Annotated in this window: 44 protein-coding genes, 4 tRNA genes and 2 pseudogenes (2 of these 50 cut by a window edge); 25 read left to right on the top strand and 25 right to left on the bottom strand. The window is 44.3% G+C overall.

Annotated elements, in window-relative coordinates; translation table 11 throughout:
• Window positions 1–183 carry the final stretch of an ABC transporter permease gene (locus IX91_RS06255; protein ID WP_004743404.1) on the top strand. 852 nt of this gene lie to the left of the window's left edge, so the window shows 183 of its 1,035 coding nt (coding positions 853–1,035); the start codon falls outside the window, past its left edge; its stop codon occupies window positions 181–183.
• Window positions 184–260: 77 nt separating this feature from the next.
• Here IX91_RS06255 and IX91_RS25755 read toward each other — a convergent pair.
• Window positions 261–395 (bottom strand): annotated as a pseudogene (locus tag IX91_RS25755) (phenylalanine--tRNA ligase subunit beta-related protein); the annotation flags it as partial.
• A gap of 379 nt (window positions 396–774) precedes the next feature.
• On the opposite strand from IX91_RS25755, the gene IX91_RS06250 reads away from it, so the two are divergent.
• Window positions 775–2,283 carry a DUF3360 domain-containing protein gene (locus IX91_RS06250; protein WP_004743403.1) on the top strand — a complete coding sequence of 503 codons (1,509 nt, stop codon included), beginning with the start codon at window positions 775–777 and terminating at the stop codon, window positions 2,281–2,283.
• Window positions 2,284–2,384: 101 nt separating this feature from the next.
• Here IX91_RS06250 and IX91_RS27020 read toward each other — a convergent pair.
• Window positions 2,385–2,495, bottom strand: a pseudogene (locus IX91_RS27020) (alpha/beta fold hydrolase); the annotation flags it as partial.
• Between the two features lie 449 nt (window positions 2,496–2,944).
• On the opposite strand from IX91_RS27020, the gene IX91_RS06245 reads away from it, so the two are divergent.
• Window positions 2,945–5,068, top strand: a complete 2,124-nt coding sequence (locus IX91_RS06245) for an ATP-dependent nuclease (RefSeq protein ID WP_004749166.1) — start codon at window positions 2,945–2,947, stop codon at window positions 5,066–5,068.
• Entirely contained in the window at window positions 5,061–7,280 is a 2,220-nt protein-coding gene (locus IX91_RS06240) for a UvrD-helicase domain-containing protein (protein ID WP_004743401.1), read from the top strand. The genes IX91_RS06245 and IX91_RS06240 overlap by 8 nt, the downstream gene beginning before the upstream one ends.
• Window positions 7,281–7,409: 129 nt before the next feature.
• Here IX91_RS06240 and pheT read toward each other — a convergent pair whose 3' ends face one another.
• Window positions 7,410–9,815, bottom strand: a complete 2,406-nt coding sequence (gene pheT / locus IX91_RS06235) for a phenylalanine--tRNA ligase subunit beta (protein WP_004743400.1) — start codon at window positions 9,813–9,815, stop codon at window positions 7,410–7,412.
• Window positions 9,816–9,833: 18 nt separating this feature from the next.
• Window positions 9,834–10,817: a phenylalanine--tRNA ligase subunit alpha gene (gene pheS / locus IX91_RS06230; RefSeq protein WP_004413586.1), complete on the bottom strand. Its 984-nt coding sequence runs from the start codon at window positions 10,815–10,817 to the stop codon at window positions 9,834–9,836.
• A 290-nt stretch (window positions 10,818–11,107) separates the two neighbouring features.
• Here pheS and IX91_RS06225 point away from each other — a divergent pair, with 290 nt between their 5' ends.
• Both IX91_RS06225 and IX91_RS06220 read left to right on the top strand, forming a co-directional pair.
• Window positions 11,108–11,590, top strand: coding sequence for a GNAT family N-acetyltransferase (locus IX91_RS06225; RefSeq protein WP_004743399.1), 483 nt, complete (start codon window positions 11,108–11,110; stop codon window positions 11,588–11,590).
• Window positions 11,591–11,593: 3 nt separating this feature from the next.
• Window positions 11,594–12,490, top strand: a complete 897-nt coding sequence (locus IX91_RS06220) for a LysR family transcriptional regulator (protein WP_004743398.1) — start codon at window positions 11,594–11,596, stop codon at window positions 12,488–12,490.
• Here the strand turns inward: IX91_RS06220 and IX91_RS06215 are convergent.
• From IX91_RS06215 to IX91_RS06190, 6 genes are all read right to left on the bottom strand, one after another.
• The gene (locus IX91_RS06215; RefSeq protein ID WP_004749165.1) at window positions 12,468–13,610 is read right to left on the bottom strand and encodes a GGDEF domain-containing protein; all 1,143 of its coding nucleotides are present in this window, start codon (window positions 13,608–13,610) and stop codon (window positions 12,468–12,470) included. The genes IX91_RS06220 and IX91_RS06215 overlap by 23 nt on opposite strands.
• A gap of 152 nt (window positions 13,611–13,762) precedes the next feature.
• On the bottom strand, window positions 13,763–21,118 hold the full coding sequence (locus IX91_RS25750) for a VCBS domain-containing protein (RefSeq protein WP_038550378.1): 7,356 nt from the start codon (window positions 21,116–21,118) through the stop codon (window positions 13,763–13,765).
• A 309-nt stretch (window positions 21,119–21,427) separates the two neighbouring features.
• Window positions 21,428–22,609, bottom strand: coding sequence for a hypothetical protein (locus IX91_RS06205; protein ID WP_004743077.1), 1,182 nt, complete (start codon window positions 22,607–22,609; stop codon window positions 21,428–21,430).
• 8 nt (window positions 22,610–22,617) lie between these two features.
• On the bottom strand, window positions 22,618–23,412 hold the full coding sequence (locus IX91_RS06200) for an outer membrane lipoprotein-sorting protein (protein ID WP_004743076.1): 795 nt from the start codon (window positions 23,410–23,412) through the stop codon (window positions 22,618–22,620).
• 12 nt (window positions 23,413–23,424) lie between these two features.
• Window positions 23,425–25,806 carry an efflux RND transporter permease subunit gene (locus IX91_RS06195; RefSeq protein WP_004743075.1) on the bottom strand — a complete coding sequence of 794 codons (2,382 nt, stop codon included), beginning with the start codon at window positions 25,804–25,806 and terminating at the stop codon, window positions 23,425–23,427.
• 183 nt (window positions 25,807–25,989) lie between these two features.
• Window positions 25,990–26,778, bottom strand: a complete 789-nt coding sequence (locus IX91_RS06190; RefSeq protein WP_004743074.1) for a TetR/AcrR family transcriptional regulator — start codon at window positions 26,776–26,778, stop codon at window positions 25,990–25,992.
• 227 nt (window positions 26,779–27,005) lie between these two features.
• On the opposite strand from IX91_RS06190, the gene IX91_RS06185 reads away from it, so the two are divergent.
• Entirely contained in the window at window positions 27,006–28,085 is a 1,080-nt protein-coding gene (locus IX91_RS06185; protein ID WP_004743073.1) for a PQQ-dependent sugar dehydrogenase, read from the top strand.
• Between the two features lie 28 nt (window positions 28,086–28,113).
• On the opposite strand, the gene IX91_RS06180 is transcribed toward IX91_RS06185, so the two are convergent.
• The 8 genes from IX91_RS06180 to uvrY form a co-directional block, all read right to left on the bottom strand.
• Window positions 28,114–29,586, bottom strand: coding sequence for a diguanylate cyclase domain-containing protein (locus tag IX91_RS06180; protein ID WP_004743072.1), 1,473 nt, complete (start codon window positions 29,584–29,586; stop codon window positions 28,114–28,116).
• A 348-nt stretch (window positions 29,587–29,934) separates the two neighbouring features.
• Window positions 29,935–30,010: transfer RNA gene (locus IX91_RS06175), tRNA-Gly, on the bottom strand.
• Window positions 30,011–30,028: 18 nt separating this feature from the next.
• Window positions 30,029–30,115: transfer RNA gene (locus tag IX91_RS06170), tRNA-Leu, on the bottom strand.
• A 74-nt stretch (window positions 30,116–30,189) separates the two neighbouring features.
• A tRNA-Gly gene (locus IX91_RS06165) sits at window positions 30,190–30,265 on the bottom strand.
• A 3-nt stretch (window positions 30,266–30,268) separates the two neighbouring features.
• Window positions 30,269–30,342: transfer RNA gene (locus IX91_RS06160), tRNA-Cys, on the bottom strand.
• A 238-nt stretch (window positions 30,343–30,580) separates the two neighbouring features.
• Window positions 30,581–31,138, bottom strand: coding sequence for a CDP-diacylglycerol--glycerol-3-phosphate 3-phosphatidyltransferase (pgsA, locus tag IX91_RS06155; protein WP_004746679.1), 558 nt, complete (start codon window positions 31,136–31,138; stop codon window positions 30,581–30,583).
• Between the two features lie 77 nt (window positions 31,139–31,215).
• A complete protein-coding gene (gene uvrC / locus IX91_RS06150; protein WP_038197226.1) occupies window positions 31,216–33,045 on the bottom strand; it encodes an excinuclease ABC subunit UvrC in 1,830 nt (609 codons plus the stop codon).
• A gap of 47 nt (window positions 33,046–33,092) precedes the next feature.
• A complete protein-coding gene (gene uvrY / locus IX91_RS06145; protein ID WP_004746682.1) occupies window positions 33,093–33,737 on the bottom strand; it encodes a UvrY/SirA/GacA family response regulator transcription factor in 645 nt (214 codons plus the stop codon).
• Window positions 33,738–34,062: 325 nt separating this feature from the next.
• On the opposite strand from uvrY, the gene IX91_RS06140 reads away from it, so the two are divergent.
• Window positions 34,063–36,420: a DNA polymerase II gene (locus tag IX91_RS06140; RefSeq protein WP_004746684.1), complete on the top strand. Its 2,358-nt coding sequence runs from the start codon at window positions 34,063–34,065 to the stop codon at window positions 36,418–36,420.
• On the opposite strand, the gene IX91_RS06135 is transcribed toward IX91_RS06140, so the two are convergent.
• Window positions 36,417–37,184, bottom strand: coding sequence for a nucleotidyltransferase domain-containing protein (locus IX91_RS06135; RefSeq protein ID WP_004746685.1), 768 nt, complete (start codon window positions 37,182–37,184; stop codon window positions 36,417–36,419). The genes IX91_RS06140 and IX91_RS06135 overlap by 4 nt on opposite strands.
• A gap of 134 nt (window positions 37,185–37,318) precedes the next feature.
• Here IX91_RS06135 and yeiP point away from each other — a divergent pair, with 134 nt between their 5' ends.
• On the top strand, window positions 37,319–37,885 hold the full coding sequence (yeiP, locus tag IX91_RS06130; protein ID WP_004746686.1) for an elongation factor P-like protein YeiP: 567 nt from the start codon (window positions 37,319–37,321) through the stop codon (window positions 37,883–37,885).
• 2 nt (window positions 37,886–37,887) lie between these two features.
• Complete coding sequence (locus IX91_RS06125; RefSeq protein ID WP_004746687.1) at window positions 37,888–38,208, top strand: HI1450 family dsDNA-mimic protein; 321 nt, start codon at window positions 37,888–37,890, stop codon at window positions 38,206–38,208.
• A gap of 119 nt (window positions 38,209–38,327) precedes the next feature.
• Here IX91_RS06125 and ihfA read toward each other — a convergent pair whose 3' ends face one another.
• Window positions 38,328–38,621: an integration host factor subunit alpha gene (gene ihfA / locus IX91_RS06120; protein ID WP_004746689.1), complete on the bottom strand. Its 294-nt coding sequence runs from the start codon at window positions 38,619–38,621 to the stop codon at window positions 38,328–38,330.
• Window positions 38,622–39,171: 550 nt separating this feature from the next.
• Here ihfA and IX91_RS06115 point away from each other — a divergent pair.
• The 8 genes from IX91_RS06115 to IX91_RS06080 all read left to right on the top strand — a co-directional run bounded on the left by IX91_RS06115 (window position 39,172) and on the right by IX91_RS06080 (window position 47,789).
• Window positions 39,172–40,374, top strand: a complete 1,203-nt coding sequence (locus IX91_RS06115; protein ID WP_004746690.1) for an acyl-homoserine-lactone synthase — start codon at window positions 39,172–39,174, stop codon at window positions 40,372–40,374.
• Entirely contained in the window at window positions 40,367–42,874 is a 2,508-nt protein-coding gene (locus IX91_RS06110; protein ID WP_038550369.1) for a hybrid sensor histidine kinase/response regulator, read from the top strand. The genes IX91_RS06115 and IX91_RS06110 overlap by 8 nt, the downstream gene beginning before the upstream one ends.
• Window positions 42,875–43,253: 379 nt before the next feature.
• Entirely contained in the window at window positions 43,254–45,371 is a 2,118-nt protein-coding gene (locus IX91_RS06105; protein WP_004746694.1) for a sensor histidine kinase, read from the top strand.
• Between the two features lie 256 nt (window positions 45,372–45,627).
• Window positions 45,628–45,855, top strand: coding sequence for a hypothetical protein (locus IX91_RS06100; protein WP_004746695.1), 228 nt, complete (start codon window positions 45,628–45,630; stop codon window positions 45,853–45,855).
• Window positions 45,856–45,960: 105 nt separating this feature from the next.
• Window positions 45,961–46,512 (top strand): septation protein A, encoded by a 552-nt coding sequence (locus IX91_RS06095; RefSeq protein ID WP_004746698.1) that lies wholly within the window; start codon window positions 45,961–45,963, stop codon window positions 46,510–46,512.
• Window positions 46,513–46,586: 74 nt separating this feature from the next.
• A complete protein-coding gene (yciA, locus tag IX91_RS06090; protein WP_004746700.1) occupies window positions 46,587–46,985 on the top strand; it encodes an acyl-CoA thioester hydrolase YciA in 399 nt (132 codons plus the stop codon).
• A gap of 97 nt (window positions 46,986–47,082) precedes the next feature.
• Window positions 47,083–47,379, top strand: coding sequence for a YciI family protein (locus IX91_RS06085; RefSeq protein WP_004746701.1), 297 nt, complete (start codon window positions 47,083–47,085; stop codon window positions 47,377–47,379).
• A gap of 2 nt (window positions 47,380–47,381) precedes the next feature.
• Window positions 47,382–47,789, top strand: a complete 408-nt coding sequence (locus tag IX91_RS06080; RefSeq protein WP_004746704.1) for a GspS/AspS pilotin family protein — start codon at window positions 47,382–47,384, stop codon at window positions 47,787–47,789.
• A gap of 28 nt (window positions 47,790–47,817) precedes the next feature.
• On the opposite strand, the gene IX91_RS06075 is transcribed toward IX91_RS06080, so the two are convergent.
• On the bottom strand, window positions 47,818–49,011 hold the full coding sequence (locus tag IX91_RS06075) for an EAL domain-containing response regulator (RefSeq protein ID WP_004746707.1): 1,194 nt from the start codon (window positions 49,009–49,011) through the stop codon (window positions 47,818–47,820).
• Between the two features lie 238 nt (window positions 49,012–49,249).
• Here IX91_RS06075 and IX91_RS06070 point away from each other — a divergent pair, with 238 nt between their 5' ends.
• Together IX91_RS06070 and IX91_RS06065 are read left to right on the top strand one after the other, a co-directional pair.
• The gene (locus IX91_RS06070; protein WP_004746708.1) at window positions 49,250–49,810 is read left to right on the top strand and encodes a VC2662 family protein; all 561 of its coding nucleotides are present in this window, start codon (window positions 49,250–49,252) and stop codon (window positions 49,808–49,810) included.
• Window positions 49,811–50,079: 269 nt separating this feature from the next.
• Complete coding sequence (locus IX91_RS06065) at window positions 50,080–50,301, top strand: hypothetical protein (RefSeq protein ID WP_004746711.1); 222 nt, start codon at window positions 50,080–50,082, stop codon at window positions 50,299–50,301.
• 1 nt (window position 50,302) lies between these two features.
• Here IX91_RS06065 and IX91_RS27015 read toward each other — a convergent pair whose 3' ends face one another.
• Both IX91_RS27015 and IX91_RS06060 read right to left on the bottom strand, forming a co-directional pair.
• Window positions 50,303–50,494, bottom strand: a complete 192-nt coding sequence (locus tag IX91_RS27015; RefSeq protein WP_071881258.1) for a DUF1289 domain-containing protein — start codon at window positions 50,492–50,494, stop codon at window positions 50,303–50,305.
• 71 nt (window positions 50,495–50,565) lie between these two features.
• Window positions 50,566–50,814 carry a DUF1289 domain-containing protein gene (locus IX91_RS06060; protein ID WP_004746712.1) on the bottom strand — a complete coding sequence of 83 codons (249 nt, stop codon included), beginning with the start codon at window positions 50,812–50,814 and terminating at the stop codon, window positions 50,566–50,568.
• A gap of 197 nt (window positions 50,815–51,011) precedes the next feature.
• Between IX91_RS06060 and IX91_RS06055 the strand changes: the two genes are divergently transcribed.
• The 5 genes from IX91_RS06055 to IX91_RS06035 all read left to right on the top strand — a co-directional run bounded on the left by IX91_RS06055 (window position 51,012) and on the right by IX91_RS06035 (window position 55,756).
• Window positions 51,012–51,458 (top strand): META domain-containing protein, encoded by a 447-nt coding sequence (locus IX91_RS06055; protein ID WP_004746713.1) that lies wholly within the window; start codon window positions 51,012–51,014, stop codon window positions 51,456–51,458.
• Window positions 51,459–51,659: 201 nt separating this feature from the next.
• Window positions 51,660–52,802 carry an ABC transporter substrate-binding protein gene (locus IX91_RS06050; protein WP_004746715.1) on the top strand — a complete coding sequence of 381 codons (1,143 nt, stop codon included), beginning with the start codon at window positions 51,660–51,662 and terminating at the stop codon, window positions 52,800–52,802.
• Between the two features lie 24 nt (window positions 52,803–52,826).
• The gene (locus IX91_RS06045; RefSeq protein WP_004746717.1) at window positions 52,827–54,536 is read left to right on the top strand and encodes an ABC transporter permease; all 1,710 of its coding nucleotides are present in this window, start codon (window positions 52,827–52,829) and stop codon (window positions 54,534–54,536) included.
• Entirely contained in the window at window positions 54,502–55,149 is a 648-nt protein-coding gene (locus IX91_RS06040) for an ATP-binding cassette domain-containing protein (RefSeq protein WP_004746719.1), read from the top strand. The genes IX91_RS06045 and IX91_RS06040 overlap by 35 nt, the downstream gene beginning before the upstream one ends.
• A complete protein-coding gene (locus IX91_RS06035) occupies window positions 55,142–55,756 on the top strand; it encodes a CDP-alcohol phosphatidyltransferase family protein (RefSeq protein ID WP_004746721.1) in 615 nt (204 codons plus the stop codon). Before IX91_RS06040 ends, IX91_RS06035 begins: the two co-directional genes overlap by 8 nt.
• 15 nt (window positions 55,757–55,771) lie before the next feature.
• Here the strand turns inward: IX91_RS06035 and IX91_RS06030 are convergent, their stop codons facing one another.
• Window positions 55,772–56,404: an OmpA family protein gene (locus tag IX91_RS06030; protein WP_004746723.1), complete on the bottom strand. Its 633-nt coding sequence runs from the start codon at window positions 56,402–56,404 to the stop codon at window positions 55,772–55,774.
• Window positions 56,401–57,671 carry the 3' portion of a pilus assembly protein TadG-related protein gene (locus tag IX91_RS06025; protein ID WP_004746725.1) on the bottom strand. 13 nt of this gene lie beyond the right edge of the window, so 1,271 of the gene's 1,284 nt are visible here — the last part of the coding sequence; its start codon lies beyond the right edge, outside the window; the stop codon is at window positions 56,401–56,403. Before IX91_RS06025 ends, IX91_RS06030 begins: the two co-directional genes overlap by 4 nt.

Below are 57,671 nucleotides of genomic sequence, written 5' to 3'. Positions count from 1 at the left end.
GCATTTAGCGGTGGTGAAGGCAAAGTGCTACGTTCGTTTATTGGCGCGCTGATCATCATGACTTTGACCGTCGGTATGCTCACGCTCGTTCCGGCTTACTATCAAACTTTAGTAATAGGTGGCGCACTACTCGCAGCCGCAGCCTCTAACCATTTGGTTAGCCGCAAGCAACATCAGAGTTAACCTCTGTTTTCAACCCATAAAAAACCTGCCAATTTCGTGTAGAAAGAGGCAGGTTTTTACTATCTAGTCAGTGGTAATTAATCGCGTAGCGATGCACCAAACTTCTCAGATACGTCAGCAAGGATAGCGTCAACCGCGCCAGCGATGTCTGCATCTTCAAGCGTATGCTCATCTGACCGTGTTGTCAGCGTACTCGCTAAGCTCTTCTTACCTTATTATCTAACCTCTTTATACTTGCAGGCTAACTCTACGACTAATGTCTAAGCCACTGAGACTATTTGTTTTTTTCAGTTTGGTTTAAGGTACTAACAACTTCAACGATTCGATTTTGCAAGGTGATTTGTTCTTTATTGCTAACTGTGAACCTCAGGCTTTTACAACAGTACCAATGATATTCAAGCTTGTTTTCGACCCTATTCTCAGTCAGTTATCTTCACTTTTAAATAATAACTCAAGTTACCCCCAATAGAGATTTATCGAATTCTTTGTAGAGAAACGAATATCACTCACTACTCCGCTACCTCTTAATACCGGGAGTAGATTACGTTTGTTGGAACAACACACCTCAGAGTGTGAACGAAAGGAATCAAAATGAGCAGTACTTTAGAGTCCGCACATATAAGAACAGATAAGCCTCAAGCCAATGAGGATGAACTCAGTTATGAACAACAACACAAACCAAGCTCTGAATTTGAGTCCCGAGAGCAGTATCTAGAGCACGAATTGCAAATCATGTCGCCTAAACGCTGGCGTCCAAACTTGCCGTTTAAAGATTATCGATTTGAGATTGAAGACACCATCCCAGCAATGGCGGCGACCATTGGTAAAGTGGTAATGGTGGGCGCTATTGCAGCAACCTTTGCCGTAGCTCTAGGGCTAAACGAAGGGTTTATTCTAGAAAATGTTCGTTATGAATTACTTATCGCTTCAGTTTTCATTATTCTTTTCTCTGGCTTTCTATTGCCGACCGCTAACCTTGCAGGTACACACGGCCCACTCATCCCTTTAATTCCTATTGTTGTTGCCGCTGGCGGGCACCCGATGGCCTTTGGCTTGCTGATTGGCGCGTTTGGCTTATTGCTGGCCATCAGTAAAGGTGGCAGCATGTTGGCAAATCTCACCAGTAAAGGTGTGTGTGGCGGCTTATTACTCTACCTAGGCTTTGTAGGGACCGTTTCTCAAGTCAAAAAGCTATTCGCTTGGGCTGAAGGAATTGGTATGAGTCACATTGCTTTCGTCGTGATCTTTTGTACCATTATTTTGTACGCACTATTGGAACATTTCCGTAAGCGTTGGCTAGCTGTACCTCTTAGTTGCTTGCTGGGTGGCACGTTAGCTTTTGCGATGGGCGCACCGTTTTCTTTCCAAACCGAGCCTGGTTTGCCTCATATTAACCCTATGTATTGGTGGGGAGAAAATACCGGTTGGATGTTAGGCCTACCGACAATTGAACATTTCATGGTGGTATTGCCGTTTGCTATTTTAGCTGTGGCTATGTGGTCGCCAGATTTCTTAGGCCATCAAGTGTTCCAAAAAATCAGCTACCCAGAACGCACGGAAAAAGTGCACATGAACATTGACGATACCATGACCACGGCTTCTATTCGTCAGACGTTTGGTTCTTTGCTTGGTGGTACTAACTTTACCTCTTCATGGGGTACTTACATCGTGCCAGCCGCAATTGCTAAACGCCCTATTCCTGCTGGCGCTTTGCTAACGGCTCTGTTTTGCATCATCGCCGCAATTTGGGGCTACCCGATGGATTTAGCTATCTGGCAACCTGTACTTTGTGTTGCGCTAATCGTTGGTGTATTCGTCCCATTGCTAGAAGCTGGCATGGAAATGACGCGCGAAGGAAAAACCACTCAATCTGCCGCGATCGTCGTATTTTCATCAGCGCTAGTAAACCCTGCATTTGGTTGGTCTCTAACCATGCTGTTAGACAACTTAGGTTTAGTCGGTTGTAAAGAACGTAGCGGTGAACTGAGTAAAATGAGCCGTTGGGTGTTGCCTAGCATTATGTTTGTGGTGCTAACCAGCGTGATGGCGTTAGTTGGGCTTCTACCAGGGCTACCAGCGGTTATCCCTAGCTTTCGCTAACCGTTAGACGCGAGTTGAAGCCAATGGGTATTTAACTTCTCGGTTATATCTGCAATAACTAAGGCCTCGCAATTGCGAGGCCTTTGGTTTCTATCAGACGGTTAGAACTGGTGTGGTTGCTCAAGCATTGGGAAGTGGCCTAAGTTTCCAATGTAGTAAATGCTGTAGTCCTTAATGTGTTTCTTGTTCGCTTCTGAATCGGTAGACCATAGGGAGTGCCGTCCCACTAAGTTGGTCGATATTCTCTAAAAATGTCGGCAATAACTTAGTTACTATATGTGTCTGTGGGGGGAATTTCAGAACGTATGTAACTAGTGATAAACGACATGAATCGGCTTATTAATCTCAAAAGTAAAAGTACAAGGTGCTGGGTTTATGACATTTATCCAGATGCCTCTTTTTGACCGAGAAATTTGACAGCCCCGATTGGTGGCAAAGATATTAATATTCCTTTAGCAAAGAGCTATTCCATTGATTGGATCAAGAGTGGCGAACATTGTTTTTTTGAAATTCAGGGAAAGCGTGTGACTGAAGCTTCGTGAGTGTACTCTTTAAGCAACAAAAGGCTTATTTTAGACGTCAATCCAAAATGTGATTAAGTGCAATGCTTACTAATGCATATATGGTAACATCCATTCATTTTTTAGTATGAGTAGTTGTTATGTTTATAAGTGAGCTTTGTATAGAAAACTTTAGATGTTTCGGGTCAGGGCAAGATAAATTGGTCATGCCATTACAGCTAGGGCTTAATACTCTAGTCGGCGAGAATGATGCGGGAAAAACAGCTATCATCGATGCTATTCGCATGCTTTTAGGTACTAGAGATCAGGAGAGTATCAGACCTAGTATTGATGATTTCCATTACTCTGACTCAAAAGACCAATCTAAAAGTCTTTCTATTGCGGTTACTTTCTTAGGTTTAACACTTCCAGAGCGGGTGAGTTTTGCTGAATATCTCACTTATCAGCCTGAGAATACGGAGAATCCTGTGATCTTGAAGGTCACTTTACGAGCAGTGCTACAGAACGATAAAGTTCGCACGACTATATTTTCTGGTAATCCGACAGGTTCCCATGGTCTTAGAGAAATTGATATTGAAACAAGGGACAAACTGCGTTCAACCTACCTTCGTCCGTTGAGAGATGCTGAAAAAGAAATGGACGCGGGAAGGAGCTCTAGAATTTCCAAGATCTTAAAAAGGCAATCAGCGATTGATGAAGGAGAATCGATACTAGATATTTCTGCCGTGTCAGAAGATAAATTTGGCGAAGTAGTAGAGAAGTTAGGAGTCGTTGGTATTGCTCGACTAGTTAACCAATTATTAGAAGGTCATCCTGCTGTAAATTCAACCACGAATGAACTAAATGTTAACTTTCTAAAACCCCTACAAATGTTGGGTGATAACCTTCAAGCAAATTTGGGGATTGGTCCAAACGCCGATGATGAAATGTTAAAGAGGCAGATGCTTGAGAAAATAGGCATAGCTTTAGATAACGTTGGCGGTAAGCGTGGGCTTGGCTCGAATAATTTATTATATATAGCATGTGAAATGCTATTACTGTCTGAGTCTAAAGATGAACTTGCATTATTGATAATCGAAGAGCCTGAGGCGCATTTACACCCTCAAAGACAATTGAAGTTAATTCAATATCTACAAGATAAAGTGAACAAGCATAAGCAAGATCACGAGATTCATCTACAGGTTTTATTGTCAACTCACAGTCCCACTCTAGCGTCTAAATTACCGATAAAGTGTATGGTAATGGTACATAAAGGTAAGGTGTTACCTCTTAGCATGGCAGGTAGTACAGACGGTGACTATACATTTCTTGAACGTTTTATAGATGCGACAAAGTCGAATTTATTTTTCTGCAGGGGTCTGATGATTGTAGAGGGGGATGCAGAAAACCTCTTATTACCATCGGTTGCGAAAATACTAGGTCTCGATTTTACAGAAAACGGTGTATCAATAGTGAACGTAGGTCACACTGGCCTTAGTCGCTATGCTAATGTTTTTTCGGGCACAAGCGAGTATCCAAACCCTGGAATTAAAGTGGCGTGTTTACACGATTTAGATTTAATTCCTTATCAAGCAGCACGGGAACTTAATCTGGAGTCGGTGAAAGACAAAACTGAACTATCTGACTTGTGGGATAGCTTTAACACATCCTTAAAAGCAGGTGAACAGGTTGACTTTGAACTTCTTAACTCGCAATTGCCCCAAAATGTTATTTCTGGCTTTGAGCTCAACTCCTTCGACCAATCTAAGGTGACCAGTGCCAATAGGGAGTATAAAGGGGACTTTGTTAATGGTTTTTACTCTAGTCCTTGGACATTAGAGTACTCGCTTGCATTTCATGGTTTAGCGAAAGAAGTTACCATCGCTGCTTGCCTTGCCAAGGCCGAACCATCCAAGCGCTACGATCAATCTAATCATGAAAAAATAGTTTCAGTTGCCGAAGATTATTATGAGTACTTGAATGGGACGTACAGTGAAAGTGAAGTCTTGGCAGGTAAGGTTTATGAACTATTTCTATCATCTGTTAACGTTTCAACTCATATTGAAAACGAACATGCTGGTTTAGTTCTTAGCGGTAAAGCATCTAAAGCCGCGGCTGGGCAACACCTTGGTCGGTTGCTCGAAATGATGGACCAAAAGTTAGAAAGTGATGGATACACACAAAGGGATCGAATCGAACATTGGAAGGATTTACTTCCAATTGCAGTGGTAGAAGCAGTTGAGCATGTAATCCCATCAATGCTTTTGGAGACCGAAAGTGACTAATATTCGAGAGCTTTTAAGCTGCAATCAAGACTTAGACGCTAATCCATTTACGGATGATGATATCCAGTGGGTTGAAGGTATTCTCGGGCTGAACAATGGATTTGACGAGCATCAGTTGCTTGTTCTGCAAAGGCTTGATGATTTAGATGTAGAGGCATGCCCTGGGAGCGGGAAAACTACAGTATTAGTCGCAAAGTTAGCTTTATTAGCTAGGTACTGGAACTCAAAAACACATGGCATTTGTGTGTTATCTATGACTAATGCCGCTAGAGAGGAGATTCAGGAGAGACTTGGGGAAACTGAAGAGGGCCAAAAGTTACTAAGTGGCCCCCATTTTATTGGGACGATCCACAGTTTTTTCAGTGAGTTCTTAGCGAAGCCGTATTTGAACTCCAAGGGGATTGCGATTGTTAATATTGACGATGATTTTTGTCGCTCTCAGCGACTTAGAACACTTCAGAAGGATAATTATAGTGAGGTGGCAGACTATCTAGTAGCTAAGCAGGTTGAGAAGAAGACTAACATAGTCACAACTAAAGGAGAGCATACTCCGGATCATCAAAAAGCTGCTGCATGGCTAGCGGAGTACGAAGCAAAATCTTTGGAAGAACGGAGGTATGGAATTCCTTCAAGTTGGAAAATTACCGATGAGTCGTACAACTTGATTCGAGTTAACTTCGGAAAAGAATATTCTCTTGATCTACCAGAGCCAATGGAGAGCTTGCTGAAAGAGTGTATTAAGGAAGTAGCTCATAAAGGGATATTTTGCTTCAGTGATTTATTTGTGTATGCAAAAGCACTTATGAAGTCTTCGAGTGATGTATTCCAAATTCTTAGGAAACGATTTCCATTGCTGTTTATCGATGAAGCCCAAGATACATCTAGCTCACAAGCTCTTATTTTATACGAGTTATTCATGTCCTACATTGATGATCTCGAACCGGTTACAAGACAACGATTTGGTGATGCAAATCAAACAATTTATACATTTGAACCACCAATGGCTGCGGATGGAATAGATCCATACCCATCATCTGATATTGAAAGGCTCTCACTTCCAGTGAGTCATCGATTTGATATGAGTGTGTCTGATATAGCATGTAAGTTCGAAACTCACCCTCTTAGCCCTATGATGCAAGGAGTAAGACAGGATGATAAGGGGGGAAGAGGGCATTGTATCTTGGTATTCAATGAGGACTCAAGAATGGCTGTGATTCCGGCATTCGCAGAACTTGTTGCTAAGGAGATGGAAGAGCTTGACCTTGACCTAGCAAAATTCAGAATTTGTTCTCATATACAGAAAGAAAAAGATACAGAAGTTTCTGAAGGTAACTACGCTAGAACGATTAGAGATTACTTTACCCCTTATATAGCGGACAAGATGACGAAAGATTATCAGCAACATAAAGCTCTGATTAGTTACTTCCGTCATGCCCGATATTTGGTTAGAGAGACTAAATGCTTAAGTTCTGGTCTCGAAAAAGTATCGGAAGGTATCTTAAAAGGGTGCTATTTGGTAAGTGTTGATAGTGAACAGACCAAAGGGACTCGTTACGCAAAGATTAAATCAGCTCCTAACAAGTACAGAGCGATCGTTAGAGAGATCAATGACAAGTGTGCAAAAGATTTTTCGAATAAAGTTGTTGACACACTTACAAATAATGCGGGTATAACTGAAACGGAATGGCCTGCCATTATCTCAATTGCGACTGATGTTATTCAATCGCTATTAGGGATAGAAGAAGTTGACTCTTCTTTCGAGTTCCTAACATGGAAAGGTGAAGATGTCCCCCCTCAGAGCAGTGATACTGGAGACGTTGATAGAACCAACATCTATAGACATGAGCTTCTGCCATCAAGGAAAAAGTTAGATTTTAAATTAGGTACTATCCACTCTGTTAAAGGACAAACCCATACGGCCACATTATTGTTAGATTGTACAAATAGAGGACCTATTTTAGGCCAGCTCAAACCATTCTTTCTTGGTTCAAAACTCACATCAGAAGCAACCACTCAGCAAAAAAGTTGGTTAAACACTCTATACGTAGGCTTAACTCGCCCTACGCATTTGATTTGTGTCGCGATTCCTGAGTCCCATAATGGCTTTAGAGGAAGTACCCTTTCTTGGACAGAAGATGACTTTCAGGAACTAAAAGCTAAGGGCTGGAAAGTAGCTAGAGTGAAAGAGTGTTCGTCTTTGGAATATCTATAAACTGTAGTGGATGAGTGATATTGGCCATCTAATTTGTCCAATAATGAGTTATCACCCTACTCCTTATTTGCCCCAAACAAAAAGGCCTCGCAATGCGAGGCCTTTGGTTTTCTATCTAATCAGAAATGATTAATCACGTAGCGACGCACCGAACTTCTCAGATACGTGAGCAACGATAGCGTCAACCGCGCCAGCGATGTCTGCATCTTCAAGCGTACGCTCAACTGACTGTAGTGTTAGCGCGATAGCTAGGCTCTTCTTACCTTCTTCAACGCCTTTACCAACGTAAACGTCGAATAGTTTCGCGTCTTTCAGGAACTCACCACCTTGCTCTAGACATGCTGCAACGATGTCGCCAGAAGCAACTGCTTCATCAACAACGACCGCGATGTCACGACGGTTTGATGGGAACTTAGAAAGCTGTACTGCTTCAGGGATCACTTTAGTGCTGATTGCAGACCACTCAACTTCGAATACGATAGTACGGCCGTTTAGACCAAACTTACGCTCAAGTTCTGGGTGAACTGTACCAATCACACCTACCTGCTTGCCATCAACGACGATAGCTGCAGATTGACCTGGGTGAAGCGCTGGATTCGCTGCTTTATCTTCAGCAGAAAGCGCTGCGAAAGAGTAAGCTACTTCGTTAGCTGTTAGCTCAAGAACCGCTTCTAGATCGCCTTTCAGGTCAAAGAAATCAACCGTGTTGGTTTCGATGTCCCAGTGCTCTTCGCTGCGAGTACCTGCGATAACACCTGCAAGCATAGGCTCTTGGCGCATACCGTTTTCAGCAGACTCACATGGGATGAAACGTAGGCCGTATTCGAATAGACGAACACGTGGCTGTTGACGTTTCTGGTTGTGAACAACAGTGTTTAGTAGACCTTGGATTAGGCCTAGGCGCATTGCTGACATATCCGCAGAGATTGGGAATGGCAGGATTAGCGGCTCAACACCTGGAACAACAAGTTTTTGCTGCTCTGGCTCAACGAAGCTGTAAGTGATCGCTTCTTGGTAACCACGGTCAACAAGTAGGTTACGAACGCGTTTTAGCGGAATGTTCGCTTCAACGTGGTCGTGCATCTTAAGTGCTGCCGCTGGGTTTTGGTTAGGAATGTTATCGTAACCGTAGATACGACCTACTTCTTCAATTAGGTCTTGCTCGATTGCGATATCAAAACGCCATGTCGGTGCTGTTGCTGTCCAACCTGCGTCTGTAGTCTCTACAGTTAGGCCAAGACGCTCTAGGATCTCAACAACATCGCTGTCTGCAATGTGGTGACCTAGTAGGCTATCTAGCTTAGTGCGACGTAGTGATACTGTGTTTGCTTTTGGTAGGTCAGCTTCTGACTCTACTGCAACAACAGGCGCTACTTCACCGCCACAGATCTCAACAAGAAGTTCTGTTGCACGCTCCATTGCGCTTGTTTGTAGTGCGAAATCGACACCACGCTCAAAACGCATTGAAGAATCTGTATGTAGACCGTAGCTACGTGCGCGACCACGGATGTGGTCTGGTGCGAAGAACGCACACTCAAGTAGTACGTCTTTAGTTTCAGTCGTTACACCAGACTCTTCACCACCAAAGATACCTGCGATAGCAAGTGCTTTGTTGTGGTCTGCTACTACTAGAGTATCAGCATTTAGCTCAGCTTCGTTGCCGTCTAGAAGAGTTAGCTTCTCGCCCTGCTCTGCCATACGAACCACGATACCACCTTCAATCTTAGCAAGATCGAATGCGTGCATTGGCTGGCCTTGCTCTAAAAGAACAAAGTTAGTGATATCAACTACTGGGTCGATAGAGCGAATACCACAGCGGCGCAGTTTCTCTTGCATCCAAAGTGGTGTTTCAGCTTGAACGTTTACGTTCTTAACCACACGGCCAAGGTAACGTGGACATGCTGCAGTCGCTTTCACTTCGATAGAAACTGTGTCGTCGATAGCTGGTGCTACTGGGTTAACCGCAGGCTCAGTTACGTCAGCACGGTTTAGAACGCCAACTTCACGCGCCATACCACGGATGCTGAAACAGTCCGCGCGGTTAGCCGTTAGGTCTACGTCTACTGTTACGTCGTCAAGACCTAGGAATTCGCGGAAATCAGTACCGATAACTGCGTCTTCTGCTAGCTCCATGATGCCATCAGATTCAACGTCGATACCTAGTTCAGAGAATGAACACAGCATGCCGTGTGATGGTTGACCACGTAGTTTTGCTTTTTTGATTTTGAAATCGCCTGGTAGAGCAGCACCAACAGTCGCAACCGCAACTTTGATACCTAGGCGACAGTTAGATGCGCCACAAACGATGTCTAGAAGTTCTTCAGCGCCAACATCTACTTTAGTTACACGTAGTTTGTCAGCGTCTGGGTGTTGACCACACTCAACCACTTTACCTACTTTAACGCCAGTGAAAGAACCAGCAACAGGTAGTACATCGTCTACTTCTAGACCCGCCATTGTGATTTGGTGTGTAAGTTCGTCAGTCGATACCGCAGGGTTTACCCACTCACGAAGCCAAGATTCGCTAAATTTCATAGTGATGTATCCCCTGGATTACTTGAACTGTTTTAGGAAACGAAGGTCGTTCTCGAAGAACGCACGAAGATCGTTTACGCCGTAACGAAGCATAGTCAGACGCTCAACGCCCATACCAAATGCGAAGCCAGAGTATTTCTCAGGATCGATGCCAACGCTGCGAAGTACGTTAGGGTGAACCATGCCACAACCTAGAACTTCAAGCCATTTACCGTTCTTACCTTTCACATCTACTTCTGCTGAAGGCTCAGTGAATGGGAAGTAAGAAGGACGGAAACGCACTTCCACTTCTTCTTCAAAGAAGTTGCATAGGAAGTCGTGCAGAATGCCTTTAAGCTGTGCGAAGTTTACGTTCTCGTCTACTAGCATGCCTTCCACTTGGTGGAACATTGGCGTGTGCGTTTGGTCGTAGTCGTTACGGTAAACACGGCCCGGTGCGATGAAGCGGAATGGTGGTTTACCATTTTCCATAGTACGGATCTGAACGCCAGACGTGTGAGTACGTAGCATTAGATCTGGGTTAAAGAAGAACGTGTCGTGGTCAGTACGCGCTGGGTGATCTTCTGCGATGTTTAGTGCATCAAAGTTATGGAATGCATCTTCAATCTCAGGACCAGACTCAGTGTTAAAGCCTAGCTCACCAAAGAACTGTTCAATACGCTCAACAGTACGAGTCACAGGGTGTAGACCACCGTTCTCGATACGACGACCCGGTAGAGTCACGTCGATTGTTTCTGCTGCAAGCTTCGCTTCAAGCTCTGCACGTTGTAGTGCGTCTTTACGAGCTGCGATCGCTTGTTGAACAACGCCTTTCGCTTTGTTGATCTCTTGACCAGCTTCACGGCGCTCTTCTGGTGGTAGTTTACCTAGGCTTTGAAGTTGAGCTGTTAGCTCACCTTTTTTGCCTAGATACTGAACACGCACTTCATCAAGTGCGACTAACGAATCTGCAGCTTCAATTGCTGCATTCGCGTTAGCAATGATCTCTTCTAGATGTTGCATCGTTTCCTCATCTACCTTTTGGTAGTTTCCATAAGGTTTCCCGGAAGGGAATTTCGGTATTTTCAAGTAGCTGTACATAGTAACGAAAGCAACGTTCAAAGCCAAACTGAAATATCCTTAGAATCGCCTGTTGGACACTTATCAAGCATCTAAATTGGCTAACCACTTTGATACTTGCCGCAAAGACATCACTTTTTGTTATTATTAACATAATCTAAAATAATTTTTATTCATTCATCAATAGCGATAAATTGGCTTTCAACAGAGTTAAGAAAGCAATTGAGGTAAACATGAATCTAACAATCACTCCTATTCTTCCTGAGCACAACCAAGCAATATGCGAAATTATTCAGAAGGTTGGCGCAGAATTTGGCGCTGTTGGTGAGGGTTATGGTCCTTCAGATGCAGAAGTGAGCAACATGAGCCAGCACTATACCCTTGAGAATAAGTCACTCTATCTTGTCGCTAAACTAGACGGAAAAATAGTCGGCGGATGCGGGCTCGCCCCATTTTCAAGTAGTGACAAAGTCTGCGAGCTAAAGAAGCTGTTCCTTCTGCCGGATAGCAGAGGGCTCGGTTTGGGTAGAAAGCTCGTGTCTGCTTGTCTCGATTTTGCTCGTGAACAAGGGTTCGAATCTTGCTATCTCGACACCTTATCCAATATGAATGCTGCGGTGCGAATGTATGAAACGTTTGGGTTTGAGCACTTATCCCAGCCACTGGAAGGCACTGAGCACAACAGTTGCGATGTCTGGATGCTAAAAGAGCTGTAATTGATGAATAACTACAAACTCCTGCCCGCTTTAAATGCTCTGCTTCAAACACAGAGCCTTACTGAAGCGGCTAAAAAGCTGAATGTAACTCAACCGGCAATGAGTCGAACACTCGGTCAAATACGAGATGCTTTTGGCGATCCCATTTTAGTTCGAGACGGAAAGGAGTTTGTGCTAACCAATAGAGCGCAAGAGTTAAAACAGACCTTGCCTAACCTACTGAAACAGATGGATGCGCTTTATCAACATTCAGATTTTAAGCTCGAAGACATTGAACGGCGCTTTCACATTGGGTTTGACTCGTTTGTCTCAGGCGCATCACTCCCTGAGATCGCGAAGCTTGTCGCTACAGACTGTCCGAACTCTTCTATTCTAGGTTCGATAATCGACAACGGACAGCTAGAGGCGCTTGCCACTAGCTCTTTTGATGTCGTTGCCACAATGGCGGTTGATGTACCCAATCATATTCATGGCAAACGTATCGCCAGTGACCATTATGTTGTAATCGGGTCAAAGCAGAGCTTAGGACAAAGTAAAATGCTGTCTTTACACGAGTATTTTGCAGCGAAACATATTCAGGTGAGTGGATTAGGTGACAAGACCCGCGAGGTAGATGGCGTGTTTAAGAAACGCGAACATCAAAGAGTCATCTCTGCGGTAATGCCTGATTTGCAGAGTGCTGCTCAGCTATTGGAAGTTAGTAGCAATATTATGACTGTCCCGAGCCATATTGCAGCAGCGTTGTGCCAACAGTATGGGTTGCAAACAGTAGCGCTGCCTTTTCAACTTCCAGAGCATCATTATTATTTGTTGTGGCACGAGAAACATCATAATGATCCCGCGCACAGGTGGTTTCGACAACAGTGCTTTCGCTTAATTAAAGTGCACTTTGATAGTTAGGCCGTAAAAGCTCTGAATGGGCGGCGTTAACTTTATTCCGACCTTCAGACTTAGATTGGTATACCGCTTCGTCTGCTGCTTTGATCAAATCGTTGTAGTCCGTCATGGCTTCTGTGCGCTGGGCTACCCCAACACTAATACTGCCTCGCCATACGCTCTCTCCCACTGGGACAAGCATTTGATTGACCTTATGACGAGTCAGCTCTGCAATATGAACGCCGCCTTGTGTGTCGGTGTTCGGGCAAATGACAAAAAACTCATCGCCCCCTAGTCGGCAAACTAGGTCGTCACTTCTGAACGAGTCTGCAAGCGTCTGAGAAAGCTCTGTTAAGAGCCTGTCTCCCGCATCATGGCCGGCACTGTCGTTAACTTGCTTAAAGTAATCGACATCAATCATAATACAAACGAGCGGTTCGTTGTTATGGGTCGACTCTTGCCAATACGCTTTAAGTTTGCGGATTGCACAGCGTCTGTTGGGTAGTTTTGTCAATGAATCGGTTAGAGATAGCTCTTCTAGTTGTTTATTCGCTTTAGAGAGCTGCTTGGTTCTTTCCTCAACTTTGTCTTCAAGATGTTGGTTAAGCTCTAAAAGCTCTTTATTCCTTTCAGACACCTGTTCAAATAAGCCATTGAGCGCTTTAAGTAAGGGTTCAGTAGAGCTGTCTTGTTGCTTCTCTTCGTTTTCCCACGCGACTTTAGGGTCAATACCGGACTCAATTTGTTTGACTTGACGCGACATATTCTGGTCTATACCCAAAATATGGTAGGCCAGCCAGTGGATAAGAAAGTTGAGCAGATGTTCCGACGTTTTCTTATTGTCTTCACTAATAAAGGATTGCATGCTGATGATGTCAGCCATAAAGGCTCGATGCACTTTAATGTGCTCTTCGATGTGTTTATCGAAAACACCAACGCTTCGCATCAGGTTTTCTTCTTCCTTGAAATGAAACTCAGCGTATCGAGAAAGCTCAAACAGAGCCATTCTAATATCTTGAAGAGAAATACTGTTTTGCGCGATTAAATCTCCGTAGCGATTAATCACCTCAACGAGGTATTGATGCTGCTCATCGACTTCATCAAGACCTGTTTCGTAGCATTTATCCCACTCGAATGACTTCATTTGCCTCTTTCCTTAGCCCAATACACTGCTCTATCACAATGAGAGAAACATTTATAATATCCATATTAATAATGAGTCTACACGGATTTATTTGCACGATAAGGAGAAAAAACGCAAAAAGGGAGCTAGATCAGCCCCCTTATTCTTTAGTGTTAGTCTACTTTGAAAGCTTGATGCTGGAACAATTGCTCTACAATCTCATGAGAGCTCGCCGACACTGATAAATCGAGGCCTGACATATCGAACTGTTCTAAAGCGATAGATACTGATTTCCCATCATCTGCCGTGAGGTCAATATTTAATGTCTCTTTGTCTGCATCGAAGCTAGCCGTTAGATGATTTAGCAGATTTTCCATATCCTTATCTTCATCACCTAATGGTGCCAAAACATCGGTAAAATCAAGCTTATCTTCGTTCAAATGGAAGTCTTTAATAATATCTTGGTCGGCTGTCATATTTAGTGATTCTGAAGAAAAAGCAAACACATCATTTCCTGCCCCACCCGTTAAGATATCACTTCCTAAACCGCCGAGAAGTACATCGTTATCTAGACCACCGATAAGGATATCATCGCCTGCACCACCATTTAATGTGTCAGCTCCATCATACCCGACTAGCGCGTCGTTACCATCCGTACCATTCAAGGTATTCGCTTGGCTATCACCTTGGACTATGTTGCGCGACGAATCCGGCTGTGACGTATCTTGAACATCGATAGTAATTTGGCTCTCAGCGACATCACCGTCTGCATCTACGACTCTAGCGATAAACTTATCTTGTTGATGACCATCTACATTATTCGCTTTGTAGTCATAACGTCCATTTTCAAAGTTAACTGTAAGATGACCATGACTCGTGTCAATTTTCACTAAAGGACTCTCGGATACTGTTTCTATGTGGCCCGCTACACTCTTGGTCACTTCTCCGGTTAGCTTATCGAAATGGTAGGTATCTCCTTCGACGACTATCGTGTCGACCCACTGCTCCTCGCCCCCATGATGAGTAATCAAGTCACTCTGTAGTTGGCCAGATACTGTTTTGATCAGTAGTTCTTCTATCTGCGCGTCATCGACCACTACTATCGCTGAGCCCTTGTCTGTCGCTATCGGCTCCAAATACTTCAAATCAGCCCCAGCACCGATCCCTACAGACCAAATATTGTCAATTGTCTGCCCACTCGTCTCGATGCTCTTCTCCATGGCATTTTCGAGGATCATTTTTTCTTCAGCAGTTGTTGGTTTTACTAAACCATCTCGAACTTGCTGGTATCGCTCTGGGCTGGAGAAATCATCTTCGCTACTCCATTTCATTAGACTTTCACGAGCCTTGGTTTCGTATCCCCCCGACTGATTTGTCCAACCGCCGAAATCTGTCGTGACACCATCAGAAATAAAGTAAAGCTGTGTGTTGGTGCTGTTTAGCAATGACTGACTCGTTGGGTCTGTAAGTACTTCATGCACTTGATCAATCGCTTGACTATAAGGTGTCCAAGCTGATGGCTGAACATCAAAGAAGAACTGACGAATGTCTCCTACTGAGCTTAGCCAACCAGAAATCTGCCCATCAGGAAGACCACTGTGAGCCGCAATTTTGAACTGTACATCGCCGACATCCTGGTACTTTTCAAACATTGCAGTGATGGAGTCTCTTGCCAGTTCCCAGCGTGTTACCCAGTGTCCGTCAGCATCCAATACCTGATTACTCATCGACTGTGAAGCATCAAGCGCTATTACTACGGTGTTGCTTTGCAGCGCGACATCATTGATTACGTGGTGGGCAGAATTTGAGCTAGGCACCGAGTCGGTAACATCTAGGTGCAAAATGGCACTCTCAGATTGACCACCTGCGTTCACCTCTACTTTTGCAGAAATATCGATTTTATCTGCGCCTTGTTCAGCATGATCTAGAGCAGAATGCTGAACAACAGAATAGTGGCCCGTGTTAACGTCGATGGTTGCTTCTAGCACTTTAACGCGATCTGAGCCAGCACCTGTATATCCGGTTAGGGTAGTTTGGTCTGCGCTCACCTCAAACGACACTGGTTTACCGCCACTAGTGAAGCCACTCAAATGCTGATCTACTTCAAAGTGATATTCGGCATCAGTCGCGGATCCAAGGTCTGCTACCAAATCTCCTTCTGCATGAGCTCCCGTCTCTAAACCTAATTCAGATTCATTTAACTCAGCGTGAGCGTCATTTAAGGACATTGGCTCACCCATAACGCTGACAGTAACCTCAGCGGTATCTTTTAAACCGTCTTCATCTTCGATGGTGTACTTAAAGGTGTATTCCTTCACTTCACCAGTTTTGATGATACGTTCGTTTGCCGGTAAAGATTCAAGATATTTCGCAGCGTCAAACACCAACTTCCCGTCTTTAAGAGTTAAGAAGTCTTCTTTTGGATAATCGACAATCGTCAAATCATCACCATCAGGATCATGATCATTTGCCAAAACATCTAGCTCTAACGTACCTGAGCCACTGGTTTGGTAACTATCGTCAAAAGTAGTCAGGTCTGCGCTAACTTGAGTAACGAAATACTCAGACCCTTTTGGATCAACAACACCGTCTTTGTAGCTGATCGTCGACATCTCAATACTGTCAAAATAGCGACCATCTGCGTCAATGCTAACGACTTGACTGCCTCCGCGAGTACCTTCAAAGACACCAGTCGCGACTAGTTCACCTTTGTAGTATGCCTTCCAGACTCCACGTTCAATACCAGGCTCCCAACTACCATTTTTGGTGTCAGTCCAAAGGTTCTTCACCTCAACTTCGGCGTGATTAGACACTTGTCCATTGGCAAATGAAAAACGCATTGCTTCGCTTTGGCCAGTGACATCATCGTAACCTATCTGTCCATCTTGGACTCGGTCTGAACCTTTATCGAGTGAAGAACTCACACCGTACTTATGATCGCCATCACCGGTATAATCAGATTTAGACGCATCAGCGACTTTATTTCCTGTAGTAGTATCAATCACATAGTAATCAACACTAATGTCTGCACTGTCATCCCAATTGTTCTGATCCAGTGTCTTGGTCGTCGTTTCGATGCCCTTATCATCTTCAGCGATTGGCGCTTCGTTAAGATCGTTGATAAGCACTTTAACTTGAGCTGTATCTTTTCCATTGAATTGGTCGCGGGCTTCTACCACAAGTTGGTAACTGTCGATTGTTTCATGATCGAACGTAACACCATTCTTAACACTGATTTCACCAGTAGCCGTATTTATTTCAAACAGGTCTGTGTGATTCGTTAGGTGATAGGTCACCTGACTGTTTTGGTCGATATCGAACGCTTCAACCTTGCCAATGACACCTGTAGGGGTGTTTTCATCAACACTAAACTGATAGCTATCTGCGTCGATATTACCTTGCGAGTCACGTCCATGACTGTCGTTGCTACCACTGATGAACTCTGGCGCATCATTGGTGCCCGTGATGGTGATTTCAACTTGGTGTGGTGTGCCGTCTTGCGAGTACACAGTGAAGGTTTCAACGCGAGTCTGACCTTCACCTAAGTATTCCACTTTGCTGTTGTCGACGTTGTACGTCCACTCACCGCCTTCAGTGATGGTCAGGCTGCCCAGTGGCGCCCCTTCACTTGGGTGGTTGTTGGGCGTTACCTCAGTTTTAAAGGTGTCGTTGGCGTTGTTGCCGTCCACATCGACAGACGTCAGTGTGCCCTTATCTTCAAGGATCACATTGCCATCGCCTTCCGTCACTGCGCCTTTATCATCGCCGCTGATTTGCGCGGCGTCATTGGTGCCTGTGATGGTGATTTCAACTTGGTGTGGTGTGCCGTCTTGCGAGTACACAGTGAAGGTTTCAACGCGTGTCTGACCCTCACCTAAGTATTCCACTTTGCTGTTGTCAACGTTGTACGTCCACTCACCGCCTTCAGTGATGGTCAGGCTGCCGAGTGGTGCCCCTTCACTTGGGTGGGTGGTTGGCGTCACGTCGGTTTTAAAGGTGTCGTTCGCGTTGTTGCCGTCCACATCGACAGACGTCAGTGTGCCCTTATCTTCAAGGATCACATTGCCATCACCTTCCGTCACTGCGCCTTTATCATCACCGCTGATTTGCGCGGCGTCATTGGTGCCCGAGATGGTGATTTCAACTTGATGTGGTGTGCCATCTTGCGAGTACACAGTGAAGGTTTCAATGCGAGTCTGACCTTCACCTAGGTATTCCACTTTACTGTTGTCGACGTTATACGTCCACTCACCGCCTTCAGTGATGGTCAGGCTGCCGAGTGGTGCCCCTTCACTTGGGTGGGTGGTTGGCGTCACGTCGGTTTTAAAGGTGTCGTTGGCGTTGTTGCCGTCCACATCGACAGACGTCAGTGTGCCTTTATCTTCAAGGACCACATTGCCATCGCCTTCCGTCACTGCACCTTTATCATCGCCGCTGATTTGCGCGGCGTCATTGGTGCCTGTGATGGTGATTTCAACTTGATGCGGTGTGCCGTCTTGCGAGTACACGGTAAAGGTTTCAATGCGAGTCTGACCTTCACCTAGGTATTCCACTTTGCTGTTGTCGACGTTGTACGTCCACTCACCGCCGTCAGTGATGGTCAGGCTGCCCAGTGGCGCCCCTTCACTTGGGTGGTTAACGGCAGTCACGTCAGTTTTAAAGGTGTCGTTGGCGTTGTTGCCGTCCACATCGACAGACGTCAGTGTGCCCTTATCTTCAAGGACCACATTGCCATCGCCTTCCGTCACTGCGCCTTTATCATCGCCGCTGATTTGCGCGGCGTCATTGGTGCCTGTAATGGTGATTTCAACTTGATGCGGTGTGCCGTCTTGCGAGTACACAGTAAAGGTTTCTACGCGAGTCTGACCTTCCCCTAGGTATTCCACTTTGCTGTTGTCAACGTTGTACGTCCACTCTCCGCCTTCAGTGATGGTCAGGCCGCCCAGTGGCGCCCCTTCACTTGGGTGGTTGTTAGGTGTCACCTCAGTTTTAAAGGTGTCGTTGGCGTTGTTGCCGTCCACATCAACAGACGTCAGTGTGCCTTTATCTTCAAGGATCACATTGCCGTCACCTTCCGTTACTGCGCCTTTATCATCGCCGCTGATTTGCGCGGCGTCATTAGTGCCTGTAATGGTGATTTCAACTTGGTGTGGTGTGCCGTCTTGCGAGTACACGGTAAAGGTTTCAACGCGAGTCTGACCCTCACCTAAGTATTCCACTTTGCTGTTGTCGACGTTGTACGTCCACTCACCGCCTTCAGTGATGGTCAGGCTGCCCAGTGGCGCCCCTTCACTTGGGTGGGTGGTTGGCGTCACCTCAGTTTTAAAGGTGTCGTTGGCGTTGTTGCCATCCACATCGACAGACGTCAGTGTGCCTTTATCTTCAAGGATCACATTGCCGCCACCTTCCGTCACTGCGCCTTTATCATCGCCGCTGATTTGCGCCGCATCATTAGTGCCCGTGATGGTGATTTCAACTTGATGCGGTGTGCCGTCTTGCGAGTACACAGTGAAGGTTTCAACGCGTGTCTGACCCTCACCTAAGTATTCCACTTTGCTGTTGTCAACGTTGTACGTCCACTCACCGCCTTCAGTGATGGTCAGGCCGCCCAGTGGCGCCCCTTCACTTGGGTGGTTGTTGGGTGTCACCTCAGTTTTAAAGGTGTCGTTGGCGTTGTTGCCGTCTACATCGACAGACGTCAGTGTGCCTTTATCTTCGAGGATCACATTACCGTCACCTTCCGTCACTGCGCCTTTATCATCACCGCTGATTTGCGCAGCGTCATTGGTGCCTGTGATGGTGATTTCAACTTGGTGTGGTGTGCCGTCTTGCGAGTACACAGTGAAGGTTTCAATGCGAGTCTGACCTTCACCTAGGTATTCCACTTTGCTGTTGTCGACGTTATACGTCCACTCACCGCCTTGAGTGATGGTCAGGCTGCCCAGTGGTACCCCTTCACTTGGGTGGGTGGTTGGCGTCACGTCGGTTTTAAAGGTGTCGTTGGCGTTGTTGCCGTCCACATCGACAGACGTCAGTGTGCCCTTATCTTCAAGGTTCACATTGCCATCGCCTTCCGTCACTGCACCTTTATCATCGCCGCTGATTTGCGCGGCGTCATTGGTGCCCGTAATGGTGATTTCAACTTGGTGTGGTGTGCCGTCTTGCGAGTACACGGTAAAGGTTTCAATGCGAGTCTGACCTTCACCTAAGTATTCCACTTTGCTGTTGTCGACGTTGTACGTCCACTCACCACCTTCAGTGATGGTCAGGTTGCCCAGTGGTGCCCCTTCACTTGGGTGGTTGTTTGGCGTTACCTCAGTTTTAAAGGTGTCGTTGGCGTTGTTGCCGTCCACATCGACGGACGTCAGTGTGCCCTTATCTTCAAGGATCACATTGCCATCGCCTTCCGTGACTGCGCCTTTATCATCGCCGCTGATTTGCGCGGCGTCATTGGTGCCTGTGATGGTGATTTCAACTTGGTGTGGTGTGCCGTCTTGCGAGTATACGGTAAAGGTTTCAATGCGAGTCTGACCCTCACCTAAGTATTCCACTTTGCTGTTGTCGACGTTGTACGTCCACTCACCGCCTTCAGTGATGGTCAGGCTGCCCAGTGGCGCCCCTTCACTTGAGTGGTTGTTTGGCGTTACTTCAGTTTTAAAGGTGTCGTTCGCGTTGTTGCCATCCACATCGACAGACGTCAGTGTGCCTTTATCTTCAAGGATCACATTGCCGTCACCTTCCGTGACTGCGCCTTTATTATCGCCGCTGATTTGCGCGGCGTCATTGGTGCCTGTGATGGTGATTTCGACTTGGTGAGTTGTTCCATCAACTGATGTGACGGTTAAAATACGGGTAACTGGCTCGCTGTCTGTATTTAAGGCCTGAACATCTGGATGATCATTGTTGAGTTGATAACTCCAATTGCCATTCACATCAACCGAAAAGCTGCCCCAATTGCCATCTTGTACATTTGTCTGTGGCTGAAAAAAAGCTTCACCTGTGTTGGAATCACTGATGGACAACTGGCCACTAGTTTCAAGAACAGTATCCTCTTGGACTGACCCAGAGTCATCCCCAGCAATTATCGCTCGAATCTGCGCAATATCGGTTTGCGAATTGCGGAAAAGATTGAACAACGTGGTACTTTGCTCTGAACTAAAGCCAGCTGTTTCAAAGTAAGTGCTAGCAAGAACTTCAGCCCCTATTCTTTCAATAGTTCCTGACTCAGTGAGGCTTGAACCACCTGCGCCACCAGCAGCCGTTGCAAACTCATCTCCCAACTCGCTAGGATCCACACCATTCTCAAGTGCTTCGAGCAATTGAGCAACTTGCTTTGCTGCATCCGGTTCAGGCTGAGGATGCCCAAGTTCATTTAAAACATAGATTTGTTCTGGTTGGATTTCATTTTCCAGAGTGTCAATAATCACTTCACCCGACAGTATTTCATCCATCGAATCTACAATTTTGATACGACCATCTAAGCCAATAACGACATAGGTTTCTGTGATTAATTTAAATTGTCCAACCAAGAGCGATACCTCATTCAGCAACTACCAGAATTTCGAAAAATGTGACCCATCACTCGATAATGAGATTTATTTCCAAAATTCAATACATTCAGGTAACAAATGTATCATTAATAACCACCATTAAAACATGCAGACTTACGCCTCCAAAACTGCATGTTTTATTTTATTTCTTGGTTATCAAAGACTTATACCAAGTCAGAATAAGCCACTAACGGTATGTCGGTTTTATGAACAATGAGTATCGCTAAAAAGGGAGCATATTTGCTCCCTAGTTTAAATTATCCAAAAACATCTTTGATTACATTCATGTCAGAAATAATATTCTAAAGACATCTGGATAAAGTCATCTTTACGCGCAAAATAGAGCAAGTCGCTTGGCGTTTCGTTTTCAAACAGCCAAGCATCAACAGTCCAAGATAAGTGATTGGTAAGTCGACTTGAAGCTTCCAACTTCGCGCTGTAGACATCACTGTTATCGAGATCCTGGGTGACGCCCAAAAGAATCTCAGTGCTGTCTTCGTCATTGAGTGCCAAACGCGTTCCTGCAAAGATGTCGTTTTGTCCGATGGTTTGAGCATTATTGCCGCGGCTATCGTAAAGATACTCGGCAATCAAACCAAGATCCCAAACCGTATCAAACACGCCAACAATCGTGTATTCAAAGCCAGACACGAGCCCGGTATGGTGATCGAAGCTGTCTCGGTAGATAGTTTCAAGTTTCCACAGCCAATCGCCCACAATGCCTTGTACATCGAGACCAAGCTGTTTCGCCTGCGCATAGTATGGCTTCACTTCACCACCAGCCAAACGAAAATAGGGATCACGATTAGTACCTTGGAAATAGCTCAATCCGACATCCCAATCACCGTACATCTGCGAATATCTCAGCGCAAAATCGACATGCTTTTCTTCCCGTGAGGATTCATAGGTGGCGGCTTTAGATACCGGCATCGTAGGACGTAATCGACCATCCTTGCCCGAAAAAGTGCGCTCTCTAAAGTAAGGTAACACCATGGCGTCTATGGTTCCCCACTCTTTGATCGAGGTAAAATGAATCATAGGTTGGCCGAGCTTATCTTCGCCATCAACCGCTTCAATAGCGTCAGTTTGATTAACAACATCGACCAAATGGGCAGATTCAGTCACTCCCCAAAATACCTTGCCAATACCTACCCTAATTTCATAGTCATCCCAATAGTTTAGATAGAGAGCTTCACGGATATCGCCATGGGTTCTTTCATCATCTAAACTGTCAAAACGGTAAAAAGGCGTAAAGGTAAAATCGGCGCTCTCTCCCAACTGCCAGTAAAACTCAGGCTGTAGAACCAGAGAACTCTGACCTTTTCCCTGCCCCTGCTCACCGTCTGAGAAAAACTGCCTATGCTCTACATTAGCTTGTCCTGCGAACTCAAAAGCGTGACAATGTAACGCAAATAAGGTCAATATGGCGCTGGCAGAAAGTCTGCCAGCTGTACTTAATAGATCCTTCATATCGCCTCTTACTTCACACGCTTAAGAACATTCTTTTCAAAATCCTTTTCTCTCAATCCAGTTTGGAAATCGAGATCGCTCGTGGTCAGCGTGGTGCTTTTGCCTGTTTGGTGATTCACCATTGCCATAGAATGTGCGCGCCAGTACTGACTGAGGTACTGTTTGTATTCATCAAACTGCAGTGTTTTTAGCAGCGCGCCTTTGCGATCATAGAACTCAACCTTCAGCGGGCGATAATGCTCCTTATCTAGCCAGACAAGTTGCTTGGTATAACCAGAGTTCTTATCTGTTGGGATCTGCTCTAGCAGATAAGTTGGTGTGCCATTAACCTCTTTATCGCCTAAATAGTTGAAGGTGTACTTCTCCAGTTCAAAAGAGCTTAAATCCTCATAGGCGAATTCGCTGCCCATAAAAGGCCCGGACTTATTGCGTGAAGAGATACGTTTAACACGCTTCAACGCAGGTAAATACAGCCATTGATCATCGGCCTCAATACTATGTGAATGGTTAAGAAACGCAGTCCCCTTCACATCTCGTGGCTGATCGAAGATGGTAAGACCTTTATCACCATCACCGTCAATTTCGAAAGACTTTAAGCGCATTTCACGAGTACTGCTTTCACCCTGAGCGTTCTTTAGAATCATCTTCATTGTGGCAACCGAATCACCCCAACCTTCATCGCGTGCTTTACGCTCAGTCGCTATTTCCAATCCTCGCTCTGGTGAAGCCACGACTTGGCTAGAAAACACAACCATGGCTGAAAGGGCAGCTGCCTTGAACATTGATTTTGTTTGAGTATTCATAATGAAATCCTTTTAGCTTTGGGTTTGGGTGATTGGGGTGGAACGAGTTTGTTCTGGCTTATTTTCTGTTTCTTCAACGTAGCTAGCGGTATCAAAACGCATCAGCAACGCCGGTAAGAAAACAAAGTCGACCACAAGGGCAATAAAGATCACCATGGCGCTGAGCTGACCCATGTCGGCGTTAAGTCTAAAACTCGACATAGCCAAAACTGAGAAACCAGCGACTAACACAACAGTGGTGATCCATAATGCGCGACCGACAGTGTGGAAGGCATATCGCACCGCTTGTTCGGCAGATTGACCTTGTTTGCGTGCACGTTGATATTTCGATAGGAAGTGAACCGAATCATCGACAACGATTCCTAGGGTCAAGGTCACTACAACCGATAATCCTAGGTTAATTTCACCTGATATAAGCGCCCATAACCCAAAACCAATGATGGCTGGCGCCATGTTAGGCACAATACTGATCAGACCCAAACGGGTGGAACGTAGAGCAAATACCATAAGCGCGGAGATCAAGATCAAAGTAATGGGTAGTGTCGACAGCATGCTAGCCATATTCGTTTCACCGATATGGGCGAACATAAGCGACGGGCTAGACGCAACAACCTGGTACTGAGGAGCATATGTAGCAAACCAGTTGTAGATGCGTTCTTCCAACTCCACAAGCTCTACACTGCCTAAGTTGTCTACGGTCACAACCAACTTGATAGACGACTTGTCGACATTAATCTGGTTGTTGAGGTCTAAACCGTAGGGTAATGACATCTCATAAAGCAGCAGGTACTGAGCGGCCAACTCTCTATCCAGTGGCAACTTATAGTAGCTGTCGTCATCGGCATGCATGTTCTTATTAAGGCGCTTATAAACGTCTGACAAGGTAGCGACATGGTCAGTCTCTGGTTGCAAGCGCAGCCAATTGGTGAAGTCTCCCATTGTTTTTAGGAATGTAGGATCGGCAATACCTTGTGATTCACCGGTTTTGACCGCAATACTGATGTTTGTCATTCCACTGATGCGCTGTTCCATAAAGTCAGCCGCTTGGCGGAAGTCACTGCGTGAATCGAAGTATTTAACAGACTCATCATTCACTTTATTCAGCGGTAGTAAACTTGCAGAAACAGCAATCACTAACGCTGAAATCGGCAATAGCGCCTTACGATATCGAACAACCTTGTCACCTAGCATGTCCATGAAGTCTTGCGATACTGCTGTTTTCTCATCGACAGCTTTGACTTTAATAGGCAGCAGTTTCAGCATAGCTGGCAGCATAGATAACGATAAGAAGCAGGCAATCATCACCCCAAGCGCGGCCAAGTTGCCGAAATCTCGCAATACTGGTGAGTCAGACATGTTCATCATCAAGAAACCAATAGCCGTCGTGACAGAGGTAATCACGATTGGCATAAAGTTGATGGCAACGCTTTGGTCTATCGCGTAAGACTTGCTGTAACCTTTCTTAAGGTTTTGCCTCATGGTCGCTATAACATGCACGCAGTCAGCAACTGCAAGCGTCATCACTAAGGTGGGTATGTTCACGGTTGCGGTACTTAAGAACATTCCGGCCCAGCCAGAGAGCCCCATAGTCGCAGCGACAGAGCCTATGATGATGACTAGTGTCGCCACCACACTTAAGAACGAGCGTAGCATCAAGGTTAGAAATACAAGAATGACCAGTAGCATAGTAGGCACTAGCGTTGAACTGTCTTCTTGGGCAGAGGTCATAAAGGCGTGGTTCATAGCAATGATACCGGCTTTATGAAATTCTACTTGCGGATATTGAGATTGATATTTGGCTAGCATCTGATCGATGTGAGTCACGATTTCAATCACTTCCGCCGTTTCGTCAATTTCAGGCATTTGGACAGTGACGTTAACCACTGTTACATCGCCTTTTTGCGAAATCAGAGAGTCTTTGATCACCGGCTCTGACAGTGCAATACGTTTAACCTTTTCGATCCGCTCTGGCGTTAAAGGGTAATCTTCAAGTAGCAGATCTTCGACGATCAGATCATCTTCATATGCTTCGGTGTGTTGATAGTTTGCGATAGAATCGACTCGGCTTGAGTACGGGACTTGCCATGCATCTTGAGTAAGTTGTTGAACTAAAGTTAATGTCTCTGGTTCAAACACATTACCACTCGCAGGTGCAATTACGATGGCAAGATTGTCTGACTTTGCAAATGTCGTTTGAATCTCATCAAACGCCCTTAATTGAGCATTTTGCCCATCGAAAAAGATATTATAATCACCTCTAAAATAGAGATTTTTTCCTCCAATTGTTGAAACAGTGACTATAGCCAGCGTTATAAGTAACACCCACCAGCTAAAGCGAGTCGGCATGGTCAGCCAAGTAGAAGGCTGTTTTGAATTATTTAGTTGAGCAGTCATCACACTCTCCATTTGTGACGCTTCGTCAAAAGCGGTTAATTAAAAACCAGCAAATGCTGGTACTTAAGTAACAACCCCTGAACCTGTTAATTAGATTCTGAGTATTAGTGCTTTATGTGACGATTCGTCAAAAATGGTGATTTTAAAAGCCCTTACGGGCTTTTATGATGAAATACTTTTAGCCTATCGACCTACAGACTCTAAATAATCTATCTCTTGGGCGAACAACTCTTGCTCTACTCTGCGCCAAGTTTTTCGATAATCCCACTCTGTCGATAAAGGCTTCCAAGCCAAGCCATCCAATAACATGTTGGCGTTATTGAGTACGGTATAGGGGTCTTGCAAACGATTGATACAATGGCTATTTGAAGCATTCTGTGTCAATGCGTTTGAACCAAAAGCAATTGACCAGTTGGCAAATACGATAGCATCAGAACCAATACCAGGAGAGAACTTCAAGTCTCCCTGCTCTACTCCATTAAGTACAAGTTGATCAGCATGTTCAATCACTTGTTCTTCGAGAGTATTTAGCTCTTTTACCCTTTCTGGGGAGGCTTTCTCAAGTACCCAAGGGCTCTTTGCCATAATCGCACACGTTGACAATACTGGCTCCATACGAGCGTAAATACGATAACCAACGTGGAGCGCAATCACCTTTTCACGGGTGTTGCCTTCAAATTCACCAGCACGCGCAAACAAAACAGCCTCACTTTTCAGTGAATGTATGCACAGCGCCATAATCACATCTTCTTTACTGCAAAAATGATTGTAAATCGTGCCTTTAGAATACGCACTCGCTGAAGTTAACTTGTCCATCGTCAAGTTACTCCACCCTTGCTCTTGGACAAGCGACTTCGCTAATAGAGTGAGTTCTACTTCTCTATCTGCAATCGCCTGCTGCTTTTTGGTCAAACCAAACGAACAGCTAGAGCCTTCTTTTTTGTCATTTTTACTACAGCCAAAACCAAACATGATTATCTAATCCGTCTCAGTCGTTTACTCCCTAACCTTACTATTGTAACACGAATACCACATACGTTATAAACACCATTAATGACGATTCGTCATTTTTGACACGTCGTCATAATAGCGCATTTATTGATCATATCAAGCAGTTATTTGATAAAACATTTATGACAGTAATGTATGGATTCAAATGCTACTATTGCTTGGTAAGCTAATTTCAAAATGGATTTTGTATGAAAAAGCCCCTTACTTGTCTCGCTATCGGTTTACTCTCTATCTCAAGCGCAGTTGCCAATACTTGGTATGCAGAACCTCTGGTGGTAGGCCTTAATGTGCCTTGGGGAATCAGCTATTTAGGCGACAACAAAGTTATTGTCAGTGAAAAAAATGGAACGATTGGTGTGCTAGATCTGACAAACAATCACTACCAAGACATTGGTAAAGTACCGGACGTACGAGTTTCTGGTCAGGGAGGACTTCTCGACGTAGCCGTATCCCCTAAAGACTCAACACAAATCTATGTCACCTATTCAAAATCTATTGGTAAAGCGATAGAAACCACACTAGCCAAAGCCGTTTACCAAAACGGTCAGCTTTCAACGTGGCAAGAGATGCTAGTGACACGATCCGGCTCTGATGGAGGACGGCATTTTGGCAGCCGAATCGCTTTTGATGCTGACCACTTATACATGAGTGTCGGAGACCGAGGAGAGAGAGACAATGGTCAAGATTTGACGACACACGCGGGAAGTATTCTCAAGTTGCAACTTAACGGCGACGCCGCTCAAGATAATCCTTTTATCGCTGAAGAAGGCAAGCTTGATGAGATTTGGAGCTATGGGCATAGAAACCCGCAAGGTCTGTTTTTTGATAGTAAGCAGAAAAGTCTATGGTCTATAGAACATGGCCCACGGGGTGGTGACGAAGTGAACTTAATAGAGAAAGGGGCAAACTATGGTTGGCCTGTGACATCGCACGGTAAAGAATATTGGGGGCCAATCGCGGTCGGAGAATCAACTGAAAAAGAAGGGATCAGCTCTCCAAAGAAAGTATACATTCCCTCTATTGCCCCTAGCTCGCTGATTCTTTACCGAGGTGACAAGTACCCAGAGTTATCAGGAAAGCTTTTAGCCGGCGCACTTAAGCTAACGCATATTAACATCTTGACTGTCAAAGATGGCGAAATCATTGGTGAAACAAGAATTTTAGAAGAACTTGGAGAGCGAATTAGAGACATTGAAGCGCTTCCCAATGGTGAACTTATTTTCAGTACCGATAGCGGTAAAATTTACCGTTTGGTCAAAGAGAGTTAACCAAAATGAGCACGATATCGTGCTCATTTTATTTGTCGAGCTTACTCGACCAAATCACTTTGTTGCGACCACTCTGTTTACACTCATACAAGGCTTTGTCTGCGACGTTAAACATCGCTTCTTGCAACTCTTGATGGGTGTTGAAACCTTCATACAGATTCTGCCTTTCGGCTATCGCTCCCCCGACGGAGATGGTGACAATAGCATAAGGTTGGTTTCCTTTATGGGTGATGGCCATGCCTTCAATCTCGCGCCTTAAACGTTCAGTAAAGTTGGCAAGTTGCTCCGCTTCTGGCCTAGCACAGAAAATAACAAATTCTTCTCCACCATAACGAAAAGCTAAATCTGAGTCTCGCGCCAGCTGTTTGATCTTTTTCCCAACCTGAGATAACGCGTTGTCGCCTTCCGTGTGTCCATAGATATCGTTAAAGGCTTTAAAATTATCTACATCACACACGATCAAACCAACATAGTTGCCTTTAGCAAGATGACGTTTTAAAAACGGCGTCGCGGTACGAGAATACTTATGTCGCGAGCCAAGTCCTGTCAGTGGGTCAGTATCCGATTTAGTGCGCAAGATATTTAGTTGGTTATCGAGCTTAATCAGCAAACCTTGATAAGCTCGTGCCAACTGACCAATCTCATCACTTCGATTCAGTTCGGTAAAATCTTTAAGATCGCTATTTGATTCTCCTGAGCGCATATGCTCAGCAAGAGACTTAAGGGGGGAAACTATCCAATGAGAAACCCAACCGATTAAAATCAAAGAAATGGCGAGCGCGACGATAGCCTCGGCAATAATCTCTTCAATTAATGAGCGCTGTAGTTGCGTCAGATCGCTCGCATCAAAAACTGCCCATACCTCACCACCGTTTTTATTGATCAAAGGTAAAACGACATTAAGGGTGCACAACTCCTCGTCAAGGTAGTAGGAGTCTATGGTTGTTTCTGGCTTACTCCAGGGTATGAAGACATTATCATTGACGTAAAGGCTTTCGACTAAAGCTTCATGCTCACGTTTAATTCTGTTTTCAATAAACAACAGCTTTTTGTGTTTAATAACGTTGTCAGTACCCGTCGCTTCAATTTGAGCTTTTAATGAATTGAGCTTTATCTCATGCTCAGTAATCTCTTCCTGTTTTACATCTGCACGCCAGAGATAATCAAAACGTTTAAAAAACCGTATTTGGACTTTTTGATCTGAGTAGTCAGAGCGTCCTGCTATCTCCAAAAACTCCAAATCATCAATCGATGCCAGCATCTGTTTAGTGCTTGGCATAGTGAGGTTAGCGTAGTTGATCCCGGCTACGGAGCTCGACATCAAAGGAATATGTGGCGCTAAGGTGAGCTTAGCGATCGACGCAGAATAATCGATGTGACGGTACCATTCGCTTTGGTAACGCGTATAGCTAAAGCCAGCGACTAAAATAACGACCAACAACAGATGCGATATCACCAACATCTGATTAATCGAAAATTTCGCGACAAGCTTAGGTATCATCTTAGTCAAGGTTAGTGCTCGCTATTAACACTGTTCAATGACCCATTTGTGCAAAACAGGTTAAAGATATCTTTCTGAGGCAAAGTGTATGGAGGTTGTGATGCAGAACTAAACGACACGCCTAGATAGGAAGTATTGCAAACTAACCATTTTGATCTATCCATTCGGACTCATCCTACAACTCTTGGAGCGGCTTCATATAAACGAACGTTTATTTTATTCGATTTATTAATAAATTCACACAATGAATGTTCAAAAATCAATCAGGACTTGAGAGTTGTTGCAGAGTTAAGATAGGCAAAGTGTATAACGCAAAAAACCCTAGCATTTCTGCTAGGGTTTTAAACTTGGAGCGACACACGAGGTTCGAACTCGTGACCTCAACCTTGGCAAGGTTGCGCTCTACCAACTGAGCTAGTGTCGCGTAATGCGTTAGATTAGATGGTGCCCCGGGCCGGACTTGAACCGGCACAGCGCGAACGCCGAGGGATTTTAAATCCCTTGTGTCTACCAATTCCACCACCAGGGCACACAAATCTAAATTTGTGATGGAGACACCATCCGTGATAGCGACCCTTGAGGGAATCGTTATCAAAAATAATTTGGAGCGACACACGAGGTTCGAACTCGTGACCTCAACCTTGGCAAGGTTGCGCTCTACCAACTGAGCTAGTGTCGCAAATGGAGGCGCGTCCCGGAGTCGAACCGAGGTCCACGGATTTGCAATCCGCTGCATAGCCACTCTGCCAACGCGCCTCTGTCACACCAAGTTGAAGAGTTATTCACTCAATTCCTCTTGGGTACGGGATGCATTCTACGCATTCGAACTAACGAGTCAACACTAATTTTGAATTTTCGAATCGTTTGTCTATTAAACGTGCAAAACGACTCAAATTAACGAGTTTGTTAGCAAATAATTGAGCAAATCCACTGAGTTAATTGAGTTTGTGAAAATGTGAGATACAAAAAAGCGGGCTATTGCCCGCTTTCAAAATCAGTGGTGTTCTTCACTCAGCAAATCATCTTTTGCTGCCATGAGATACTGCGCCATCGACCAGTAAGTAAGGAAGGTCGCAATGTACAATGCTGCATAACCTAACCAAATCATCCAATCATCGTAGCGCCAGATAAGCACCCATAAAGCGAACATCTGGCTCAGAGTCTTAACTTTACCCACCCAAGATACCGCCACACTGGCTCGTTTTCCGATTTCAGCCATCCATTCACGTAGTGCTGAGATGATGATTTCACGAGCGATCATCGTCACTGCCGGAATCGTGATCCAAATGCTGTGGTAATGTTCGGTGATCAAAATCAGCGCGGTCGCAACAAGAACTTTATCTGCGACAGGATCAATAAATGCGCCAAAACGGGAGGTTTGACCCAATTTTCGAGCCAGCATGCCATCTAGCCAATCTGTAAATCCAGCAACCCAAAACACCATTGCGGCGGCAAAAGGAGACCAGCTATAAGGAAGATAAAAAACAACGACAAATACTGGTATCAAGAAAAGTCGCAACAAAGACAATATGTTCGGGATATTTAAACGCATATTTAGTTAAGGCTCTTTTTGTTTGCGTATGGCTCTATTTGGTACTTCAAACAGCGCCTTATGGTGCGGGATTTTTTCTATTGTTTCAATGCTTGATAAATGTTTTCTGCCAAAGAAACACTAATACCTGGTACTTTGGCGATTTCTTCAACACTGGCACGTTTAAGTTCTTGTAACCCACCCATGTATTTGAGTAGCGCTTGGCGACGTTTTGGCCCAACGCCCTCAATGCCTTCTAAAGCACTGGTTCTACGCGTTTTTCCACGTTTTGCCCTATGACCAGCAATCGCATGGTTATGACTTTCATCTCGGATATGCTGCATAAGATGCAGAGCAGGTGCGTCACTAGGAAGATTAAACTCATCCCCTTCCACCGTAATCAAAGTTTCCAGTCCTGGTTTACGAGTTACACCTTTTGCGATACCGATCAAATGCGGGCGCTTTGGCCAGTCTCCCCAATACTGAGAAATAATCTCATGGGCTCGATTGAGTTGCCCTTTACCACCATCGATAAATACGATGTCTGGAATCTTTTCTACTTCGAGTTGTTTCGAGTAACGGCGCTCTAGTGCCTGCCCCATCGCCGCATAGTCATCACCACCAGTAATTCCAGAGATATTGTAACGACGATACTCTTGCTTAACTGGCCCTTCATGATTAAACACAACGCAGGAAGCAATCGTGCTCTCACCCATAGTATGAGAAATATCAAAACACTCCATACGCGTTATGCTCTCCATTCCAAGTAGCTCTCGCAGCTCTTTGAAACGCTGAGAAATCGTCATCTTATGATTGATCTTGGTCGTAATGGCCGTTAACGCGTTGGTATTAGAGAGTTTCAGGTATCTACCACGTGTACCCGTCGGATTTACATGAAAATGGACCTTACGTCCCGCAATACCTGAGAGCGCTTCAGCCAACGAGTCAGAATCATCCATCAAATCTGTGTTGAGTATGATACGGGTTGGAATGGTTCTCGCTTCATTGTGACTTAAGTAGTATTGACTGAGGAAGCTATAAAACACTTCTTGCTGAGTCGTACTATTTGGAATCTTGGGAAAATGGCTACGGCTGCCCAACACCTTACCTTGGCGAATCATCAAGATATGAATACAGGCAATACCATTTTCTTGGGCAAAGCCGAGCACATCCATATCGTCCATAGAGTCTTCGGATACAAATTGCTGCTCTTGCACACGGCGTATTGCTTGAATTTGATCGCGGAACTTGGCTGCTTCTTCAAAACGTAAAGATTGGCTCGCCTGCTCCATTTTTTCGACCAAAGAACTCAGAACTTGTTGGTCTTTACCTTGTAGAAACAAACGTACTAAATCAACCAGCTCGCTATAGTCATCATCGGAAATGACACTACTGACGCAAGGCGCAGCGCAACGACCAATTTGATACATCAAACAAGGGCGAGTTCGGTTGCTATACACCGTGTCCTCACATTGGCGAACCGGAAATATCTTTTGGATCAGATGAAGCGTTTCTCGAACCGCACCTGAGTCGGGGTAAGGGCCAAAGTACTCCCCTTTACGCTTTTTTGCACCGCGATGCATCGAAAGCCTTGGATGCTTATGTCCGCTGACAAAGATGTACGGATAGGACTTATCATCGCGCAACAATACGTTGTATTTGGGCAGGTACTGTTTGATGTAATTGTGCTCAAGGATCAGAGCTTCTGTCTCGGTGTGAGTTACCGTGACATCAATTTTGGCAATATTACTAACGAGAGCACGCGTTTTCTCGCTATCTACTTTAATTCTGAAATAGCTTGAAAGGCGTTTTTTGAGGTCTTTGGCTTTACCAACATAGATAACCACAGCATCGGCGTTATACATGCGATAAACGCCGGGCTGATTGGTTACTGTTTTAAGGAAAGAGGCCGAGTCAAATTGGGTCATACCATTACCATGTATTGGATCTGAAAAACATTGATGGTAATGGCGCCTTATAATGTCTCGGTGTCGATCATTCCATGTCGAATCGCTAGGTGAGTCAATTCAACATCACCGCTAATGTCGAGTTTATTAAACAAACGATAGCGGTAGCTGTTTACCGTTTTAGGGCTGAGGTTTAACTGCTCTGAAATATCAGTCACCTTCTCCCCTTTGGTAATCATCATCATGATTTGCAGCTCACGCTCAGACAGATCGGCAAATGGGTTTTCCGAAGCCGGAGAAAATTGGCTAAGCGCCATCTGTTGAGCAATTTCTGGTGAGATGTAGCGTTGACCACTATTCACCATACGAATCGCGTTGACCATTTCATCTGGTCCCGCACCTTTAGTCAGGTAGCCAGCGGCACCTGCCTGCATCACTTTAGTTGGAAACGGATTTTCCGTATGAACAGTTAAAACGATGATTTTGACATCAGGATTAAAACGCAAGATCTTCTTGGTTGCCTCTAGGCCACCAATACCTGGCATATTCATATCCATTAAAATGACGTCAGCATGGTTGCTACGACACCATTTTACTGCTTCTTCACCGCTTTCAGCTTCCCCTGCTACGTTCATTCCACGGACGTCTTCAATAATACGTCGTATCCCTGTGCGAACCAGCTCGTGATCATCTACAAGGAAAACATTTATCAAACTTGTATCTCCACACTATTTAACTTGGCTCTGCTTCCACGCATTGTGGAATACAGTACAGCTGCCTAGTTTAACTCATAATACTAATTTCGCTTACTCTGAATATGTGCTGAAACGCAAAGTTTAGCAAGTACTTATTTTCATAACTGCTAGTTAAATTGTTATTAATCTAATAATCAATCGCTTAGCTTCTGTTTGTGGTTATTTTTCTACCACATCAACCTCTCCAAAAGTGGTATTTAAGACCCTTGCTATTTAACTTTACGGGCTTGTGGTACCCTACGTATGCGGAAGTTTACCGCGTCATCTCTTTGATAAATTCTACATGGCTATTCAAAACGGATTCGTACTTACTCGGCAAGCCCGTGATATTAAAGGCACTACTCAGATAGATCTTTGGTTATCAACACCACAAGGGCCTACCCAGCTGTTGATTGAAGGCGAAAAACCTGTCTTCTTTGTCTTTCAAGACCAGCTGGAAAGTGCCAAAGCGCAGAGCCAAAACTTGCAGATCGAGTGGAAAACCTTACCACTGAAAGACTTTGCCTTACGACCCGTAGCCGCATGTTACTGTCATTCTATCAAACAAGCTCAAGTACTCAGCGAGCATCTCAAACAACATGACATTGTTGTGTTAGAGGACGACATTCGCCTTGCTGACCGCTATCTAATGGAGCGCTTTATAAAAGGCAGCCTGGAGTTTACCGGTGCAGTGCAGAGCAATGCATCGCACATACGGTACAAGCAGGTGAAGTGTCGCCAAGGCGATTACACCCCCGAACTCAAAGTGGTGTCATTAGACATTGAGTGTTCCGAAAAAGGCGTGCTCTACTCTATTGGGCTAGATAGTCCAATGGACAGCCGAGTGATTATGATTGGCGATCCACAGCCAGCTGATACTGACATACAGTGGGTAAGCAACGAGAAAGAGTTGCTGCTCGCGCTGGTTGATTGGTTTAGCCAGTTCGACCCCGATGTTATCGTTGGTTGGAACGTCATCGACTTTGATTTCAGGTTACTGCACAAACGTGCCGAGAGGAATCAGGTCAAGCTTATGCTTGGTCGAGGTAAACAGTCGAGTTTTTTCCGCACATCAAACACCAATCAACAAGCGTTTATATCGATTCCCGGTCGAGTCGTAATGGACGGGATTGATACCCTGAAAACAGCGACCTACCACTTTCGAAGCTGGTCTTTAGAAGCCGTATCACAAGAGTTACTGGGTGAAGGTAAGCAGATACACAATGTGCATGACCGCATGGACGAGATCAATCAGATGTATCGCCATGACAAGCCCTCTCTTGCTAAATACAACCTGCAAGATTGTGTCTTGGTTAACAAGATTTTCGCCCACACTCACTTGCTAGAGTTCGCCATTGAGCGCTCTAAACTCACAGGGGTTGAACTGGACCGTGTTGGCGGCTCAGTTGCTGCGTTTACCAATCTCTACTTACCCCAGATTCATCGCGCTGGCTACGTCGCGCCAAACTTGCATCCAGAGAATTGGTTGGCGAGTCCTGGCGGGTATGTAATGGATTCGATTCCAAACCTTTATGATTCAGTTTTAGTCCTCGATTTTAAGAGCCTATATCCTTCTATTATTCGCAGTTTTCTTATCGACCCGATGGGGTTAATTGAGGGATTACAGCAAGACATTGGTCTTGAACAAGAGCAAGCGGTTCCAGGATTCAGAGGCGGACAATTTCACCGCACTCGTCATTTCCTACCAGAAATGATCGAAAACCTCTGGGCAGCGCGCGATGTAGCGAAAAAGAACAACGAGAAAGCCTTCTCTCAAGCGATAAAGATCATAATGAACTCTTTCTATGGCGTGCTTGGTTCGTCAGGGTGTCGCTTCTTCGATACTCGATTAGCCTCCAGTATCACTATACGCGGTCACGAGATCATGAAGCAAACTAAGGTGTTGATCGAAGAGAAAGGCTATCAAGTCATCTACGGTGATACTGACTCCACGTTTGTGTCACTTAATGGGCAGTTCTCTCAGTCACAAGCTGATGAAATTGGTCACCAGCTTGTCGACTACATTAATGAGTGGTGGACGAACCACTTACGTGAGGAGTACAACCTCAACTCGATATTGGAGTTAGAGTACGAGACGCACTACAAAAAGTTCTTAATGCCAACAATTCGTGGACAGGAAACCGGTTCAAAAAAACGTTATGCCGGACTTATCGGTGAAGGAGAGAATGAGCTACTGATTTTTAAAGGCTTAGAGAGCGCTCGAACAGACTGGACACCATTAGCCCAAGAATTCCAGCAAACGCTCTATTCAATGGTATTTCATGGCGAGAACCCCAGTGATTATATCCGCGGTTTTGTCGAGCAGACTAAAGCGGGAGATTTCGATGACAAACTTGTTTATCAAAAGCGCCTAAGAAGAAAGCTGCATGAGTATCAGAAAAACATTCCACCTCAGGTACGTGCAGCCAGAATGGCAGATGAAATAAACGGCCAACTTGGTCGCCCATTGCAGTATCAAAACAAAGGCAGAATTGAATACGTAATCACTACCTCGGGCCCCGAACCGAAAGAGTACCAAAAAAGCGCCATCGACTATCAGCACTACATTGATAAACAACTAAAGCCAGTGGCAGAAGCCATCTTGCCGTTTATTGGGCTAGACTTTGCGACACTCAGTGAGCCGCAGCTAGGCTTGTTTTAGCCTATTTTGAATTCGGTTTTTTTGTACTGTTTTGAAATCCAGTCGCCATATCCATCAAGGATACCGACCACAGAACGCTTGGGGATTACTCTGCCAGACAACAGAATACCGAGCCGCTCAATCTCTACCTGTTTTTCAGGATGGTAGCGAAGAAATGCTTGACCGCACTCCAGAGGGTCATCAAACCATTGCTTATCTTTGTGCATGATCAGCGAGTAACTGGCTCTCAGCAGCTTTTTCGCGATGATTCTTTGTGCTTTCACTTGGTCTTCTGGCTTGTCGCAACGAGCAATTCGATTGCGATAAACCGCAACCCAATCTTCGACATCCATGTTCCAGTGTTTTGCAATCTCCCAACTTGGTTCATAATCGCCAAAACACTCCGACAAGTCTTCGCCAAAAATACACACCGAGCAGTGGCGCAGCTGAAAGCCCCACGAGAAAATACTGTCGAGACTTGCGACTTCAGATGCCAAAGCCGTTTTAAAAGAGATTTCCGTGATGTGTGGGTGAGATTTTTGAAAGCGCCATTTGATCGAGTTAAACAGTGTTGTTCGTAAATCACTAAACGATGATTGGGTGACCACAATCACATCTAAATTTGATGAGCCGGGTTTTGCAGTCTTACGAGCCACACTGCCATATAGATAAATACTATGCAGATTCTCTCCTAGCCCATTTCTAAGAAAGCTAACCAGATCATCAATCGCAGCTTGATAGTTTGGCTGAAAGGCTTGTTTAGGATTGATCGTTGAAAGATGCATTTGATTGATAACACAAAATAATCGAACTGAATGCGTTAATGTTCGCTCACTGAGCAGGATGAATCAAGATATTCCTTCAGCCAGTGAGTCGGTATATAATCGCCACAATACCTAACACACGAAGGAAATTGTTCATGCCAAAGGCAAGTGAGCTTAAAAAAGGTTTTGCTATCGAATCTAACGGTAAAACACTATTAATCAAAGACATCGAAGTAACCACTCCTGGTGGTCGTGGTGGCGCAAAGATTTACAAACTGCGTTGTACTGACCTAAACACAGGTGCTCGCGTTGATGAACGCTACAAATCTGATGACGTTGTTGAGACGGTAGACATGTTCAAACGTGCTTCAGCTTTCTCATACGTTGACGGTGATGAGTACATCTTCATGGACAATGAAGACTACACTCAATACACATTCAAGAAAGACGAAATTGAAGACGAACTACTGTTCGTCACTGAAGAAATTCAAGGCCTGCATGTCATCCTAGTCAATGGTAATGCTGTTGGCCTAGAGCTTCCTGCTGCTGTTGAGCTCGTTATTGAAGAGACAGATCCTTCAATCAAAGGCGCTTCTGCTTCTGCTCGTACAAAGCCTGCACGTTTTGCTACCGGTCTTACTGTTCAAGTACCTGAATACATTGCGACAGGTGACCGCATCGTGATTAACACGACTGAACGTAAATACATGAGCCGCGCGTAATCATGGCTGATCTAATCTCATACGATGACGCCATTGATACGGCCTACGACATCTTTTTAGAGATGGCACCTGATAACCTAGAACCTGCTGACGTTATTTTGTTCACAGCACAGTTCGACGAGCGCGGCGCAGCCGAGTTAGTGGAAACTGGTGATGACTGGGTTGAGCACGTAGGCTTTGACGTAGACAAAGAAGTTTACGCGGAAGTTCGTGTTGGTTTAGTCAATGAAGAAGACGATGTATTGGACGATGTGTTCGCTCGCCTGTTAATCAGCCGCGATCCTGAACATAAGTTCTGTCACGCTTTGTGGAAACGAGACTAACGTTTACTTACAAACGCTTAATACAAAAATACCCTAGCCTTGGCTAGGGTATTTTTCAATGGGGAAACTAGAATTGCTCCTAGCCCCGATACAGGATGTGCCTCTTAGCGAGCTAAGAATTAGTCAACCTTAATGTTTTCAACGCGGGCTTTTAATTTTTGCCCTGGGCGGAAGGTCACTACGCGACGTGCACTGATTGGAATGTCTTCACCTGTCTTCGGGTTTCGACCTGGACGTTCATTCTTATCACGAAGATCAAAATTACCGAATCCAGACAGTTTTACCTGTTCGCCACTTTCCAGTGCCTTACGAATCTCTTCGAAAAACGCCTCAACCGTTTCCTTGGCATCCCGTTTACTGTATCCGAGCTTTTCAAACAGGTTCTCAGCCAAATCGGCCTTTGTGAGCGCCATAAAACTTTCCTCAAAGCTGTGTTAAACATTGCCGCCGCAAGGCAGCACCTAAACATTTCACCAAGCCAATCAACAACATATCGGCTTTACCTTGGAAAGTGTATGCCAAGCTTATGATTTTCGCCAACTTTTTTATTCAATGAGTACAAATTAACCGTCAAAACAACAAGATAGCCCTCTAAAAAGGCAGGATTTCTACCAATTATTGGCATTTATTGATAATTGAAGCCAGAAGATTAGACTGCTATTAATAAGATTGTCAGATATTTATCTCAAATCGGAATAGGTATGAAGGTAAAACACTGATATGGGTAACAAAACACGACTAAAACCAAAAAACTGGGTTACAAGCTCGTACGGCTGAGCTGCCAACCTCAAACACAGCTCTCTCCCAAGACAGGTACCTCTCTCATTTATTACGTGCTCTGCATCACTAATATTAATATTAACACCCGATCAATTAGCATAAACATACTAATTCAATTGCACAAATAGGCACCTATATGAATACTGGTTAGCCAAAATAAACAAAAAAATCATACAAACGTCTATGGCTAACAATTTTGATTCGTCCCTTTTTGAAAAAGAGGACAAGGGGCACGCACGTGCTTTGTTTGAGCAGATCGAAACACTTTTTGGTGTCGATAGTAATCACTTTTTTAAACATGTACTTAACGAGCGTCTCGCTCAAATAAGTGAACAGGATAGCTCACTTCGCTACAAAAACATCGCAACCAAGCTCCAATCACCTTATTACTTCGTTAACGTCAACTATCCTTTAAAAGATGAGCCACAGCAATGGCATGATTTCGAGCAAAGAGCACTAAACTTGTTTGATAACTGGGCTCAGGCTTGGTGTGCTTTTAATATCTGGAAAATCAAAAGCAAGTATCAAAATCAGCCTCGTAGCTTGGAGCTAGACTCCCTACCAAAATTTACCCAAAATGAAGAAGATTTCGTCGATAGTGTCATCGACAATATCGAAAACCATGCAGAGCTCTATTACACGCTGCATAGCCGCTACGCAATGGAACTACCAGATGCCGTAATGCTAATTAACCTAGCAACCTTTGTTTCCGAACAACAGTGGTTCGAGATGCTGTATGAAATCGAAGTCTCTGCTCACGGTAGTCATTTCATCCTTGCCCAGCTTGTTCCAGATTTATCTTTCCCAGTAATCGTCTCTACTGCCAAGGTCAATCATCATAAGGAAGCCGACAATTGGCTCTATTTCTCACCATTTTTTCAAACTTCATGTTGGACATTGCTCAATCAAGTTGAGATGCAACGCCAATTAGTTAACTTAGATCTCTTGTGTTCTGATATCGAGATCAGTGATACTTCGTCGGCAAAATTTGAGAATGCACTTTGGCAAAATATTACTGTCAAAGAAAAATGTTGTGAGATTGTCCGTTTGACTGTCAGCGGTAATCAAAGCCAGAAAATTTTCAGCCTTTATTTGTCTCAAAAAAGGCTAATGGCGCAACTCGAAAAGCTCTGCTTTCAAGTTGCATTCGTTGTTATAGAGCAACCATTGATGATTCAGTATTACCAAAGCCTCACCAATGGCGCGTACTTAAAAATGAGTTATTGCCACGTTTCCGATTCTGGATTCGCCACATATAAGGGACTTTGGTTTATCAAGCCCCTTAGCCAAGCTTTGTCTGAATGCAGTTATCGCAACTACAAAGTCAGTACCATTACTCAATTGAAGCAGCACAGACATCAAGGACAAGAGCTACAATATGCTTAGTTACATTACACAGCAGCTACTCTACCCGAAAGCAGTCGTTCTTATTCTGACTGCTTTGCTTGTTTTTGTCTGGGCGGGGTACTTTTGTTCTACATTAGCGAGAAAGCATGGTGCTCAAAGCCTCAAGCAGTATGTCTACTATGTGACCTATACTCTAGGCTTATTTGTATGGATATTGAGTAACGCCTATTTCCACAGTGGATGGTTGGTTGAATGGGGACCGAATGTCGGTGCGACCATGGCGGTGGTCGCAAACCTTTCGGCCCTGTTAGCCTTCAGCTCCGCATACTATTTCTCTGCTAAATTAAAAAAACACTACACGAGCAGTAGACCTAGCTCATGGCAGTTACTGTTAGCAGGCTTAACGATGACTTTTTGCACTATCGTCAACATCGTTCCTGATCTAACAATTAAAGGCGTCGTGATAGAAGGCCCAAGCCAGTTCATGCTTGAGTTTGGCGAGTACACTCGCCCATTCTTTATTGGACTAACACTTCTATTTGCTCTGACATTCTTGAATCTACTGTCAATAAAACGCAGCAGCAGCCGAATTCGACGGACAAGAATCAACTACATGATTCTTGGCATGACTATATTTATGGCGTCTACTGCCGTGATTCAACTTGGCTTTACCTATTTCTTCAACAACTTTTCACTCACTTGGCTGCCACCAGCACTCTCGATTAGTGAAATGCTGTTTATGGGATATGCGATACTAGCATCGCGTTTTTATAGTTTTAGGTATCTTTGTCTTGTTGGATGCTCTTTAATTATCACTGCGGCTGCATACACCTTTGTCGTTACTCTCTTCAAACCATTAGATTATGTAAGCACCGCAACTGGTGTTTTAGCTATCATGGCTATTGGGCTTTCTTGGCCGTACACTTCACGCCTAGTCAGAACTTGCTTAACCTATGCCTTGTATGGCTCACCAGTCTCACCTACCGAGAAAATTGCTCAGTTAGAAGATGAGTTTCAAAAATCTCCAAGTCAGGCTATAGAAGCTTTGGCAAGCTATCTTGGAGTACCGAGTGACAAATTAAAACTCCTTGATGACTATCAAGGTGCCAGCATGTACCGATCTTATTTTGAGAACCACACGACGCCTTTGGTGATTGATGAGATCGAAGACGCAATTGAGAAGAATCGTAACAAGGAGCTCTCAACGATTCATAGCAGTATGAACCAGATGGAGTCTGCATTGGTTCTGCCCATCTACGAAGGTAAAAATAAACTCTCTCACGTACTGGTTTCTAGCCATAAACAAGGTGACGTGAACTTTTCTTTTGAAGAGCTCAAAGCACTAGAACGAGTAATACAAAAAGTCCAAGTTCATATCAATTACGAGCAGAAAGTACGCCAATCACAAGCACTCGCAAACTCAATCGCGCACGAAATGAGAAATCCGCTTGCACAGGTACAGTTCGAGTTTGAGTCTCTCAATCAAAAACTGTTGTCCCCTGTAGATTCAAATACCCTTCTGCAGCACGTGGACAAAGGAAAGCAAGCTATCAAACGAGGTAGACAGCTCATCGATATCATACTTCGCGAGGTCAATAGTTCATCACTCGACCAAGAGCCCTCTGAAGCCACCTTGATTCATGGTGCAATTAATAGCGCGATAAACCAATATGGCTTTGACAATGACAGTGAGCTAAACCGTATTGTGTTAGATCTGAATGAAGACTTCGTTGCAAAAATCAATGACACTCTTTTTAACTTCGTGTTATTCAACCTGCTACGCAATGCCATCTACTATTTTGATTCTTATCCAAATAGCCACATCGAAATACGTACCGAGCAAGGTCAGTATGAAAACTACGTGCTGTTCCGTGATACAGGACCAGGTATTCCTGCCGAGCTGCTAACTCGAATTTTTGATGATTTCTTCAGCCACAACAAAAGCGGTGGTAGTGGTTTGGGTCTTGGCTATTGTCAACGAGTCATGGCATCATTTGGAGGATCTATCAGCTGTCAGTCAGAAGTTGGAAGTTTTACTGAGTTTAAGCTTACTTTCCCAGCAACCAATGTCGCGGCTACTCAGACCAACAAACCTAAGACAGAACTTAGATCGGAAGTTACCACTCCCCCTCTTGCTGTATCCAATGGCGAACTCAACTTTGGCGTAAGCCCTGCGCACATGATCTTAGTCGTTGATGATAAAGAGATTCAACGTACCTTAGTGAAACTCTATTTAGAGCAACTTGGCTACGGAGTCGTATTAGCCAACAATGGTAAAGTGGCTATTGAGATTATTCAAAACAACCCAATTGATCTGGTGTTTATGGATATTCAGATGCCAGTCATGAATGGTTTTGAAGCGGCGAGTATCATCAAACGTTCCTTCCCGACTATCCCAATTATTGCTCTGTCAGGAGAATCCGGAGAACGTGAACTCACTCTGATCAGTGAACTGATGGATGGGCGACTGTCAAAACCAACAACTAAGGAAGCGCTTGATCAAATGTTGAAATCGGCCTTACCCATGAGTATCCATTAAATCGCATCTCATTAAGTTAGGGCGGTTCCACTCACCGCCCTAGCCTTATAACCATATGAAATAATATACTTTTTTTGGTTCCCCACCAAATATATCAATAAGTACGGCCAATATTTTGCCTTCCATCATAGAACAGACAATTCGTTCCGAAAAAGTGGGATATCCCTCAGGTGATCATAAGAAATAAATTGCACAAAATTCTACTTAAGGTAAACAGGATCTCCAAACTCTGATCCAACTTTGGCCGTGAGTTGCTGTGAGTCCTCCATAAAACGATAAATCTTAGACTTCCCAGTAGTACTCTCACTAGGCCCCATCATACAAACAAAAAATATCGGATCAGTTTTAACAACGTCAAATACTGGTAAAGCGGAACAATATGTTCAGTTATCTATTGCATCAAATGATGTATCCCAAAGCGGTCGTATTACTCTCGATCTCTTTACTTGTTCTCGTTTGGGCAGGTTATTTTTGTACTGCTCTGGCAAAACGTCATGGAACTCTCAGTTTAAAGCAGTACACCTATTATATTTGCTATACCGTGGGGGTTTTCTTCTGGACGCTAAGTAACAGCTATTTCCATACGGATCTGCTTGTAAGGTTTGGAGATAGTGTCGCGATTAACATTGCAATTGTTGCCAATTTAGCAACGCTACTCGCTTTTGTCTCAGCCTACTGTTTTATATCAAAACTGCACAAGCACTACACCAATAAAAGCGTCGCGCTATGGCAAGATATCCTAGTTGCTAACATTACCTTATTTGGTGTTATCAGCAACCTCATGCCCGGAGGCACTATTCTAGGCATCGACATTATTGGCCCCAGTAATTTCCAGTTGAAGTTTGGTCCTTACACTAAGTATTTCTTTCTAGGCTTCATCATCTTAGTGCTGTTAACTTTCTTTAATCTTCTTTCGCTAAAAAAGAGTCGCAACCGAATACGAAAAACGCGAACCAATTACATGATCATGGGTATCACTATATTCATGTCCTCCACCGCGGTTATTCAGGTTGGCATGACTTTCTTTTTTGACAATTTCTCACTTACTTGGCTTCCCCCGGCATTATCCCTAAGTGAAATGCTGTTCATGGGATACGCCCTGCTTACATCGCGCTTTTTCAGTCCGAAATACATCTGTTTTATCTTCGTTAGTATCGCCTCCACCGCGTTAATATATGCCACAACTGTCGCGTCTTTCGTTCCTATTACTCAGCTAGGAGTTACCGATGCTTTATTCCTAGTTCTACTCATAGGAATGACTTGGCAAACACTTTATCGGTTTGTCCAAAAAACAGTCAGTATGATTATGTATCGAGACCCTATCCATCCCGTAGAAAAAATATCTCGGCTAGAAGATGAGTTTCAATCTTCCCCGACGCGCGCCATGGAAAGCTTGGCTGACTACTTGGGCGTACCAAAAGATAAACTTCGCTTGTTAGACGACTATCATGATGTGAATTTGTATCGAAACTACTTTGAGAGTCATGGAACCTCATTGGTCATTGAAGAGGTGGAAGAAGAATTACTCAACTCAAATGATAAAACGCTTAGCCTTGTTCACAGCAATATGAGTAAATTCGAATCAGCCTTGGTCGTACCGCTCTTCGAAAGTAAAAATAAGCTATCGCACATTTTGGTTTCAAGCTCGAAATCTGAGGGGGTTCATTTTTCATATGAAGAGCTCTCGGCACTTGAAAAAGTACTAAGCAAGGTTCAGGTACATTTAAACTATGAACGTGAAGTCCGGCAGTCACAAGCTTTAGCAAGTTCGATAGCACATGAGATGCGTAACCCTTTTGCCCAACTGCAACTTGAATTTGAACTCATTGAGCAAGCTATTAAACAACCTAACTCGACCGAGCAGCTAAAGTACCATGTCAATAAAGGGACTAAAGCCATCGCTCGAAGTCATCAATTAATTGATATCATAACGCGAGAATTGGGCCAAGCTTCACTCGATCAAGCACCCGTTGTTCCATCACTCGTTTCCTCTGTAGTTTGTTCCGCGATTGATCAATACGGTTTTGAGAATGAAACTATGCGCTACAGGGTCCATCTGGATTTCCAACATGATTTCGTGGTAGAGATTAATGATACTTTGTTTAGTTTCGTACTGTTTAATCTCGTGCGAAACGCGACTTACTATTTCGATTCGTACCCTAAAAGCAGAATTTCAATTCAACTAAAAAAAGGTCACCACGAGAACTACTTACTTTTTCGTGATACCGGTCCAGGCATACCAGATCACTTGATAGCCCAAATATTTGATGACTTTTTCAGTTATAACAAGAGCGGAGGTAGTGGCTTGGGGTTAGGCTATTGCCAACGTGTAATGACTTCTTTTGGTGGATCTATCAGTTGCCATTCAGAGTTAGATAGGTATACGGAGTTCAAACTGACTTTTCCTGCTGCTAGCCCATCACTTAACGACCTATTAATACTCAAACCTAAGCAGGGGAATCTATTAGTCAGCCCCGTGAGCGCAGCTCTGAACTGATGGTGTTTGTCACTCTAATAGAACCAAAGCCAGTCAATAGATTGGCAACCTTTTTCCCAAATTGACTCGCAGATTGATTATTGAGTGTAACCGTAGGCGCTCAATTCTGTTCTCAATACGAAAAATACTGCGTGTTTTGAATAACCTATAAAGCCATACCCAGTATTCCGTTGTCAGTGGCACCGAATATGCTTGATTCCCGCATGGTAACAGAAAAGCGACATTACCACGCTTTGCTAGATGTAAGGGGAACGTTATGGAAGTTCAACGTCACACATATTATCGACTTATTCATCAAGGCATTAAGAGTCTGCTCGTTGATCGTATTGGTCACTTCACTGAGATGGAATATCACGAATATTTGAATGGAATGACTGGCAAATCAAGTTGCTTCTCAATGAGCGATGAAGAGCTCCAGTTTGCCGTTGATAGTTTGCGCAGCGAAGGTTATTTGGAAGACTATAAACGCCAGCTACAGCGCTAGGACCTCTCTTTGCAGGGAGACACTGCTCCTATAGTGACGAACCGCTTTGTGATTAGCCTTGTTTTGGTTAGACTGAAGCGAATTAGACTGACTCAGAATACTTCAATGAAACAACTGCTCGATTTTATCCCATTAATTATTTTCTTCGCTTTATACAAATTGCAGGATATCTACGTTGCGACAGGCGCTCTGATTGTCGCAACGGCCATTCAAATTATCGTGACTTATTTGATCTATAAGAAAGTTGAAAAGATGCAAGTCATCACCTTTTTGATGGTTGCCGTATTTGGCGGTATGACTATTTTTCTCCACGATGACAACTTTATTAAGTGGAAAGTCACCATAGTTTATCTGATTTTCGCGATTGGATTGGCAGTGAGCCATGCAATTGGAAAATCGGCGATAAAAAGCATGCTCGGAAAAGAGATCACACTTCCTGATTCGGTTTGGGCAAAAGTCACATGGGCGTGGGTAGCTTTCTTTTCACTATGTGCAGGCATAAACGTCTACGTTGCTTTTAACCTTCCGCTCGATGTCTGGGTTAACTTCAAAGTCTTTGGTCTACTAGCGGCGACATTTGGTTTCACATTGCTGACCGGAATCTACATCTACAAACACATGCCAAAAGACGAACAGAACGCTAACTCTGGCGGATAAGTTGATAGTTTTGTTACAATCCAATTTTTGCAGCGACCAACTTGGTCGCTGTTTCGTTTGTATTGGATGTCACAATGAGCACAGAAAACACTGCACCCAAAGGGCAATTACTTCTTAGAACCCTTGCTATGCCAGCAGATACTAACGCCAATGGCGATATTTTTGGTGGTTGGATCATGTCACAACTTGACCTTGCAGGCGGTATCCTCGCCAAAGAAATCTCATCTGGTCGAATCGTTACTGTTTCGGTATCAAGTATTACGTTTAAAAAACCGGTTCGTGTAGGCGATGTGGTCTGCTGTTACGGTGAGTGTACCAAAATAGGTCGCACTTCAATGAGCATTGATCTAGAAGTCTGGGTCAAGCCTGTCAAAGAACATGGCTTAGAAGATCGCTTTATGGTGTGTGACGCAACATTCAATTACGTCGCTATTGATGCTGAAGGCAAACCACGTCCAATTGAACAGTCTTAATTGGCAGTAAATTATCTCGCCGCAACCCTTTTAAATTGCGCCATTTAAGGTAGAGTAAACGTCTGAATTTACTCTATTCATATAAGGATATCAGATCATGTGGTATGTCATCTTCTCACAAGATGTAGAGAACTCTTTGGAAAAGCGCCTTAGTGTGCGTCCTGCTCACCTAGAGCGTTTACAAGCACTGCAAGATGAAGGCCGTTTGCTCACAGCAGGACCAATGCCTGCCATTGACTCTGATAACCCAGGAGAAGCTGGCTTTACTGGTTCCACTGTTATTGCTGAGTTTGACTCGTTGCAACAAGCTCAAGAATGGGCTGACGCTGATCCCTATATTGAAGCGGGTGTTTACGAGAAAGTTATCGTTAAGCCATTTAAAAAAGTGTTTTAACGATGCTTAATTCACTCAAGTCTTTTTCTATCATCGCACTGGTGATGCTCGTTGCTGGCTGTTCGTCTGCCTCGTCAGAAAAACAAAAACAGCTAGAATTATTAGCGCAAAGCCGAGCAAACCTACTGGCTACTGAGCTTCCTCTAGAATCAGGCCCTCTGTCCATCATGCGTGCGAGTGCAAAAGGAAGCACCATTGAGATTATGATGGTTTACAACGATGATGCGAAAGGGGCGAAGCCGGCTGCGCAAGTCTTGAATCAAAGTATTCGAACTTACTGTACTACGCCTGACACCATGAATAATCTTGAAGTCGGCATCAGCTATAGAATTAAGATGCGAAATAGCCGCGGACAATTAATGGCTGACGAGTTTGTGACTCAGCAACGCTGCAATAGTTTAACCAAATAAGTGTAAGAGCCTCGAAATTCGAGGCTTTTTATTGCACGTTGTATAGCCAACTGTGGTGCCAGTACAATAAACTATCAAGTGGTTTCGGCTTACAAATCAGATAACCTTGCACGTTCATATCTTTATAGGTTTTGCTCAAGTACTCAAGATCTTCATACTCCTCCAACCCTTCAGCAATCAGAGAGGCGTCAATTTTCCCTGCAATGTTTACCAAGGTATCGACCACAACTTGGTTAAACTGATCTTGATGGATATCATTGATCAATGTGCGATCGATTTTCACTTCTGTAAACGGCAGGGTACGAAGTTGGTTGAGGTTAGTGAACCCGGTGCCAAAGTCGTCAAGCGATAATCCAAAACCACGCATCCTTAGACGGTTTATAGTCTCCAACTGTTCAGTATCTTCTAGCGCGAACTCCTCGGTTATCTCCAAAGTAATGTTGTTTTTATCCACATGCTGCGTATCAATCGTCTCGATAAAATCCCGCGTATAACCGTCAGTGGTTAACTGCGAAGGTGATAGATTAAGGCTAATTTTCACCCCTTCACCAAACTCTTTAACCAATTTTGGAAAATCAGCAAGTACTTTGCCTAACAGCTGCTGAGTAAGCTCGTTTAGCAACCCATGCTCAATCGCAGTCGGAATGAACTGCCCTGGCGCTATCGCGTTGGTCTGCCCAGATTTTACTATACGAGCCAACACCTCAATACCTTCAACGTTTTTGCTATCTAAGTTCACTTTGGGCTGATAATAAGGTTCGATTAAGTCTTGCTTGATATAGTCACTCAATGTACTTGCAGACAATGGTTCATAATGCTTCGACTCTCGCAATGAAAGCTGCTGAAGTTTGTTGAGCATCCGTTGAAGTTCGTTGAGATAGACTGGTTTAGCTATATTACCAACCAAATTGACCTTGTGTTTACGAGCAATGTGGGCAGCAAGCTCTATTACTCGATTTTCCATTTCCGAGATGATACAAACCCCACCTCGATAATTCATTTCTCCGAGTTCTTTTAGTAGGGTCATCCCATCTATATCTGGCATATTCAGATCAGTAAATACTGCGCAGTATTTCTCAGGAGAGCGTCGGATATTGGCAAGAGCCGACGCGGGGTTAGAACAAGTGATCACATTTTCATACCCAAGCTCCGACATCATGCCTTTCATCACCAAAAGAATCGCTGGTGAGTCATCTACTATGACAATTTGCGAGTTTTTCATTGTTAGATTGCCTCTGACGTTAGATCTTAAATATAGACAGAGACCTTTTTATTGCACAAGGTTGCATACGATATAATTGCGCTCTATTTGGCTAAAATCTACTCACACAAAACTCCTCGCGCTTTGTAATCAACCACTAACGCTCTTTTGACAGATAGCAACTATAGTTAACGTGAATTATTCGGGTTGTTAGACCTGAATACTCGCTCATACAAATAACTTTGTTTTTGGAGTTAATATGAAAAAAATACTTAATGCAGTGGCTATCTCGGCAATGGTGTTGTCTCCCGTGACATTCGCCTCTTCTCCGGTCATGTTCTCATCGGTTAGCGATTTTAATGCACCTGAAAACTCTCAGGTCTCCGGAGTAAGACTGGCGGCCCTTCACGGTAAAGTCGATACCGTCAAAGGAGTCGATTTTTCTATTGTCGGTATGTCAGAAACCAATACCACAACGGGCGTTAACTTCGGCTTGTTTTTGGGAGCTTCCAAAGTTAACCAAGAGATGACAGGCGCTTCTCTAGGCCTATTTAACTGGAATGAAGGTTTAACTACAGGTGTGAACCTAGGAGCCGTTAACGTAACCAATGATGTCAGAGGAGCCAACGTTTCATTCGTGAACTATTCCGAAGGCGACACTATGGTTGATGTTGGTGCAGTAAATATGTCAAACGAGTCGACTGTCCAAGTCGGTGTTTTTAACAAAACAGCCAAAATCGAAGGTGTCCAAATAGGACTCATCAACTGCGCTGACAACGGCTTTTTGCCCTGCTTCCCGATTTTTAACTTTGGAAAATGATTCTTTACCAAAAGTTCATTTCAAAAGCTCCAGTTTTGGAGCTTTTTTGTTTTAATAAATCATGAATTTTTTATTTCAACACATGCGCAACCCTAGCACCTTCCCTCGCCTTGATAATCAATACGATAGCTGATTATTGTTGGTGACACATTTTATAAAAGTGACTCACCCCTGAAAAGACAGGTTAAATTTTAACCAATTCATATTGACGGTTATCACATCGGCTTCTAACTTTTCATATTAGTGTCATAACCACGGAGGATCACCAAATGAAACGTGCTAGCAACTCATACCGTCTTCAATTGATTAAAGAGGTAGCGACTCGGCAAGAGCGGCTGAAAGGCGGTGATCCTATGGCAAGTTATATCCAGCATTTACTTGATGAGACGCCTCAAAATGAAAAAAGTACCGAAGTAAACCACCGATTCTCAGGTAATCATTTTGATGAGCATGCCGGTGGTTGGGTGAATGATCGTTGGGGATTGAAGTAATCTAGCTAGATTTCAGATTGAAGCAGAGAGGTTCATTAGATAGTCGGTCTAGAATCTCTCTTTGTTCGATTTCAGACATTTGATACCAAAGATAGCGTTCTTCTCGCGTTCGGCCACAGCCTATACAAACACCATTGATGTTTGATTCGCACAAGCCCACACACGGGTTCGCACTATAATTTCGTATATCCATACTACACCTCAAAATACAGTACACGATAATTAAGATGTAGCCCAATCGGAAGTTAATGTAAAGTTTTGATTTTAAAAAAGATCTTGTTGAGGTGTATTGGTTGGGATCTCTTCGGATGAAGTCGATTGCCCTTTTCGTATCTTACGCAGGTAGCGTTGACGACAAAGTTTAATCACATGTAGCTGCTGAGCGGGGGTCATGTTTAACCAGTTAAAACGCTCTTCTCGTTTACGCATACAGCCCTTACAGTAGCCTTTTTCATCTACTGTACAAATGCCAACACAAGGGCTCGGGACGGTAAAAAACTCTAGCTGCTCCAAATGATTTCTCTATATTATCTGATGGTCATTTTTCACTCTACGTTAATTGTAATTGTATGTTTATCAATAAGTTTCAATGTGTGATTCGCACCAAACTATGACCTTATATTGACAAATCATACTCGCAATTAACTATACTGCATTCATCGAAGTCACTACGCTGACTTAACTACTTATTTATCGGAGTTGAATCTATTATGAAGCTTAGTCCAAAAACGCTACTTGCAGCAATTACACTACCTCTTGTTGTAACAGCATGCGCAAGCAATGGAGACGATGTGAAACAAATTACAGCTCAAGATCTACAACACCACAACTGGGAACTGGTTAGCATCGATGGCGAAGCGGTTGTTGCAGATAGCCGTCAAAACCCACCGCGCCTTGAAATTGGTGAAAAGATGACAGCGAACGGCAATGCTGGTTGTAACAACTTCTTTGGTCAAGCTGAGTTGAAAGACAACCAGTTCCGCATCGAGAAAATGGGCATGACCATGAAGATGTGTGTCGGCGACGTTATGGATGTAGAACAAGCGTTTGGTCAAACTCTGTCTGATTGGAGTGATATGACGCTAACTCAAGATACTATGGTTCTGAAAAACGACGTACATACGCTGACATTCAAGCTAAACGATTGGAAAAACTAATTCTTTTCGTTCAAGTACCGATTAAAAAAGCAGCCAGATTGGCTGCTTTTTAGTTTCTATCAGACAATTTTCAAACATCTCGTCAACAATTGCGTCAAATAGTTAATAAAAAAGCCTTTTTTCAGTCATAATGAATGAATAATTGCATTACTCCGGTCTTTACCATTGGCCGATACAATTATTCAACTTACAGGGAACATTATGACAAGGCTGATCACTCTTCTTTCTTCACTTGTTTTTTCACTTTCTGCTTTTGCAGCAGATACTTGGCAAGAGGTTGTCGAAAAAGCGAAAGGACAAACCGTCTACTTCCATGCTTGGGGCGGTAGCCAAGAAATAAACCGCTATATTCAATGGGCAGGCAATAAGCTTCAATCCCAATACGATGTCACGTTAAAACATGTCAAAGTCACCGATATTGCTGAGACAACATCACGTTTGATTGCCGAAAAGGCCGCGGGGAAAAACAGCGGTGGTAGTGTCGACATGGTTTGGATTAATGGTGAAAACTTCAAATCGATGAAAGACAACCAGCTGCTATTTGGTCCGTTTGTAGAGGGTTTACCTAGTTGGCAATATGTCGATAAATCGCTTCCAGTCGACGTCGACTTCTCCGAACCAACAGAGGGCTTAGAAGCGCCGTGGGGGGTTGGTCAGTTGGTCTTTATCCATGATGAAAAAGCGTTAAATAATCCACCGCAATCATTTGCAGAGTTGCAAAGCTATGCCAAAGCTTACCCAAACCGTATTACTTATCCTCGCCCACCTGAATTTCACGGTACAAGCTTTGTGAAAGCGCTTCTGATCGAACTGACAAACAATGATGCTTCTCTGCAGCAACCTGTTTCTGAGCAGAACTTCGCTATTGTGACCGAGCCGCTTTGGTCGTACCTTGATGAATTCCATAAAGTCGCTTGGCGTGGTGGTAAACAGTTCCCAGCAGGCACAGCAGAAACCGTTCAGCTGCTTGATGATGGTCAAATCGATCTCGCTATTACATTCAATCCAAATGCGGTATTTTCCGCACAAGCGAGTGGCAACCTAGCAGACACAACAAAGGCATACTCAATGGAAGCGGGTGCACTTTCTAATATCCATTTCTTAGCTATTCCTTGGAATGCCAATGCGAGTGCGGGCGCTCAAGTCGCGGTCAATTTCCTACTCAGCCCAGAAGCGCAGTCTCGTAAAGGTGATCTGAATGTATGGGGCGATCCTTCTGTACTAAGTAGCCAATTCTTGACGGGTTCTGCGAAGAACACCCAGCAATTTAAGTCTATTGCTGAACCTCATCCTAGTTGGCAAGCCGCTTTAGAAAAAGAGTGGCTAAAACGTTACGGGAATTAGGGTCTGTTAACCTAGAGTTTGCACATGTTAAGAGCGCTTTATTTAGTCATTATCGTCGTTTGTATAGTGCCTACCCTACCAGGTTTGCTTGGTGTGTTGGTCTCTGCGCTTGGGTATATCCCCCCGATTGGCTTAAATCAGTTTTCCATTGACGGCTTCTCTGCTGTGTTTGGGTGGGCTGGTGTTTGGCAGTCAATCGGGTTAACGGTTTATAGTGCGATTGTGAGTAGCTACCTTGCCTGTTTGATCACCTTTGCCATTTTGCAATCTGCATGGAAGAGTCCGTTTTGGCGCAAGATTGAATTGAGCTTATCTCCGCTACTCGCTATGCCTCACGTTGCCTTCGCTATTGGTTTCGCTTTCTTGTTTGCACCAACGGGAATGGGCGCGCGTCTCTTACATGATTTGTTTGGTTATGACCCTAACGGGCAAACGGTTGATGACTTGGCGCTATTGGTCAAAGACCCTTATGCACTTGGCTTAATTGTTATGTTGGCGATCAAAGAAGTCCCTTTCTTACTTCTAATGAGTATCCCAATTCTCCAGCAGTTAAATGTGGAGCAGACTGAAAAGGTCAGTCATGCCATGGGCTATAGTTCCGCCCAAACTTGGTGGAAATGTCTCTTCCCGCAGTGGTTTGCTAAGCTACGCTTCCCGATGCTCGCTGTGATCGCTTACAGTTTGTCTGTGGTTGATGTTGCCCTTATTGTAGGACCAACCAACCCTCCAACATTTGCCGTCTTGGTCTGGCAATGGTTCAATGATCCAGACTTATCACTGCTCCCTCGTGCAGCAGCGGGTGCTGTGGTTTTATTCGCAATCGCAACGCTATTGATTGGTTTTGCTCGCTTGGTCGAATGGACAATAACCAAAGGCTTTAAGGCTTGGCAATATTCAGGCAGAAAAGGGGGCAAATTACCGGGAAAAAGCCTTTTCTTTGCAGTAGGAGGATTAACCTTAGCGATAATTCCGCTATTGATTATTTGGAGTTTCGCACAGCGCTGGCGTTTTCCAGACCTCCTACCGTCCAAGTTTAGTCTGCGATTTTGGCAGTATGAATGGCAAGGTATTTTAGGCACGCTAGAGCAGAGTCTAATCATCGCGCTTGTCTGTGCGACAGTGAGTTTAGTATTAGCACTGATCGCTCATGAGTATCGTCTACGTTATCGTTGGCAGGTACCGGGGTATGTCATTGCGATCCCTATGCTCATCCCGCAATTGTCAGTTCTGTTTGGTATGCAGATCGTCACTTTGTATTTAAACAGTGAGGCGTATTTGTTTTGGGTCTGTTGGGCTCATGTATTTTTCGCTTTCCCATTCGTTTATCTCTCTCTCGATGGACCATGGCGCAGCTTTGACGACGGGCTTACGCGCGTTGCCTTGAGCTTAGGCAAATCTCCGTTGCAGGCTTGGTTGAAAGTTAAACTGCCATTACTACTGCCTGCCATCGCGTTTGCTTGGGCTGTTGGCATTAGTGTGAGTCTCGCGCAGTACCTCCCTACTCTGGTGTTGGGAGCGGGGCGTATCAGCACAATAACGACTGAAGCTGTCGCTCTATCCAGTGGCTTCGACCGCCGCGTTACTGCTATTTATGCTATTTGGCAAGCTATCTTGCCGCTACTGTTTTTCTCTTTTGCGATTCTACTTAGCCGACTTCATGTTAAGTATCGCCGTTTGACTATTAAAGGTTTACTACCAAATGAGTCTTTGTCTCGAAAACCTCGCCATCCATAAAACCAATGGCGATGCCCTTTTCTCTGAATTCAACCTAACCGTCGAGCCGGGAGAGATTGTTACATTAATGGGCCCAAGTGGCTGTGGTAAATCCACCTTGCTTGATGCGATTGCAGGCCATTTATCCTCGGAGTTTGATTATTCAGGCTCTATCACTTTGAGCGAGCAACGCCTTGATAGCATGCCTGCCCACAAGCGTCAGGTTGGTATCCTGTTCCAAGATGACTTACTCTTTCCCCATTTAACCGTGTGGGAAAACTTAGCGTTTGCGCTACCTGATTCGATTAAAGGGACTCGGAGAAAAGAACAAGCACTACAAGCACTGAAGAACATTTCATTATCTAAACTTGCTGAGTCGTTTCCCGATCAGATCTCGGGCGGTCAACGTGCTCGTATTGCTTTAACTCGTATGCTGTTGGCACAACCTAAAGTTGCTTTGTTAGACGAGCCCTACAGCAAATTAGATAAAGAATTGCGCGAGCAATTTCGCGCTTGGGTCGTTGACCAATTAAAAGCGGCTAATATTCCTGCCTTGATGGTCACTCACGATGACGAAGATGTTCCAGCTGATAGTCGCTGCATCACTTGGCCGTGGGAGGCAAAACATGCTTGATCGTTTTAGTATCAAAGTTATTCGTTGGCCTTTAGCTCAGTCAGCCAAGGTACTGGATAAGCTTGGGGTTACCGCAAATCAGACAACACTGTTTGGCTTTGCCTTAGGTTGTTTAGCCTTTCCTGCTTTGATTGCAGAGCAATACACACTAGCTCTGGTCTTTGTGCTGCTCAATCGGATATGTGATGGACTTGATGGAGCATTGGCACGTATTCAAGGGATTTCGGATGCGGGCGGCTTTCTCGATATTAGCTTAGATTTTCTATTTTACTCGCTGATCCCATTTGGCTTTGTGCTTGCCAACCCAGAGCAAAACGCCGTTGCCGGAGCGTTTTTGATTTTTTCTTTTATCGGTACGGGGACAAGTTTTTTAGCTTTTGCGGTGATGGCCGGAAAACGCGGCATCGACAACCCTGTGTATAAGAATAAGTCACTCTATTACATGAGTGGGCTCACCGAAGGAACCGAGACAATAGGCTGCTTTATACTGTTTTGCCTATTGCCTCAACATTTCGCTGTTATCGCTTTCCTCTTTGGTGCTGCATGCTGGTTTACGACTTTCACCCGTATTTATTCTGGCTTTCAAACATTAAATGAGGCGCCTTAGCGCCTCATTTATTACCTATAACGTAACTTCAACACGGCGATTTTGTTCGCGCCCTTGTGAAGTGGTATTACTCGCCTTGGGCTCTGTTTCACCTTTTGAATCAATCTGAGTGTTATCTAGCCCCAGCTCTGATAAATAAGCCTGCACACTGCCTGCGCGCTTTAAGCCCAACTGAAAGTTATACTCCTGTGGCCCTGTGCTGTCGGTGTGCCCAGTCAATACAAACTCATTACTTGGTGAGTCCGCTATTTCAATGATGCGGTCAAGTATTTGCTTCGACACTGGCGTTAGATTCGCACGGTCAAAGTCAAAATAAACACTCGCTAACAGATCACCATACTGACCAGAAATAAATTGACCATTATTGACTAAGTACTCGGCACACTCTCGCTCAAGAGCAAACTGGCTGGCGAGACGATCGACAAAGTGACGAGTGTCTAGCTCTTTTGCTTCAGTTTGCACCTGATACATATTTCCTGCATTCGGAATGACAGAAACCGCCGTACCAGACTCAACCTGAATATACGTCGCTCCTGATTGAGTTCCGCATACCTGTTCAAATGCAATGTTACTAGCGTCATTGGCGATGACTGTTGAGCTAGAAACGAGAGCCGAAACAATAAAGAGCTTGTTGAATTTAAAGATCATTTTAAGTGTCCGATTTCTTCTGAAATTAGGTTAAGGATGATGTCTAAGAGTTCATCAGGGTTAGCGGCATCATAGACATTGTCTTCGCCAACACATTGAGTTAATGGGTTTCTCCCTACTTTATAGTCAAATCCGATCAAAGCGATTTGGAATGTCACAGGTCGATTGTCCGATGTTTTACGGCTATTTAGCTCTGCGCGAATATCATTGCACAGACCCTGGTTAATAAGGGCTTTGGTTGGCACAGGTTCATGACGACTCATAGGGCCATTGCCACCGTTAGTATCATCACCATCAGATAAAATAACCATAAGCTGGCGTGGGTTAGGATCGGATAACTGTTCAAAGTACTGGGCCGATTTGATGATCCCTTGGTAAGAAGCCGTAGCTCCTCCTGGGCTAAATTTGTTCATCTCAGATCTCAGTAGGTCGAAGTTATCGGTAAATGAAACGTTCTTATATCGAGTAGTAGAGCTATCATATAAGTTATGGGCGCATACCATATTTTTGTCATTCGCTCGGCTTTGCTGCCATCTATCAACCGTTTTCTGCGCATCAAGTTTGTATTTACCGTTCTTTTTTTTGTAGTAGAGCTCATCAACAAACTTCATAGGCTTAGGTTTCCCCCAGCCACAAGAAAAATTGTCTTTTGGTCGCGCTGTAAACTCTGAATAAGGGACTAAGGAAACCTTGTTTTTGATCTCTTGTATGCCCTGATAACTTTCTAACTCTTTCAGTACAGAATTGATGATGTCACGAACATGTTTGTATTTCGGTTTACCTTGCCACCTTTCATTCATTGAACCGGAGTAATCCATAACAAACGACACATCGATACTGTCGCCTTGATACTTGCGGGCCGTCGCTGCATGCGCGACATCATAGTTGTCACCAAAACCGACAAATTCTTGTGTTGGTAGCCAAGCATCTTGGTTGATCGACACTTCTAGCGAATACTGTGAATATCGGTTGGCACCATCACAATCGAGATTCTCGGATACGTGACACTCACTTCTTTCAACCTTAGTAATCGAGATATCCGAGTCAGTCACATATGTACTAATGTAATCTTCAGCTAATTTTTTGTTCTCGCTAAGATTTGAGCTATTTCTCGCCGCTAAGGCCAAGGCGGCAACTTCAGAGGCATCCCCTAACCTAGCTTTGGTTTGCAGTGCGCGCGAACCGTCAATGGCGAGCGTGAAAAATCCCCACATTCCGGGAATAGTCAGAGCAAATAACAGAGCGGCATGCCCACCTTGCTTTCTTT

This window comes from Vibrio tubiashii ATCC 19109, from assembly GCF_000772105.1.
GTDB classification, from domain to species: domain Bacteria; phylum Pseudomonadota; class Gammaproteobacteria; order Enterobacterales; family Vibrionaceae; genus Vibrio; species Vibrio tubiashii.
The sequence above is the reverse complement of the archived record's forward strand: the minus strand, read 5'-3'. Positions and strand labels throughout refer to the sequence as shown.

Bases quoted from the DNA above. Each gene is read 5' to 3' on its own strand.
- IX91_RS06040 (WP_004746719.1), top strand. From the start codon at position 54,502: ATGAGTCTTTGTCTCGAAAACCTCGCCATCCATAAAACCAATGGCGAT.
- IX91_RS06080 (WP_004746704.1), top strand. From the start codon at position 47,382: ATGCTTAATTCACTCAAGTCTTTTTCTATCATCGCACTGGTGATGCTC.
- IX91_RS06180 (WP_004743072.1), bottom strand. From the start codon at position 29,586: ATGATACCTAAGCTTGTCGCGAAATTTTCGATTAATCAGATGTTGGTG.
- pheS (WP_004413586.1), bottom strand. From the start codon at position 10,817: ATGCAACATCTAGAAGAGATCATTGCTAACGCGAATGCAGCAATTGAA.
- IX91_RS27015 (WP_071881258.1), bottom strand. From the start codon at position 50,494: ATGGATATACGAAATTATAGTGCGAACCCGTGTGTGGGCTTGTGCGAA.
- pheT (WP_004743400.1), bottom strand. From the start codon at position 9,815: ATGAAATTTAGCGAATCTTGGCTTCGTGAGTGGGTAAACCCTGCGGTA.
- IX91_RS06140 (WP_004746684.1), top strand. From the start codon at position 34,063: ATGGCTATTCAAAACGGATTCGTACTTACTCGGCAAGCCCGTGATATT.
- IX91_RS06065 (WP_004746711.1), top strand. From the start codon at position 50,080: ATGAAACGTGCTAGCAACTCATACCGTCTTCAATTGATTAAAGAGGTA.
- IX91_RS06185 (WP_004743073.1), top strand. From the start codon at position 27,006: ATGAAAAAGCCCCTTACTTGTCTCGCTATCGGTTTACTCTCTATCTCA.
- IX91_RS06030 (WP_004746723.1), bottom strand. From the start codon at position 56,404: ATGATCTTTAAATTCAACAAGCTCTTTATTGTTTCGGCTCTCGTTTCT.
- uvrC (WP_038197226.1), bottom strand. From the start codon at position 33,045: ATGACCCAATTTGACTCGGCCTCTTTCCTTAAAACAGTAACCAATCAG.
- IX91_RS06100 (WP_004746695.1), top strand. From the start codon at position 45,628: ATGGAAGTTCAACGTCACACATATTATCGACTTATTCATCAAGGCATT.
- yciA (WP_004746700.1), top strand. From the start codon at position 46,587: ATGAGCACAGAAAACACTGCACCCAAAGGGCAATTACTTCTTAGAACC.
- IX91_RS06205 (WP_004743077.1), bottom strand. From the start codon at position 22,609: ATGAAGGATCTATTAAGTACAGCTGGCAGACTTTCTGCCAGCGCCATA.
- IX91_RS06075 (WP_004746707.1), bottom strand. From the start codon at position 49,011: ATGAAAAACTCGCAAATTGTCATAGTAGATGACTCACCAGCGATTCTT.
- IX91_RS06125 (WP_004746687.1), top strand. From the start codon at position 37,888: ATGGCTGATCTAATCTCATACGATGACGCCATTGATACGGCCTACGAC.
- IX91_RS06250 (WP_004743403.1), top strand. From the start codon at position 775: ATGAGCAGTACTTTAGAGTCCGCACATATAAGAACAGATAAGCCTCAA.
- IX91_RS06220 (WP_004743398.1), top strand. From the start codon at position 11,594: ATGAATAACTACAAACTCCTGCCCGCTTTAAATGCTCTGCTTCAAACA.
- IX91_RS06045 (WP_004746717.1), top strand. From the start codon at position 52,827: ATGTTAAGAGCGCTTTATTTAGTCATTATCGTCGTTTGTATAGTGCCT.
- ihfA (WP_004746689.1), bottom strand. From the start codon at position 38,621: ATGGCGCTCACAAAGGCCGATTTGGCTGAGAACCTGTTTGAAAAGCTC.
- IX91_RS06115 (WP_004746690.1), top strand. From the start codon at position 39,172: ATGGCTAACAATTTTGATTCGTCCCTTTTTGAAAAAGAGGACAAGGGG.
- IX91_RS06095 (WP_004746698.1), top strand. From the start codon at position 45,961: ATGAAACAACTGCTCGATTTTATCCCATTAATTATTTTCTTCGCTTTA.
- yeiP (WP_004746686.1), top strand. From the start codon at position 37,319: ATGCCAAAGGCAAGTGAGCTTAAAAAAGGTTTTGCTATCGAATCTAAC.
- IX91_RS06055 (WP_004746713.1), top strand. From the start codon at position 51,012: ATGAAGCTTAGTCCAAAAACGCTACTTGCAGCAATTACACTACCTCTT.
- IX91_RS06215 (WP_004749165.1), bottom strand. From the start codon at position 13,610: ATGAAGTCATTCGAGTGGGATAAATGCTACGAAACAGGTCTTGATGAA.
- IX91_RS06105 (WP_004746694.1), top strand. From the start codon at position 43,254: ATGTTCAGTTATCTATTGCATCAAATGATGTATCCCAAAGCGGTCGTA.
- IX91_RS06190 (WP_004743074.1), bottom strand. From the start codon at position 26,778: ATGTTTGGTTTTGGCTGTAGTAAAAATGACAAAAAAGAAGGCTCTAGC.
- IX91_RS06050 (WP_004746715.1), top strand. From the start codon at position 51,660: ATGACAAGGCTGATCACTCTTCTTTCTTCACTTGTTTTTTCACTTTCT.
- IX91_RS06135 (WP_004746685.1), bottom strand. From the start codon at position 37,184: ATGCATCTTTCAACGATCAATCCTAAACAAGCCTTTCAGCCAAACTAT.
- pgsA (WP_004746679.1), bottom strand. From the start codon at position 31,138: ATGCGTTTAAATATCCCGAACATATTGTCTTTGTTGCGACTTTTCTTG.
- IX91_RS06085 (WP_004746701.1), top strand. From the start codon at position 47,083: ATGTGGTATGTCATCTTCTCACAAGATGTAGAGAACTCTTTGGAAAAG.
- IX91_RS06195 (WP_004743075.1), bottom strand. From the start codon at position 25,806: ATGACTGCTCAACTAAATAATTCAAAACAGCCTTCTACTTGGCTGACC.
- IX91_RS06200 (WP_004743076.1), bottom strand. From the start codon at position 23,412: ATGAATACTCAAACAAAATCAATGTTCAAGGCAGCTGCCCTTTCAGCC.
- IX91_RS06245 (WP_004749166.1), top strand. From the start codon at position 2,945: ATGTTTATAAGTGAGCTTTGTATAGAAAACTTTAGATGTTTCGGGTCA.
- IX91_RS06225 (WP_004743399.1), top strand. From the start codon at position 11,108: ATGAATCTAACAATCACTCCTATTCTTCCTGAGCACAACCAAGCAATA.
- IX91_RS06070 (WP_004746708.1), top strand. From the start codon at position 49,250: ATGAAAAAAATACTTAATGCAGTGGCTATCTCGGCAATGGTGTTGTCT.
- IX91_RS06035 (WP_004746721.1), top strand. From the start codon at position 55,142: ATGCTTGATCGTTTTAGTATCAAAGTTATTCGTTGGCCTTTAGCTCAG.
- IX91_RS06110 (WP_038550369.1), top strand. From the start codon at position 40,367: ATGCTTAGTTACATTACACAGCAGCTACTCTACCCGAAAGCAGTCGTT.